Annotated in this window: 53 protein-coding genes, 1 tRNA gene and 2 pseudogenes (1 of these 56 running past the window's edge); 24 read left to right on the forward strand and 32 right to left on the reverse strand. The window is 62.9% G+C overall.

The genetic code is table 11. The annotated features are described in order from the left end of the window. Positions 1-180: 180 nt before the first annotated feature. The 5 genes from J8I87_RS05435 to J8I87_RS05455 all read right to left on the reverse strand — a co-directional run bounded on the left by J8I87_RS05435 (position 181) and on the right by J8I87_RS05455 (position 5,294). Positions 181-963 carry an SDR family NAD(P)-dependent oxidoreductase gene (locus J8I87_RS05435; protein WP_209930639.1) on the reverse strand — a complete coding sequence of 261 codons (783 nt, stop codon included), beginning with the start codon at positions 961-963 and terminating at the stop codon, positions 181-183. 25 nt (positions 964-988) lie between these two features. After that, positions 989-2,167: an L-rhamnonate dehydratase gene (rhmD, locus tag J8I87_RS05440; RefSeq protein ID WP_209930425.1), complete on the reverse strand. Its 1,179-nt coding sequence runs from the start codon at positions 2,165-2,167 to the stop codon at positions 989-991. Between the two features lie 38 nt (positions 2,168-2,205). Further along, positions 2,206-3,534, reverse strand: coding sequence for an MFS transporter (locus J8I87_RS05445; RefSeq protein ID WP_209930426.1), 1,329 nt, complete (start codon positions 3,532-3,534; stop codon positions 2,206-2,208). A gap of 131 nt (positions 3,535-3,665) precedes the next feature. Then, positions 3,666-4,418, reverse strand: a complete 753-nt coding sequence (locus tag J8I87_RS05450; protein WP_209930427.1) for an SDR family NAD(P)-dependent oxidoreductase — start codon at positions 4,416-4,418, stop codon at positions 3,666-3,668. A 282-nt stretch (positions 4,419-4,700) separates the two neighbouring features. Then, positions 4,701-5,294 (reverse strand): hypothetical protein, encoded by a 594-nt coding sequence (locus J8I87_RS05455; RefSeq protein WP_209930428.1) that lies wholly within the window; start codon positions 5,292-5,294, stop codon positions 4,701-4,703. A 472-nt stretch (positions 5,295-5,766) separates the two neighbouring features. On the opposite strand from J8I87_RS05455, the gene J8I87_RS05460 reads away from it, so the two are divergent. Continuing rightward, positions 5,767-6,444, forward strand: coding sequence for an NADPH-dependent FMN reductase (locus J8I87_RS05460; RefSeq protein ID WP_209930429.1), 678 nt, complete (start codon positions 5,767-5,769; stop codon positions 6,442-6,444). A gap of 174 nt (positions 6,445-6,618) precedes the next feature. Here J8I87_RS05460 and J8I87_RS05465 read toward each other — a convergent pair. The 17 genes from J8I87_RS05465 to J8I87_RS05545 form a co-directional block, all read right to left on the reverse strand. Next, positions 6,619-6,693, reverse strand: a tRNA-Cys gene (locus tag J8I87_RS05465). 568 nt (positions 6,694-7,261) lie between these two features. After that, positions 7,262-8,326 carry a zinc ribbon domain-containing protein gene (locus J8I87_RS05470; RefSeq protein ID WP_209930430.1) on the reverse strand — a complete coding sequence of 355 codons (1,065 nt, stop codon included), beginning with the start codon at positions 8,324-8,326 and terminating at the stop codon, positions 7,262-7,264. Positions 8,327-8,423: 97 nt separating this feature from the next. Further along, positions 8,424-8,975: a hypothetical protein gene (locus tag J8I87_RS05475; protein WP_209930431.1), complete on the reverse strand. Its 552-nt coding sequence runs from the start codon at positions 8,973-8,975 to the stop codon at positions 8,424-8,426. Positions 8,976-9,087: 112 nt separating this feature from the next. Further along, entirely contained in the window at positions 9,088-9,960 is an 873-nt protein-coding gene (locus J8I87_RS05480; RefSeq protein WP_209930432.1) for a LysR substrate-binding domain-containing protein, read from the reverse strand. Between the two features lie 145 nt (positions 9,961-10,105). Then, positions 10,106-10,831, reverse strand: a complete 726-nt coding sequence (locus tag J8I87_RS05485) for an amino acid ABC transporter ATP-binding protein (protein ID WP_209930433.1) — start codon at positions 10,829-10,831, stop codon at positions 10,106-10,108. Positions 10,832-10,887: 56 nt separating this feature from the next. Next, positions 10,888-11,544: an amino acid ABC transporter permease gene (locus J8I87_RS05490; RefSeq protein ID WP_209930434.1), complete on the reverse strand. Its 657-nt coding sequence runs from the start codon at positions 11,542-11,544 to the stop codon at positions 10,888-10,890. After that, a complete protein-coding gene (locus J8I87_RS05495; protein WP_209930435.1) occupies positions 11,541-12,305 on the reverse strand; it encodes an amino acid ABC transporter permease in 765 nt (254 codons plus the stop codon). Before J8I87_RS05495 ends, J8I87_RS05490 begins: the two co-directional genes overlap by 4 nt. Before the next feature lie 43 nt (positions 12,306-12,348). Then, positions 12,349-13,167 (reverse strand): transporter substrate-binding domain-containing protein, encoded by an 819-nt coding sequence (locus tag J8I87_RS05500; protein WP_209930436.1) that lies wholly within the window; start codon positions 13,165-13,167, stop codon positions 12,349-12,351. Positions 13,168-13,207: 40 nt separating this feature from the next. Further along, positions 13,208-14,278 carry an ABC transporter ATP-binding protein gene (locus J8I87_RS05505; RefSeq protein ID WP_209930437.1) on the reverse strand — a complete coding sequence of 357 codons (1,071 nt, stop codon included), beginning with the start codon at positions 14,276-14,278 and terminating at the stop codon, positions 13,208-13,210. 39 nt (positions 14,279-14,317) lie between these two features. Then, complete coding sequence (locus J8I87_RS05510; protein WP_209930438.1) at positions 14,318-15,160, reverse strand: ABC transporter permease; 843 nt, start codon at positions 15,158-15,160, stop codon at positions 14,318-14,320. Beyond that, the gene (locus tag J8I87_RS05515; RefSeq protein WP_209930439.1) at positions 15,157-16,080 is read right to left on the reverse strand and encodes an ABC transporter permease; all 924 of its coding nucleotides are present in this window, start codon (positions 16,078-16,080) and stop codon (positions 15,157-15,159) included. The genes J8I87_RS05510 and J8I87_RS05515 overlap by 4 nt, the downstream gene beginning before the upstream one ends. A 5-nt stretch (positions 16,081-16,085) precedes the next feature. Further along, positions 16,086-17,183 carry a PotD/PotF family extracellular solute-binding protein gene (locus J8I87_RS05520; RefSeq protein WP_209930440.1) on the reverse strand — a complete coding sequence of 366 codons (1,098 nt, stop codon included), beginning with the start codon at positions 17,181-17,183 and terminating at the stop codon, positions 16,086-16,088. A 155-nt stretch (positions 17,184-17,338) separates the two neighbouring features. Then, a complete protein-coding gene (locus J8I87_RS05525; protein ID WP_409518727.1) occupies positions 17,339-18,808 on the reverse strand; it encodes an aldehyde dehydrogenase family protein in 1,470 nt (489 codons plus the stop codon). Between the two features lie 5 nt (positions 18,809-18,813). Further along, complete coding sequence (locus J8I87_RS05530; RefSeq protein WP_209930442.1) at positions 18,814-20,508, reverse strand: 5-guanidino-2-oxopentanoate decarboxylase; 1,695 nt, start codon at positions 20,506-20,508, stop codon at positions 18,814-18,816. Positions 20,509-21,254: 746 nt separating this feature from the next. Continuing rightward, a complete protein-coding gene (speB, locus tag J8I87_RS05535) occupies positions 21,255-22,208 on the reverse strand; it encodes an agmatinase (RefSeq protein WP_209930443.1) in 954 nt (317 codons plus the stop codon). 425 nt (positions 22,209-22,633) lie between these two features. Further along, a complete protein-coding gene (locus J8I87_RS05540; RefSeq protein WP_209930444.1) occupies positions 22,634-23,857 on the reverse strand; it encodes a M91 family zinc metallopeptidase in 1,224 nt (407 codons plus the stop codon). Between the two features lie 725 nt (positions 23,858-24,582). Continuing rightward, positions 24,583-24,831 (reverse strand): hypothetical protein, encoded by a 249-nt coding sequence (locus J8I87_RS05545; protein ID WP_209930445.1) that lies wholly within the window; start codon positions 24,829-24,831, stop codon positions 24,583-24,585. Positions 24,832-24,884: 53 nt separating this feature from the next. Between J8I87_RS05545 and ald the strand changes: the two genes are divergently transcribed. From ald to J8I87_RS05570, 5 genes are all read left to right on the forward strand, one after another. Then, the gene (ald, locus tag J8I87_RS05550) at positions 24,885-26,009 is read left to right on the forward strand and encodes an alanine dehydrogenase (RefSeq protein ID WP_209930446.1); all 1,125 of its coding nucleotides are present in this window, start codon (positions 24,885-24,887) and stop codon (positions 26,007-26,009) included. Positions 26,010-26,280: 271 nt separating this feature from the next. Continuing rightward, positions 26,281-29,904: an AAA family ATPase gene (locus J8I87_RS05555; RefSeq protein WP_209930447.1), complete on the forward strand. Its 3,624-nt coding sequence runs from the start codon at positions 26,281-26,283 to the stop codon at positions 29,902-29,904. Positions 29,905-29,962: 58 nt separating this feature from the next. Continuing rightward, entirely contained in the window at positions 29,963-30,220 is a 258-nt protein-coding gene (locus tag J8I87_RS05560; protein ID WP_028214573.1) for a DUF4242 domain-containing protein, read from the forward strand. Between the two features lie 121 nt (positions 30,221-30,341). After that, positions 30,342-30,530, forward strand: coding sequence for a hypothetical protein (locus tag J8I87_RS05565; protein WP_209930448.1), 189 nt, complete (start codon positions 30,342-30,344; stop codon positions 30,528-30,530). Between the two features lie 307 nt (positions 30,531-30,837). Next, positions 30,838-31,950, forward strand: a complete 1,113-nt coding sequence (locus J8I87_RS05570) for a CapA family protein (RefSeq protein ID WP_209930449.1) — start codon at positions 30,838-30,840, stop codon at positions 31,948-31,950. Here the strand turns inward: J8I87_RS05570 and J8I87_RS05575 are convergent. Both J8I87_RS05575 and J8I87_RS05580 read right to left on the reverse strand, forming a co-directional pair. Further along, positions 31,947-32,594, reverse strand: a complete 648-nt coding sequence (locus J8I87_RS05575) for a dienelactone hydrolase family protein (protein ID WP_209930450.1) — start codon at positions 32,592-32,594, stop codon at positions 31,947-31,949. The genes J8I87_RS05570 and J8I87_RS05575 overlap by 4 nt on opposite strands. A gap of 86 nt (positions 32,595-32,680) precedes the next feature. Further along, complete coding sequence (locus J8I87_RS05580; protein WP_209930451.1) at positions 32,681-33,004, reverse strand: four-helix bundle copper-binding protein; 324 nt, start codon at positions 33,002-33,004, stop codon at positions 32,681-32,683. A gap of 303 nt (positions 33,005-33,307) precedes the next feature. Between J8I87_RS05580 and J8I87_RS05585 the strand changes: the two are divergent. Further along, positions 33,308-33,379: pseudogene (locus J8I87_RS05585) on the forward strand (IS6 family transposase); the annotation flags it as partial. A gap of 233 nt (positions 33,380-33,612) precedes the next feature. Here J8I87_RS05585 and J8I87_RS05590 read toward each other — a convergent pair. After that, positions 33,613-34,191: a lipase family protein gene (locus J8I87_RS05590; protein ID WP_209930452.1), complete on the reverse strand. Its 579-nt coding sequence runs from the start codon at positions 34,189-34,191 to the stop codon at positions 33,613-33,615. Positions 34,192-34,948: 757 nt separating this feature from the next. Between J8I87_RS05590 and J8I87_RS05595 the strand changes: the two genes are divergently transcribed. The 6 genes from J8I87_RS05595 (at position 34,949) to J8I87_RS05620 (ending at position 40,464) form a co-directional block, all read left to right on the forward strand. Beyond that, positions 34,949-35,155, forward strand: coding sequence for a transcriptional regulator (locus J8I87_RS05595; RefSeq protein ID WP_209930640.1), 207 nt, complete (start codon positions 34,949-34,951; stop codon positions 35,153-35,155). Between the two features lie 136 nt (positions 35,156-35,291). Further along, positions 35,292-36,191 carry a ferritin-like domain-containing protein gene (locus tag J8I87_RS05600; RefSeq protein WP_209930453.1) on the forward strand — a complete coding sequence of 300 codons (900 nt, stop codon included), beginning with the start codon at positions 35,292-35,294 and terminating at the stop codon, positions 36,189-36,191. Between the two features lie 75 nt (positions 36,192-36,266). Further along, complete coding sequence (gene iaaH, locus J8I87_RS05605; protein WP_209930454.1) at positions 36,267-37,721, forward strand: indoleacetamide hydrolase; 1,455 nt, start codon at positions 36,267-36,269, stop codon at positions 37,719-37,721. Positions 37,722-37,726: 5 nt separating this feature from the next. Next, entirely contained in the window at positions 37,727-38,488 is a 762-nt protein-coding gene (locus J8I87_RS05610) for a CDP-diacylglycerol diphosphatase (protein ID WP_209930455.1), read from the forward strand. A 125-nt stretch (positions 38,489-38,613) separates the two neighbouring features. Then, complete coding sequence (locus tag J8I87_RS05615) at positions 38,614-39,654, forward strand: fatty acid desaturase (RefSeq protein WP_209930456.1); 1,041 nt, start codon at positions 38,614-38,616, stop codon at positions 39,652-39,654. 21 nt (positions 39,655-39,675) lie between these two features. Continuing rightward, entirely contained in the window at positions 39,676-40,464 is a 789-nt protein-coding gene (locus J8I87_RS05620; protein ID WP_209930457.1) for a phosphate/phosphite/phosphonate ABC transporter substrate-binding protein, read from the forward strand. A 27-nt stretch (positions 40,465-40,491) separates the two neighbouring features. Here the strand turns inward: J8I87_RS05620 and J8I87_RS05625 are convergent, their stop codons facing one another. From J8I87_RS05625 to J8I87_RS05640, 4 genes are read right to left on the reverse strand one after another with little or no spacing between them, the layout of a single operon-like run. After that, the gene (locus tag J8I87_RS05625) at positions 40,492-42,504 is read right to left on the reverse strand and encodes an acetyl/propionyl/methylcrotonyl-CoA carboxylase subunit alpha (RefSeq protein WP_209930458.1); all 2,013 of its coding nucleotides are present in this window, start codon (positions 42,502-42,504) and stop codon (positions 40,492-40,494) included. A 48-nt stretch (positions 42,505-42,552) separates the two neighbouring features. Beyond that, the gene (locus J8I87_RS05630; protein WP_209930459.1) at positions 42,553-43,338 is read right to left on the reverse strand and encodes an enoyl-CoA hydratase/isomerase family protein; all 786 of its coding nucleotides are present in this window, start codon (positions 43,336-43,338) and stop codon (positions 42,553-42,555) included. Between the two features lie 28 nt (positions 43,339-43,366). After that, a complete protein-coding gene (locus J8I87_RS05635) occupies positions 43,367-44,974 on the reverse strand; it encodes a carboxyl transferase domain-containing protein (RefSeq protein WP_209930460.1) in 1,608 nt (535 codons plus the stop codon). Between the two features lie 30 nt (positions 44,975-45,004). Beyond that, positions 45,005-46,186, reverse strand: coding sequence for an isovaleryl-CoA dehydrogenase (locus J8I87_RS05640; protein WP_209930461.1), 1,182 nt, complete (start codon positions 46,184-46,186; stop codon positions 45,005-45,007). A gap of 303 nt (positions 46,187-46,489) precedes the next feature. Here J8I87_RS05640 and J8I87_RS05645 point away from each other — a divergent pair, with 303 nt between their 5' ends. The 3 genes from J8I87_RS05645 (at position 46,490) to J8I87_RS05655 (ending at position 47,954) form a co-directional block, all read left to right on the forward strand. Further along, a complete protein-coding gene (locus tag J8I87_RS05645) occupies positions 46,490-47,269 on the forward strand; it encodes a TetR/AcrR family transcriptional regulator (protein ID WP_209930462.1) in 780 nt (259 codons plus the stop codon). A gap of 79 nt (positions 47,270-47,348) precedes the next feature. Beyond that, entirely contained in the window at positions 47,349-47,504 is a 156-nt protein-coding gene (locus J8I87_RS05650) for a hypothetical protein (RefSeq protein WP_209930463.1), read from the forward strand. Positions 47,505-47,552: 48 nt separating this feature from the next. Further along, positions 47,553-47,954, forward strand: coding sequence for a PRC-barrel domain-containing protein (locus tag J8I87_RS05655; protein WP_313063957.1), 402 nt, complete (start codon positions 47,553-47,555; stop codon positions 47,952-47,954). A gap of 59 nt (positions 47,955-48,013) precedes the next feature. Here J8I87_RS05655 and J8I87_RS05660 read toward each other — a convergent pair whose 3' ends face one another. After that, positions 48,014-48,577, reverse strand: a complete 564-nt coding sequence (locus J8I87_RS05660) for a glycine zipper family protein (RefSeq protein ID WP_245253716.1) — start codon at positions 48,575-48,577, stop codon at positions 48,014-48,016. A gap of 195 nt (positions 48,578-48,772) precedes the next feature. On the opposite strand from J8I87_RS05660, the gene J8I87_RS05665 reads away from it, so the two are divergent. Genes J8I87_RS05665 through J8I87_RS44460 form a run of 3 tightly spaced genes read left to right on the forward strand, consistent with a single transcriptional unit; the run spans position 48,773 to position 49,721 of the window. After that, complete coding sequence (locus tag J8I87_RS05665) at positions 48,773-49,306, forward strand: MarR family winged helix-turn-helix transcriptional regulator (RefSeq protein WP_209930465.1); 534 nt, start codon at positions 48,773-48,775, stop codon at positions 49,304-49,306. After that, positions 49,303-49,503: a hypothetical protein gene (locus tag J8I87_RS44455; protein ID WP_245253717.1), complete on the forward strand. Its 201-nt coding sequence runs from the start codon at positions 49,303-49,305 to the stop codon at positions 49,501-49,503. Before J8I87_RS05665 ends, J8I87_RS44455 begins: the two co-directional genes overlap by 4 nt. Further along, positions 49,461-49,721, forward strand: coding sequence for a hypothetical protein (locus J8I87_RS44460; RefSeq protein ID WP_245253718.1), 261 nt, complete (start codon positions 49,461-49,463; stop codon positions 49,719-49,721). The genes J8I87_RS44455 and J8I87_RS44460 overlap by 43 nt, the downstream gene beginning before the upstream one ends. A gap of 46 nt (positions 49,722-49,767) precedes the next feature. Here J8I87_RS44460 and J8I87_RS05675 read toward each other — a convergent pair whose 3' ends face one another. Next, positions 49,768-51,261 carry an aldehyde dehydrogenase gene (locus J8I87_RS05675; RefSeq protein ID WP_209930466.1) on the reverse strand — a complete coding sequence of 498 codons (1,494 nt, stop codon included), beginning with the start codon at positions 51,259-51,261 and terminating at the stop codon, positions 49,768-49,770. Between the two features lie 98 nt (positions 51,262-51,359). Continuing rightward, positions 51,360-51,911 carry a cupin domain-containing protein gene (locus J8I87_RS05680; protein WP_209930467.1) on the reverse strand — a complete coding sequence of 184 codons (552 nt, stop codon included), beginning with the start codon at positions 51,909-51,911 and terminating at the stop codon, positions 51,360-51,362. 436 nt (positions 51,912-52,347) lie between these two features. Here J8I87_RS05680 and J8I87_RS44465 point away from each other — a divergent pair, with 436 nt between their 5' ends. The 5 genes and pseudogenes from J8I87_RS44465 to J8I87_RS46240 all read left to right on the forward strand — a co-directional run. Then, positions 52,348-52,554, forward strand: a complete 207-nt coding sequence (locus J8I87_RS44465) for a hypothetical protein (protein ID WP_245253719.1) — start codon at positions 52,348-52,350, stop codon at positions 52,552-52,554. Positions 52,555-52,859: 305 nt separating this feature from the next. Continuing rightward, positions 52,860-53,648, forward strand: a complete 789-nt coding sequence (locus J8I87_RS05685) for a gamma-glutamyl-gamma-aminobutyrate hydrolase family protein (protein WP_209930468.1) — start codon at positions 52,860-52,862, stop codon at positions 53,646-53,648. A 34-nt stretch (positions 53,649-53,682) separates the two neighbouring features. After that, positions 53,683-55,017 carry a glutamine synthetase family protein gene (locus tag J8I87_RS05690; protein WP_209930469.1) on the forward strand — a complete coding sequence of 445 codons (1,335 nt, stop codon included), beginning with the start codon at positions 53,683-53,685 and terminating at the stop codon, positions 55,015-55,017. Between the two features lie 58 nt (positions 55,018-55,075). After that, positions 55,076-56,512, forward strand: a complete 1,437-nt coding sequence (locus J8I87_RS05695) for an aspartate aminotransferase family protein (protein ID WP_209930470.1) — start codon at positions 55,076-55,078, stop codon at positions 56,510-56,512. Positions 56,513-56,639: 127 nt separating this feature from the next. Then, positions 56,640-56,897, forward strand: a pseudogene (locus tag J8I87_RS46240) (NAD(P)/FAD-dependent oxidoreductase) (it continues 538 nt past the right edge of the window).

Genomic DNA, 56,897 nt, shown 5'->3' on the forward strand with positions numbered 1-56,897 from the left:
AAAGAAAGTAAGTGCCGCCCCGCACAGGGGCAACGCCCGCGCCGCGAGGCGCTATCGCGGATGCCAGCGACAGCGGCAAAGCGAACAGCGGATGCCAGCGATAGTGGCAAAGGCGACCCGCATCGCGGATGCAGCGACAGTGGCAAAACAGACTCCCAGCGACAGCGTTAAATCCCACTCCTACTGCAAATTCACAAACAGTCCACCATCCACCAGCAAGGCCGCACCCGTCACATACCGTGCACGCTCCGAAGCAAGAAACACAACGCACTCCGCGACATCCTCAGGCTGCCCCAACCTTCCAAGAGGAATGCGCTTCTCGAAGTAGGCTTTCTTCGCCTCGTCGGCGAGATCCTCGGCGTTCAGATCAGTGGCGATCGTCCCCGGCATCACCGAATTGCAGCGGATACCATACGGCCCAAGCGCAATCGCACACGACTGCATCAACGAATGCACGCCAGCCTTGGTCGGCGTGTAATGCGTCTGCATTGCGCCGCCGACAAGCGCACTGATCGAACTCGTCGCCACGATCGCGCCGCCCGTGCCCTGCGCTTTCATCTGCTGCGCAGCGGCCTGCGTGACAAGGAATGCACCGTTCAGATTCACCGCGACAGTCGTTTCAAGCACTTCAGCAGGCATGTCGAGAAACGCATGGAACGGGCAGATACCCGCGTTACTCGCAAGCACGTCGACCTTCCCGAATGCATCAACCGTGCGACGCACGAGTTCGGGGCCCGTCTCCTTCAAGGCAACATTGCCTTCGACGGCAATCACGCGCCGCCCCAGCGCCTCGATCTCGCCTACCACCTCCTCGACAGCGGAACGCCGGTTATACGATGCGTCGTTGTCGCCCCAGTAGTTGATCGCCACATCGGCGCCCTCTCTCGCGCAGGCCACGGCAATCGCGCGGCCGATCCCGCGCGAGCCGCCCGTCACGATCACCGACTTGTCTTTCAGCAGCACAGGCTTCTCCTTCACGGGTTCATGTTCAGTGCTGGTAAGGCCGATCGAGCTTGCACTCGGGATTCAGACGCACGCCGAAGCCCGGCGTATCGGGCACCTTCATGCGGCCGTTGACGGGCACAGGCTCGTCCAGCAGCAGCGGCGTGAACATCGGCACGACCTGGTCCGCCTTCGGCGCCATCATCAGGAACTCGGAAAACGGCGAGTTGTGGCGCGTAACGACGAAGTGATAGCTGTACACCGACGAACCATGCGGCACGACCATCACGTTGTGCGCATCGGCAAGCGCGGAAATCTTGATCAGCTCCGTCATGCCGCCGCACCAGCCGACGTCCGGCTGGATCAGGTCGCAGCAGTTCATCTCCAGCAGCATGCGAAAGCCCCAGCGCGTCGCCTCGTGTTCGCCCGTCGATACCATCATGCCGCGCGGCACGTTGCGGCGCAGTTCGGCGTAACCCCAGTAGTCGTCGGGCGGCAGCGCTTCTTCGATCCACTTCAGCCCATGTTCGTGCGCCGCCTTCGCAAGCTTCGTCGCGTACGTGACGTCGAGGCTCATCCAGCAGTCGTACATCAGCCAGAAGTCGTCACCGACGCGGCTGCGCATATCCGCGAGCTTGTCGATGTTCTGCTTGAGCCCCGCCTCGCCTTCGGCGGGTCCATGCTGCAACGGCAGCTTGCCGCCGATAAAGCCCATTTGCTTCGCGAGATCAGGCCGCGCACCCGTCGCATAGAACTGCAGTTCGTCGCGCACGGGGCCGCCCAATAGCTGGTACACGGGCTCATTGCGCACTTTCGCGAGCAGATCCCACAGTGCAAGATCGACGCCCGAAATCGTGTTGAGCACGACGCCCTTGCGCCCATAGTAGAGCGTCGCGAAGTACATCTGATCCCACATCTTCTCGATGTCGGTCACATGCTGGCCTTCGAGGAAGCGCGCCAGATGCTTCTCGACGATGAACGCGCCGATCTCGCCGCCCGTCGTCACCGCAAAGCCGACCGTGCCGTCGCTCGCCTCGATCTCGACGACGAGTGTGCCCAGCACGTTGATGCCGAACGATTGCCGGCTTTGCCGGTACTCGGGATAACGCGCCATCGGCGTCGAGATGTGGTCGTCGATCCAGTGTCCTTCGGCCTGGTCGTGATAGTCCGCGCCGCCGCCTCGGACGACGAAGGCACGCACGTGCCGGATAGTGGGCATCGCCATGTTCTAAAGCTCCGTTCGTGGTTGCGCGCGCCAATGTGTCAGCGGGCGCGATGTATCGGTTGGGAGAAAGCGGAAGTCTCGCGCGCGGCGCCGAGCCGGACAGTGGTGCCGATCAGCAACGCGGCAAGCAGGCTCGCGGCGCCGAGCAACAGCAGGCCACTCGATGTCGACTGGAATGCATGCTCGGCGCTCGTGCGCAGCGTCGGCGCGATAAAGCCGCCCAGACTGCCGAGCGAGTTGATCAGCGCGATGCCGCCCGCAGCCGCCACGCCTGTGAGGTAACGCGTCGGGAACGTCCAGAAGAGGGGCTGCGCGGCGATAAAGCCGCTTGCCGCGCAGCACAGCGCGAGCAACGCGACGAGCGGACTCTGCGCGAGACCCGACACGCCGATCCCGCAACCGGCGAGCACCAGCAGCGCGACAGCCCAGCGCCGGTGCGCGCCTGTGCGGTCCGCGCGGCGCGGCACGTACCACGTGAGCGCGAGCGCGCAGATCCACGGCACGGCCGTGACCATGCCGACGCGCAAGCCCACCGACTCGCCCAGCAATGCGGCCACCTGCTGCGGCAGATAGAAGATCACGCCATAGACGCTCATTTGAATGAGCAGATAGATCGCGGACAACAGCAGCACGCGTGCGTCGACGAGCGCCGCGAGAATGCGGTGCGGGCCGTGCGCTGAGGCTGCGCGCGCATCATCGTCGAGCGCCGCGCTCAAGATCTTGCGAGAGGCCGGCGTGAGCCATTGCGCGTCTTCGGGCTTGTCGTCGAGATAGAAGAACGCCCACACGCCGACCACCGATGCGAGCGCGCCTTCGATCAGAAACAGCCACTGCCAGCCCGCGAGATTCAACCTGCCATGCAGATCGAGCAGCAAGCCCGACAGCGGGCTGCCGAACATGAACGCAAGCGGCGCGCCGAAATAGAACACGCCGACGGCTCGCGCGCGCGCCGCTTGTGGAAACCAGCGCGTGAGGTAATAGATGACGCCCGGAAAGAAGCCGGCTTCCGCGACACCCAGCAAAAAGCGCAGCGCATAGAAGGCCGTAGCCGTGTGCGCAAGACTCATCGCCGCCGACACGATGCCCCACGTCACCATGATCCGGCACATCCACAAGCGCGCGCCGACGCGATGCAACAACAAATTGCTCGGCACCTCGAAGAGCGCGTAGCCGATGAAGAACACGCCCGCGCCGAACGCGAAAGCCGCGTTCGAAATGCCCGTATCGTGCTGCAACGCCTTTTGCGCGAAGCCGATGTTCGCGCGGTCGAGAAACGCGAGCACGTACATCAGCAGCAGGAACGGCAACAGCCGCCGCATGACCTGGCTGACGATGCCATCGAGGGATTGCGTTGGTGTTCGCGTCATCTCGTCTCCTTGACGGGCCGTGCCGCCCGTTGGCGTGCCTGCTGAATTGGCCTTCGCGGGGAAGGCTCGGCATGCGTGTGCCGCCGTTTTCCGCGTATTGACTCGCGATGTGCGTGATGCGCCCGATATGTCTAATAGGTCGCGCGGCCGCCCGACAGATCGAACACCGCGCCCGTGCTGAACGCGCAGTCTTCCGACGAGAGCCACAGAATCAGCGACGCGGCCTCGTCGGGCAGCAGGAAACGGTTCATTGGGATCTTCGAGAGCATGTAGTCGATGTGCTGTTGCGACATCGAATCGAAGATCTCGGTTTTGGCGGCGGCGGGCGTGACGGCATTGACGAGGATGTTCTTCGTCGCGAGTTCCTTGCCGAGCGATTTGGTGAGACCGATCAGTCCCGCCTTCGATGCGCTGTAGTGCGATGCGTTCGGATTGCCCTCTTTGCCCGCCACCGACGCGATATTGACGATGCGCCCATAGCCCTGCTTGAGCATCTGCGGCACGACCGCGCGGCACACGAGATACGGGCCGATCAGATTCACGTCGATCACGCTGCGCCACACATCGGGCGCGAGTTCCCAGGTCGTGCCGTTGCCGCCCGTGATGCCCGCGCAGTTGATCAGCACATCGATCGCGCCGTGCGCGGCGAGCGTCTTGCTCACGGCCGCGTCGATTTCGGCTTCTTTCGTTTGATCGACGGTGATGGCGGATACCTTGCCGAGTTCGCTCAGCTCGCGTTCGCTGCGAGCAAGCCGCTCGCCGTCGACATCCCATAGCGAAACCGCCGCGCCCGAGCGCAGCGCGCGTTGCGCAACCGCGTAGCCGATGCCCCGCGCGCCGCCCGTGATCACGACGACACGGCCCTCCAGATCGATTCGATTCATCGTTGCGCTCCTGTACTCCTGATGCGCGGTTTGACATTGCCGCACATTCGTCGTTGTCGGGGCCCTGGATGAATGCAGGCCCTCGGTGTACGCAATATAAATCGGTCGCCGATACGGGAACAATCCGACTGTTGGATGGGGCGATAACAAAAACGGATCGAAGGCGGCGGCCGGATACGCCGCAACGGCCGGCGCCTGGGGCCGTCGCGCTTTGGACCTCGCTGGACGCGTGAGTCCCGTGAATGCGGGTGCGCATATCGGCATGCGGCACCCGCGACGCATTTACTGCATGCCTGAAGACTCGTAGTTCACATCGGTGACGACGCCGTCCTGGCCGACCGTCACGATCAGATCCTTCTTCGCGAACTTCAGATTGAATGCCGAACCGCTTGTCGTGTGATACGAGTACACGAGCGCCTGACCGTTCTTGTCCTTGATCGCCGGATAGATCGCGTAACCCGCCGGGCGCCCCAGAAGCTCGACCACTTGCGCACGCGCCGTCTTGCCCTTGACGATGGCGTCACGCTTCGAAGCATCGAACGCGCTGGCGTCGTCCTTGAACGACGAGACGAAGACATTGGAGACCAGCGTGTCTTTCCAGAAGGCAAGCTCGAGGGACCGGGCGGGAATCACGCCCGTTTCGAGCGACGTGCCGCCCGTCGTTGCATACGCATAAGAGAGCAGCGTCACGTCCTGATCGTTCTTCACGACCTGGCTTTCACGATACGGCTTGCCGTAGCTGGTCCGCACCTGTCCGATGGTTGTCTTGCCATCCCGCAACGCCGCGTCATCGGGACGTGTGAAATTCGTTCCTGCACAACCGGCCAGCGAACCGGCCAACACCACACCAACACATGTCAATAACATCTTTTTCATCTTGCCCCCGGAAATTACAAACACCTTGTCAGCTTCGGATTCATCGTGCGGCACGTTTTCCTTCAGTCTTCCTTCAGTCCTTCTTCAGTGACGCAAATGCAAATGACGGCACACATGAACGAATCTTTAGAAGCGCGACGCAATGCTGACAAGCATTGCAAAACCAGACGCAAAAAAATGCCCCAGCCTCTTTCGAAGCCGGGGCCAATCCCATGTCAAGGAGTTTTCATGGAGGAGATGGCTCGATCGTAGCGCCACAACGCGCGCGTTCAAACGAAGCCTTTCGCACAAGCATTCCACGTCGGCGCGCAAGCGCGGATAACCCTTACGCCGTTATATCGTTAGAACAAAAAGTCGTTTCGTGCTGTTACCATCGGTCAATAAGATGGTGGTTCCGGATCTGGGCCCGTTAGCATGGCACACATGTCGAACATGCACTCGGCCCGCCGCCACAGCAGCCAGGAGCTTCAAGTTGAACCGTTTCGATCAGAACCGCCGTCCGCTCGTGATCGGCATCGGCGGCACCACGCGCGCTGCATCGTCCACCGAACGCGCGCTTGCCTTCGCGTTGCGCGGCGCAGAGCAGGCGGGCGCGCGCACGCGCCTGTTCGGCGGCGCATTCCTGCATGGCCTGCCGCACTACGCACCCGAAAGCGCGCACCGCACTGAACAGCAACTCGAACTGATCGAGGCCGTGCGGCATGCGGATGCCCTCATCATCGCCACGCCGGGTTATCACGGAGGCGTATCCGGCCTCGTGAAGAACGCGCTCGATACGCTCGAGGAACTGCGCGCCGACGAGCGCCCCTATCTGGACGGACGCGCCGTCGGTTGCATCGTCACAGCCTATGGGTGGCAGGCGGCGGGTTCCGTGCTGACCTCGCTGCGCGCCATCGTGCATGCGCTGCGTGGCTGGCCGACGCCGTTCGGCGCGGGCATCAATACACTCGAGACGCGCTTTGACAGCGCCGACACCTGCTCCGATCCGAAGGTCGTCGAGCAGCTTGCCACCGTGGGCCAGCAGGCCGCGCAGTTCGCGCTGGCATTCCGCACTCATCACGAGGGCCTCGCATCGGCAGCGTCCGCGCCAGTGGCGAGCCCCGCCGGCGACGAGCCGCGCGCAAGCCACGTCCTCGCGCTCGCGAACTGACCGCCCTTCGCGTATCGACGCGATGCGCCGCATCATGCGGTGCATCGCGTTCCGGATTGCCGTGCGGCCAGCCGACGAAGGCGCGCGATCATCAAGCGGAAAGGCCCGGGTTTCGAAGGCTCGTCGATCGTGCAGTTCACCGTGCACCGACCAATGCCAAGGCGAAATTGTAGGTGGACGCGCCGACAGGACTCGAACCTGTGTATGCGGCTTTGCAAACCGCTCCCTTGCCGTCTTGGGTACGGCGCGCCAGCAAAGTCAGTCTATGCAAGACTGTCGATGGTGACGAACACCTGTTACTTCACGTTACGAAGTTCTTAATAAGTTACAGAAGTTCTGCTAAGTGGCGGACACAACGGTAGATGCGCCTGGGTACACCCTGCCGCGCAGGCGGCGTAAGTAAGAGCACCGGCCGCGCGTGGTACGCGCACGTGATAACACAGCGGCTTTCACGGTCATCGAAGACAATCTGGAGCGCAGTCAATGGCGGCTCGACTTCGAAGCGGAGATCCGACAGATCACCGAAGTCATGCAAATGCTCGGCATCGACGTGAGGCGCTCATTGCGCCAACGAGACCTGCTGCCGAGGACGACGAGCAATGGATGCTGGCGCGGACCGAGCTAGAACTCGCGACGCTCGCCATGCGGCCGCCCGCGCATAGTGAATGGTCATATGAATTTACGAGCACCGCGGCTGTCTCATATCGGCCACGCACGGGGACTATATCGACCGAGCGAACTTCCGCAACTGGACCCAAAAGGGACATCGACAATTCTCCAAAGTGGTCATTGGTCGGTGCTGCAAATAGGCCAATCGTCACTGATCAGCTACCGGCAACCCCTGCGCGACACCACACTGATGGCAATGCGGGAAAAAAAAGAAATTCCGGCCCCCGCATCCGCACACATTGAAGAGTCGCAATCCACAATGCACGCAGAACGTCGAATCGTCGCCGCCGAGATTCCATTGTTTGTCGCATGAAGGGCAGCTCTTTTTTTCGAGTGAGCGAACGGCCTTTTCATATCCAATCGTGCGTGCGCGTTCTCCCTGGTCCTGCTGTAATTCGAGCCGCTTGCGCTCGGCATAGCGCTGAAAGGCCCTCATCATGTAAAGGCCGGTGAACACCGTGAGCGCGATACCGACGAGGACCCTGATATAGCCACCGAAATCCGGAAGATACGGGACCAGTTCAATGAAGAACGCGCTCAATGCGAACAGGCCAAAACCATACACGAATGGCCAGTACCGCACCTTACGGTAGCGAATGAACAGCCAGCTCGCGACCAGTAGAATTGGTAGTGTCAATGCGAGACGCAGGCCGAATACCTGCAACGCGTAATGCCGCGTCGCCTCGTCGAGGCGCCGTTCGGCCACCGCGTCGGCGTCGGCGATTTGCGTGTCCAGTTGAGCTTGTTGCGATGCCAGTTTCCGTTGCTGGTCACCGATCACATCGATCCGATGCTGCCAGTCGATGGCCGCCGCCTGTAGCGCATCGAGTTTCCGCGTTCGCGCGACGATATCGGGGTCCCTCGTACTATCTCCCGTCACCGATCGCGTTGCCAGCCAGTTGCGGAAACTCTCCTTCTCGTCCGCGTACGCTTTTGCGGCGCGTGCGCGCGTCACCTCGATGGTCTCGGCCTTCTCATCGAGGGCGTCGCGCTGCGCCTGCAGGTCGTGTCGCGCTGCGTCCAGCCGCGCTCTAGCAGGAGCATCCGCGAATTGCCCGATGGCGGGCGGGCCGCCGCTCGGTGCAAACGCCATGTCGCGAATCACAAGACTGCCGAGCATATTCAGAAAGACTGCGAAGACGATCGCTATCACCCATGAAGCGAATCGCAGGAGCCGCGCCGGGCCGGTCAAGCCGTCGCTGGAAGTGAGCATTGCTTTTGCCTTTGTAGAAATGGGTTTTATCCGTACTTGCTTCGAGCTTGCGTAGCTATGCGGGCATTGCCCTGATGCTTTCGGTTAGGGCAGGTGTTCACGTAAATGCGGCTGTGCGCTGTCTGCTGCGATTGGGTGTTGCGCGATGATGATGTCCCAGTGAAATACCGCGAGGGAATTGCAGCGGCTTTAACCAGGTCCGGTTCCCTTTTGAAGCTGCGCCTTGAGGTCGATGAGCCATCATCAATTCTGGCGTAGGACGAAGCCCCTCCCAACGTTCCGCGTACACGATCTTCTCATCAATCGTTTCCGCGTTCACGTTATCTTGAACAAATTTTGCGGATCGACTTCGCACATCAAATCCCAATCGGGCCGCCAGAAGTATCGCCGGATAGCGGAAAACAAGAGACAGGAGCGAAGGCAAAGGCAAGGTCGCAAGTGTGAACAGATGACCCCTGTCCAAGGTTGAATCGAGTCGCTGGAATTGGGGAACAAGGTACGACTCTCGCTTCCCTGGCGGATCGTCCGAAGCCTGCGTGCGTTTCGGATGGCCGAATCCGCGCATGCGCCGCTCGCGTGCCTTGTCCTGTCCTATGTACTCGTCGACGGATTCGGGAAGTAGTGCGACCGCGTTGTTGATGTGCAGCATCGAAACGTTCGCGCATCCACGACACGACGCGAGGCGCGAGCCGACGCTCCTTGCCACCACTTCAGCCGTGCTCTTCACTGCAAGAAGCAGCTGCGCCAACCGGATGCACCGGTTACTCACGGTTCGCCGCAATCCACTCGCTTAGGGTCTTCATCTTTGGCTGGCAAGCGACACAGTCAGGATATACAAGGTAGTAGCGCGACCCCGTTTCGACAAAGGTATCGAACGGCATGACGAGGCGCCTGGCCGCGACATCTTCACTGACCAGCGTCCGGTCGCTGATGGCCACCCCGAAACCCTGCATGGCCGCGTTCGTTGCCAGGTCGAGTGTGTCGAAACTTGGCCCGAGATTCGCATCGACCCCGGATGCGCCCGCATGACCAAGCCACAACTTCCAGTCCCGATGGTCTCGCGTCGGATGCAGCAGAGTGAATTGCGCGAGATCGTCGACGCACATGAGTGACGTATTGCTCAGCAATTCAGGAGCGCAGACGGGTGTGATCTGCTCCTCAAACAGCGGCACGGCGTGAACATCGACTCCCGGCGACGACCCATAGATGATGGCGGCATCGAACGGCTCGGCCTGGAAGTCGACGTCATGTTGCCAGGTCGTCGTGATCTGAAGCTGCAGGTCGGGATGCTCGCCCTGAAAACGCATGATCCTCGGCAGCATCCAGCGCATGACACACGTCGGCACCTTCAACGCCACATCCGTGCGCTGGCGCGTGAGCCGCAGCGAGACTTCCTCGATGCGCCCAAAGCTCTCCCTGACCGTCGGCAACAGCATCTCGCCTTCAGCCGTCAAGGTGAGTCCTTTCGCGCCCCGGATGAACAGCGGAAACTGGTAATAGTCCTCCAGCGCAAGAATCTGACGGCTGATCGCTCCTTGCGTCAGGCAAAGATGCTCGGCCGCGCGGGTGAAGCTGCGGTGGCGAGCCACGGTCTCGAAAACCTGGAGCGCGTTTAATGGAGGAAGTCGTCTCATGGATGCAGTCGTCCAGCATGAACCGGATGTATGTAAACGTCCCGCGGCGTCATGTCATCGCAATTCTGCATAAAAGCACAGCGCGGCCGTTTCGCGCGAGCCATCCAGCGGGGCGTCACAATCTTGCGTGTGCTCATCCGCGCGTCTAATGCAGGATCTTGCCCAGAAAATCTCTCGCCCGCTCGGACCTGGGGTTCGCGAAGAACGCTTCCTTCAGGTCATCCTCAACAATACGCCCATGATCCATGAATATCACGCGGTGCGCGACCTTCCGGGCAAAGCCCATCTCGTGCGTCACGCACATCATCGTCATGCCTTCCTGCGCGAGTTCGATCATCACGTCGAGCACCTCGTTGATCATCTCGGGATCGAGCGCCGAGGTGGGTTCGTCAAACAGCATCGCGACCGGGTCCATCGACAGAGCGCGCGCAATGGCCACACGCTGCTGCTGGCCGCCGCTCAGTTGCGCGGGATATTTGTCCGCGTGCGCGCGCAGGCCGACACGTTGAAGCAGCCGCTGCGCCTTGTCGGTCGCCTCGTCCTTCTGCCTGCCCAGCACCTTCACCTGTGCGAGCGTCAGGTTTTCGGTGATGGACATGTGAGGGAAAAGCTCGAAATGCTGGAAGACCATCCCGACCTTCGAGCGCAGCCTGGACAAGTTCGTTCGCCTGTCGCCGACGGATTCGCCATTGATCATGATGTTCCCGCTCTGGAACGGCTCGAGTCCGTTGACGGTCTTGATCAGCGTCGATTTGCCGGAGCCGGACGGGCCGCAAACGACCACGACCTCGCCCTTCTTTACTTCGGTCGTGCAGGCGGCCAGCACCTGAAACTGGCCGTACCACTTCGATACATTGCTGATGGAAATCATGTTCAAACCTGCTTCTGGAAAGAGGAAAGCCGCAAGAGGAGCGCCGCGCCGGCCGCTCAGCGGTGCCGGCTACGCTGGTAGTGGCGCTCGAGCACGCGGGCGTACCAGGTGAGCGGAAAGCACATCGCGAAGTAGAGGAGCGCGACCATACCGTAGATCGGAAACGGCCGGAATGCCGCGTTCGTGATCATCGTGCCTGTCTTCGTGAGTTCGGTGAGGCCGATGATCGACGTCAGCGCCGTGCTTTTTACGACCTGTACGAGAAAGCCGACCGTAGGCGGCACGGCGATCTTCCACGCTTGCGGCCAGACGATGTAGCGCAGCTGCTGGGGCCAGGTCATGCCGAGGCTCGCTGCTGCGCTCCACTGCCCGCGCGGCACCGCCTCGACGCAACCTCGCCAGATATCGACCAGATAGGCGCTCGTGTACAGCGTGAGCGTCACCGTCGCCGCGAGCCACGGCGATACGTCGATGCCCATCATCGGCAAACCGAAAAACCCCAGGAACAGCTGCATCAGGAGCGGCGTGCCCTGAAACAGCTCGACATAAAGTACGACGACGCGGCGCAGCCACGGCAGCGGCGACACGCGCATGGCGAGCAGCACGAAGCCCGCAACGCCTCCCCCTACGAAGGCGATCAGCGAGAGAGCAACCGTCCAGCGCGCAGCGAGCAGCAGGTTGCGCGCGATATCCCATAGCGTAAATTCGATCATGACGAACGCTCCGTCGGAATGTCGGCCGCCGTTGCACGGGCACGGGTCGAAAACAGTTCGCGCAGTCTGCCGCGTGGCGCACGGCCGGCGTCCCGGGCCGCCCGTCCTGCAAAGAGTCCCTTGCAGAGCCGGTTGATCAGAAGGCGCAGCGTGATCGACAGCAGCAGATAGACCGCGGTGATGATGATGTAGCTTTCGAACGAGCGGAAGTTGCGCGACTGGATGAAATTGGCCGCGTACGTGAGGTCGGGCACCGAGATTTGTGAAACCACCGCCGAGCCGAGCATCACGATCAGCACCTGGCCGAGCAGCGCCGGGAACACGTTCGCGAGCGCCTGCGGCAGCACGACGTGGCGGAACACCTGGCGGCCTTGCAGGCCGAGGGCCATCGCAGCCTGAAGCTGACCGCGCGGAATCGAGTCGATCCCGGCGCGGACAATTTCAACGGCGTACGCGCCGAGATTGACCGTCATCGCCAGCACCGCAGCCTGCATCTCATCGATATGCACGCCGAGGCTCGGCAGCCCGAAGAACACAAAGAAGAGCTGCACGAGAAACGGCGTATTGCGGATCAGTTCGACGTAGGCCGCCACGAGCGCGCGGATCCCCTTCCCGCCCGCGACGGCAACCGTCGCGCCCACGATCCCGACGATGCCGCCCAGCACCGTCGAGATGGCCGTCAGGAAGAGCGTCACCACGAGGCCGCGTGCGAGCATGCCCGCGTAGAGTCCGAAGTCGCTGAAATCAAACGTGTAGGTCATCGCGGCGCCACCCGTTTTTCCGTTGAATGGGAAGCCAGACGCATCAAAGATCAGCCGGCAGCGGCGCGCGCAGCCACTTCTGCGAGATGGAGTTCATCGTGCCATCCTTCTTCGCCGTCGCGATGGCGTCGTCGACCTTTGCTTTCAGGCGCGGCTCGTTCTTGTTCAGGCCAACGTGGTCCGGCGAGCTGAAGAGCGAGAACTTTTGCTCCGGATCGTTCGCAGGATGACGGGCCATGATCGTTGCGCCGACATCGTTGCCGACCACCAGCAGCTGCGCCTGACCGGACAGGAATGCGGAAATCGCGCCGTTCGGGTCGTCGAAGCGCTTGATCGTCGCCGACGATGGCGCCACCTTGCTGACGCTCAGATCCTCGAGCGTGCCGCGCGCGACAGCGATTGTCTTGCCCGCGAGGTCGTTCGCGTTCTTTACCGCGAGCGACTTCGGCCCGAACACGGCAAGGTAGTACGGCGCGTAAGGCTGCGAGAAGTCGATCACCTTCTCCCGCTCCGGCGTCTGACCGACCGAAAGCAGCATGTCCGTCTTGTGGTCCGCCAGGTAAGCCATGCGGTTGTCGCCCGTGACCTGAACCAGTTCGACCTTCGCGTTGAGCGTCTTGCCGATCAGATTCGCCACGTCGATGTCATAGCCTTGCGGCTTCATGTCCGGGCCGATCGAGCCGAACGGAGGATAGTCTTCGAACACACCGATACGCACCACACCAGACTTCTGGATCGTATCCAGCGCATCGGCATGCGCGAGCGGCGCGAATGCAAAAAGACCTCCGATGCCGGCGAGCGCGACGGCAACCGTCGTGCGCGCAAAGAGGCATTGCAAGCGATGATGGGCCTTGGTACTCATGGCGTGTCTCCTGTTGCTGCTTTCTCGTGGTGAAAGGGATTCAATGTGCGGTGCGCGCCGCAATGAGCTTGCATGCATGCGCCGGCAATTCGGCCAACACCCGCATGCCGACACGGAGGTCGGGGGTCTCGCGCGGCGTGGTGGCCGCCGTCAGCGTGAAGCCTTCGCAGTCGATCGTGGCCTCGATCGATGCCCCGACATCGCGCACGAATGTCACCTTGCCTGGCAAGGTGTTCTGGCCAGGGTTCGCGGTCGCGGGCCTGACACACACGTCCTCGGGGCGGATCAGAAGCCGGATGTCATCGGGCGCGTCAGGGGCTCGCATCGCGGAGTTCACAGCGATCGATTGCCCGCCGGGCAGCCCGACCTGGCCGCGATCGAACGTGACGGGCAGGATGTTGCCGAGCCCGATGAAGTCCGCGACGAACTCGTTGACGGGATCGCGGTAGATATCGAGCGGCTTGCCAACTTGCGCGATGCGGCCTTTTTCCATCACGACGATTTCATCGGCCATCGTCATCGCCTCGCGCTGATCGTGCGTGACCATGATCGTCGTGATGCCCAGTCGCTGCTGCAGCAGGCGGATTTCGACCTGCATCGCTTCGCGCAGCTTTGCGTCGAGTGCGGACAGCGGCTCATCGAGGAGCAGCAGCTTCGGCGAGGAAGCAATCGCTCGCGCGATCGCGACCCGCTGCCGCTGTCCGCCGGACAGTTGCGTGACCTTGCGCTGCGCCATGTGCGGCAACTGGATCATCTCGAGCAACTCGGTGACGCGCCTGCTCTGTGCACCCCGGTCGACGCGGCGCAGCCGCAGCGGATAGGCGACGTTCTCCGCTACCGTCATGTGCGGAAACAGCGCAAGCGACTGGAACACCATGCCGAAGTCACGGCGGTTGGCGGGCACTTGCGTCAGATCGCGGCCGGCGAACGTCACCGTGCCCGCCGTGGCCGTTTCGAGACCGGCGATGATCCGCATCAGCGTAGTCTTGCCGCAGCCGGATGGCCCGAGAAAGCAGACGAGCTTCCCGTCCGGTACGGTCAGGTCGACGTGATCGACCGCGTACGTGGTGTTGAAGCGCTTGGTGATGGACTGGAGTGTCAGATGGGTCATGGAAGATCCTTGTGCTCGCGTGCGCCGGGGCGGTAGCGATTACAGTGCGACGCCTTCATCGCCAACCAGCCTTTCGAGCAGCCAGATCAAGGCAAAGTCGATCAGCACGATGAAAACGGCAAACGAAAACACGGTCGGGTCGAGCGACGACACCGTGCGGCTGTAGAGCCAGACCGGCAATGTCATCGTATTGATGCTGTACAGGAAAAACGTCACCGTGAATTCGTTGAACGAGATGATGAACGCGAACAGCATGCCGGCGAGAATGCCCGGCCGCATCAACGGCAACACGACATCGATGACCGCCCGCCACGGACTCGCACCCATCAGGCAGGCGGCTTCCTCGAACTCGGGACCGATCGACGCGACGGATGCCGCGCAGTTCTTTACGGTGAACGGCAAGGCCAGAATCACATGCGCGACGACGAGGCGCAGCATGCCGAGCTCCACGGGAAGCACGTTGAACACCAGCAGCAGCGACAAACCGAGCATCACGAGCGGGTACACCAGCGGCAGCGCGACGAGCTGTTCGATGATGGCCTTGCCCCGGAACCGGTAGCGCGACAGCGCATACGCGGCCGGCGCCGACACGGCGGTGGCGATCACCATCGTCGAGACCGCGACCAGCAGGCTCGTCGTAAGCGCCGTGCCCATCGATAGCGTATCGCTCGCATCCGGCGACACGAACGTTTTCCACGCGGCGTGATACCAGTGCAGGCCGAAGCTCTGCGGCGGGAATTGGAGCGTTTCCGAGTTGCCGAATGACATCGTGATCATCGTCAGGATCGGCAGCGCGGCGAGAAACAGCACGATCGTCGCGAGCAGACCTGTCGTGCGGCTCAGCCGGCCTGGCATGATCGACGGAAGGCGTAAGGTGCTCATGGGCGGGACTCCCCGTTGTATTTCGTGCCGCGCGCAAGTCGCTGCGAAAGCGCCATCACGGTGAGCGTCGCGACCATCAACACGACGCCGGACGAAGCCGCAGCCGGCCAGTTGAGCAGCGGCGCCACCTGGTCGTGCACCAGCACGGCGAGCATCGGCACGCGTCGGCCACCCAACAGCAGCGGCACCGCAAATGCGCTCGCGTTGTACGCGAAGACCAGCAGCGCGCCCGAGACGAGCCCCGGCATCGCGAGCGGCAACATCACGTGGCGCAGCGTTTGCCAACGGGTCGCGCCGAGTGTCGCGGCGGCTTCTTCGTAGGAGCGCGACACCGCGCGCATCGCACTCGATATCGGCAGCACTGCCAGCGGGAACGCCGTCTGGATCAAGCCGAGCAGCACCCCGTTCTCACGATAGAGCCATTGCAGCGGGCGCTGGATGAGACCGCCGCCGAGCAGCGCATGATTGAGCAGTCCCGCGGGCCCAAGGATCACGAGCCAGCCGTAACCCTGCAAGAGCAGATTCACGAGCAGCGGCAGGAGCACGCCCGCGAGCAGAAGCCGGCGCGCGAGCCTCGACTCGGTGCGCGCCATGGCGAGCGCCACGGGAATCGCGAGCAATACGGCGCAGATCATGCTCTGGAACGCGAGCCGAAGCGTCAGCCACAGCGAGTGAAGAAAGTACCCGTCGAGAAGATCCGCGTAATTCTGGAGCGTGAGCGCACCCCACTCGTTGCCCGATACACCGAAGCTCATCCGCAGCACCGCGAGCGATGCGGCAATGAGCACGGCCAGAAAGACCAGGATCGGCGCGAGCAGCAACAGCGGCGGCACGCGCGGCAACGCTGGCGCATCGTTGCATCGCGCGGCGTCGGCTGCGGCTGCCGCTGTCCCCACGCGGCGGGAAGAAAGCGCTGACATGATCGTCAGGCCGAGAAGATCTCGGTATAACGCTTGATCCACGCCGCCTGCACGAGCGCGAGCGCCTTGTCGTCGTGCAAGACGGCTTTCTCGGCGATCTGCTGAGGCGAAGGTACGAATGCGCGGCTCTCGGCGGGTATCTGCGCTTTTGAGTTGACCGGGCCGTTCAATACATCGGCAGCCATGCGGCCTTGCACGCCGGCATCGAGCGTGTGGTTGATGAATGCATGAATCAGATCGATGTCGCCGGGATGAGCCTTGGGAATCACCGAGAACATGAGCTGCGTCGCAAAGCCTTCCTTCATGCCGTACGTGACGCCCATCTTGTACTCGGGCTTCCTGATCTGATCAGGGAAGAATGCCGGTGAATAGATACCGCCGATATCGAGCGAACCCGTGCGGAACAGGTCCGCAACCTGATTCGGATTTTCGCCGAGCGTCATCACCCGCTCTTTCAGCTCCGCCAGCTTCTTGAACCCCGGCTCGATGTTCTGCTGAGAGCCACCCGCCAGCTTCGCGGCGATGATCGCGAGATCGACTGCTTCGGCCCACTCGGGCGGCGGCAGGAACAGACGCCCTGCATACTTCGGGTCCCACAGCGCTTCGTATGAGGTCGGCGCTGCCTTCACAGTCGATGTGTTGTAGATGAGGCCGTCGGACCACAGCAGATAGCCAATGCCGAAACCGTTTGCGCCCGTGCGGTACTGCGGCGCGACGTCCTTGAGGTTCGGCAGCTTGTCGAGATCCGGCTTGGCCAGCAGGCCCGCTTCGCCGAGACCTGCGGCGCCCACGCCCGCGAGCGTGATCACGTCGTAAGTCGGACGGGCACCCGCAGCCTTCACTTTTGCGACCATGCCCGAGGTGCCGTCCGCGCGGTCGGCAATGACCTGCGCGCCCGTCTTCTGGCTGAACGTATTGGCGATGTTGCGCAGCGCCGCCGCGCCCGTGTCGTCGGACCACGTCAGCAATCGCAGCGTCTTGCCCGCGAAGCTGCGCTGCTGCGCTTTAGCGGTACTAATGAAGGGCATTGGCAGCGCCGTTGCAGCCAGCGCTGTGCCAATGGTCTTGATTGCCTGCCTTCTGCTGCGCTTGAACTCCTGCATGGTCTTCTCCTGTGCGTCTTGTCGCTGTGGGTCCATCCGGCATCGGCCGCCTGGAAGGTGAATGAACTGTATGTGCGTCAATATCCGCCAACAATCGAAATCTCTGCATGCGGACCATGACGTGAACTCATGAGGTCGGGTTTCCCCGTGATCCCTCAGGCGGTTCCCGCTGCCGTCAACACCTGCTTGATTTCCTGGAAGGCGGCGAGCCCGAACGGGCCCAGCTCCCGGCCGATGCTGCTGCGCTTGTAGCCGCCCCACGAGGTCTGCGGAAAGATCACCTGAGGCGCGTTGACCCAGACCACGCCTGCTTCCAGCGCGTCGGCAACGCGTTTCTCGCGGGCTGTATCGCCCGTGACGACCGTTGCGACGAGTCCGTACTCGGTATCGTTCGCGATGCTGACCGCTTCATCCTCGGTGTCGAACGGGCGCACGCAGAGAACCGGCCCGAAGATTTCCTCTCGCCACACCGCGCTATTCGCGCAGACATCGACGAAGATCGTCGGCTTGACGAAATATCCCGGACCGGCGGGCACTGCACCTTCGATCACCTTGCCCGCTCCGTCGGCCTTGCCTTGGGCAATGTAGCGCTGCACGCGCTCGTACTGCGCACGGTTCGTCAGCGGCCCCATCTGCACGCCGGGCATGAAAGGATCGCCGACGACAAGCTGCGTCACCCGCTCGGCAAGACGCGCGATGAGCGCGTCCGCGATCGGGCGCTCGACGAGCACGCGCGAGGTCGCCGAGCACATCTGACCGGCGTTGAAGAATCCGCCGCTCGCCACCAGTTCGACGGCAAGGTCGAGATCCGCGTCGGCGAATACGACGATGGACGACTTGCCACCCAGTTCCAGACTCACGCCCTTGATGGTTGTGGCCGCCGTCTTCATCACCTGCTCGCCGACCCCGGTGCTGCCCGTAAACGACACCTTGGCGACCAGCGGATGCGCGGCGAGCGGTGCGCCGACGTCAACGCCCGTTCCCGTGACGACGTTCAGGACCCCGCACGGCACGCCTGCTTCGGCCGCGATTGCGGCGAGCGCCAGCTCCGGCAATGGCGTGACTTCAGACGGCTTCAGCACCACGGTGCAGCCTGCCGCGAGCGCTGGCGCCAGCTTCCATGCGGTCGTGACCATCGGGAAGTTCCATGGCACGATCAGGCCGACCACGCCCGCCGGCTCGCGGCGGATCACCGCCCGGTAATCGCCGCTCGGGAGCGCAACCGCGGATTCGCCGGTTTCATCCAGCTGCTCGGCCAGTCCCGCGTAGTAGTCGAATGTGGCGACCACGTCGCTTACGTCGATCTGCGCTTCGGCAAACGGTTTGCCGTTGTTGCGCGACTGGAGTGTGGCCAGGTCATCGCGGTGCGCCTCCACGCCGCGCGCAATCGCACGCAGAAGCGCGGCCCGCTCGGCACCCGTTGTCTTTTTCCAGCTCCGGAATGCCTTCGCGGCAGCGCGCACCGCCGTGTCGACATCCGTCGCGCTGCCGGCCTCGACTTCGGTAATCGTTTCTTCCGTCGACGGATTGATGATCTGCAAGCGCCGCCGGCTTTCGCCGCTGCACCAGATGCCGTCGATGTAGAGCTGGGTGTGCAATGCGCCGTCAATTCGCGGTGATGGCATCGTCGTCATGCCGGCACCCGAGCGAACCACTCGGCCTCGACAACTTCGATCACGGTCGGGACGTCGCGCGAGTTTGCCTGCTGCAACTCGGCGGCAAGCGATTCGCACGTATTGACGCGCCGCGCTTCACATCCAAAGCCTGTTGCGAGCTTCAGGAAGTCCGGCGTATAGATATCGACGCCGACGGGCGTAATGTCGCGTGCCGCCATGTACTTGCGAATTTCGCCATAGCCGAGGTTGTTCCAGAGCAGCACGATCACTGGCACCCTCGCTTCCACGGCGCTCGCGAGTTCAGGCAGCGTGAACTGGATGCCGCCATCGCCGATCAGGCAGACCACCGGCCGCTCGAGCGCCGCAAGCTTGGCACCGATCGCGGCGGGCAGGCCATAGCCCAGCGTGCCGTAACCCGTCGACGAATTGAACCAGCAGCGCGGCCCCGGCGCGTCGTACACGAAATTGCCAGCATAGACAGGGCTGGTCGAATCGCCGGCGATGATCACGCCAGGCAGCGCACCGGCTATCGTGTCAATCAGATGCTTCTGCGAGCGCGTTGGCGCATCGTATGACGCCCAGACGGCACGCCGCACCTTCTCGACACGCTGCGCGCCCCAGTCGGGCTGCGGAACAGGCGCCGGCCGTTCATGCAGCCGCACCGAGAGGCTGCTCATTGCATGCTGCGCATCGCCCGTAATCGCCAGGTCCGCGCGGAAGTTGCGCATCAGCTGTTGAGCGTCAATATCGATGCGAATCAGCTGGCCCCTGATGTCGAAGCCCTGATCGAAGACGACGTCGTAATCCGTCTCGCCCAGTTCCGTGCCGACCGCGAGCACCACGTCGGCATCGCGCACGATTGCACGCGTATCCGGCAACGATTGTGTCGAACCGATGAGCAGCGGATGACCGCACGGCAGCAAACCCTTTGCGTTGATCGTGAGCGCGACGGGCGCTTGCAGATGCTCGGCGAGCTCGCGCAGTTCGGCTGCCGCGTGCACAGCGCCACCGCCCGCGAGAATCAGCGGCCGGCGGGCGTCGGCGAGCAGGTCTGCGGCAACGGCGAGCGCGTTCGCGCTCGCTGCAGGTTTGGCGGGCAATATGGCAGGCGCCATGTTCATGCCGTCAGCCGGCGCGACGATCACATCGAGCGGAATCTCGATATGCACCGGCCGCGGGCGCGCGCTTTCGAATACGGCGAACGCGCGGGCAAGCACCCGGGGCAACTCGGCCGCGTCGAGCAACGTGTGCGAGAACGCGGCGAGACCCGCGAACACGTCGCGCTGCGATGGCAGCTCGTGCAGCCGCCCATCCCCACTGCTCAGCTCGCGCCGCGCATTGACGCTCGAGATCACGAGCATCGGCATCGAGTCTGCGTAGGCCTGCGCCATCGCCGTCGCGATGTTGGTCATGCCGGGGCCGGTGATGATGAAGCATACGCCCGGTTTGCCCGTCACCCGCGCATAACCGTCGGCCATGAAGCCCGCGCCCTGTTCGTGGCGCGGCGTCACGTGCTGGATCGAGGAGGCTGCGAGACCCCGGTAGAGTTCGACCGTATGCACGCCCGGAATGCCGAATACGTACTCGACGCCGTAACCTTCGAGCAGGGTGACGAGCGCCTCGCCACAAGTTGGAATCCGCATGGCAGGCCGTTCGGTTATCGTCGCTGCTGCTTCATCGAAGCGGACAGATGTTTCGGGATGGTTCATCGATCGTCGCGTTCCTGGTTGGTTTCGGACCCGTGCAGCGTTGCCGGGGTATTGGCCAGCGCTGCCCCGGACAGTGCCCGAGCCAGCGGCAGCATGAGTTGCTTCAACACGCCGTGCGTGCACGAGCGCAGTCATTGAATTTATTCTCGGCGCTAGTGCCGGCTGCGAACAATCGATAAGTTTTCATGACGCGCATGACCGTCGTTCATGACTCGACGTGAACCCGTATGGATTCCTTGCTAATCAAATGGGAAAGCAATGCCATCGCTGCCGATGGCTTACCTTGGTCAGCGAGCTTTGTGTCGAGGAACTTTGTGTCGAGGAATGCGGGAAGATCCGGCGTTGCGTCAGGTGACGTCTGCAACCCGTCTGGCGCGGCGGCTGGCATACCCATTTCGGACTGCGCCGGATGGCGGGCTGCATCACGGGCTGGGAGTCGCCGCATGTAGAGAGTCGCGGAGTCTCCGATGACGAACTATGGGAGGCTCCCGTCGCATCGTGAGAACGCTCGATGTGAAGCGGTTACTTCTTCGCGCAAACGCCGACGTCGCCGCAATGCACGGCCGCTTCGTTCAAACGGTTGCGCAGCGTATCGGCACCCTTGCCCGCACCGGATGCAATGCCGCTGTGGTTCTTGCCCGATACGCAAGGCCATGGCGACGCCCTTTGGGCAAGGGATCGCGGCACGGAGCGCGAGCCGGCTTGAGCGCGGCGGAGCGCCGTCGGCGCCCGGCGCATACGAGCGATCAGGCGCGGCGCTTGACGCCGGGCATCACGCACAACGCTTCGTACGCGAGGTTCGCGCCGAGCAGCGCGGTGGTGCCGAACGGGTCATACGGCGGCGCGACTTCCACCACGTCTGCGCCCACCAGGTCGAGCCCCCAGGCGCCGCGAACGATCTCGAGCGCCTGCGGCACGGTTAATCCGGCGATCTCCGGCGTGCCCGTACCAGGCGCGTAAGCGGGGTCGATACCGTCGATATCGAAGCTCAGATACACCGGTCCTCCTCCTATGCGCTCACGCACCTCCGCCATCAGCGGCGCCAGCGAGCGGTTCCAGCACTCCTCCGCCTGCACCACGCGGAAACCCTGGTCGCGGCACCAGTCGAAGTCTTCCGCAGCGTAACCCGTGCCGCGCAGCCCGATCTGCACGACGCGGTTGCAATCGAGCAGCCCTTCTTCGACTGCGCGGCGGAAAGGCGTGCCGTGCGCAATCTTTTCGCCCATCATCGTGTCGTTGACATCCGCGTGTGCATCGACGTGAATGAGGCCGACCTTGCCGTGCTTGCGATGGATCGCACGCAGGATCGGCAGCGTGATCGTGTGATCGCCGCCGAGCGTGATCGGCTTCGTGCCGTACTTCAGGATTGCATCGTAGGCAGTTTCGATCCGGGCAATCGAATCGAGCAGGTTGTACGGATTGATCGCGACATCGCCGATATCGGCGACGCGCAGCGAATCGAAGGGCGCGGCGCGCGTCGCCATGTTGTACGGACGCAGCAGCACCGATTCGCTGCGGATCTGGCGCGGCCCGAAGCGCGCGCCGGTACGGTTCGACGTACCGAGATCGAAGGGCACGCCGACGAAGCACGCGTCGAGCCCTTGCGCCGACCCGACGTTCGGGAGTCGCATCATCGTCGCAATGCCGCCGCAACGGGGCATTTCGTTACCGCCCAAGGGTTGGAAATATTCGGTTGCCATGACTTCCTTCATCTGGATTGGGCCAGCCGTACCGTTCGGCAAGCATGCGATTGTTCAGCCCGTCGTTAAGACACGAGCGCAGTCGACGAGGTCATTCTCGACGCAGGAGCGTGAGGCGAACAACCGATAAGTTTTCATGAGACGCATGTCGTTCGCTCATGACCCGGCGACAATGCCCGTCCCCGCGCAACCGAAAACGTCCGCTCGAATGGCCAGCAAACCTTCGATCCGGCGGTCGATTGTGCTGCACTTTATTGAACGGACGCAGGCCGCAATCCACTGGACGTCTGAGAGGTTGCATGTCCGCCGCCATGAGGCAACTGCCAGGCGCATTGCCACCGTTCGCGTGGTCGTAGCCGCGAATGTCAGGTGCGCGGTTTTCAGAAAACAACCGGTTGGCCAATCGATCGGAATTCGGGTTTGGGCTAAGGTATTACCCCAGATGCAGGAACGCCCGATGCAGGAACATCCGCGCAAGTGACAGTGCCGTCGTCCAGCGTAATGCAGTACTTTCCAATGGTAGGCAAGCCGTTTTTCTTGAGGTAATCGTTCTGGATCTCCGTCGCTTCAACTTCGTCCTGGAAGATGGACGGGTTGGCCGCCGTCTTTTCATTATTCATCTCGCCAGACTGCATCTCAAAGGCATGATAGAACTCATGAGGCAGTTCCGAAGTAGCGTCCCGAGGCGTGCCATCGCGGTAAGTCCCGCCCTCGTTTGGATTCCACTCGATAATCGCGCCGCTCCCGCTTCCGTTGCTGGCGCCTGCCGGATCAGTGGGAAAGGTGCTTGAACTTTCAGCCCGCATAATGACGAAATCGAGCTGAGTGTCTGACTCAAGGCTCTCGATCAGCCCCTGGTCGGCCGGTGTTCCGTTCGTTCTCACTTGCTCCAGGGCGGGCTGGCAATTCGTATCGGCAAACTCCGGATCCAACGGGTCGCAGATCAGGCCGTCCCCGTGCTCGTGCTGTGTGCCGCGCACGCGAAAGCTAACCGGGTTAGATAAAAGCTCGCCGTGAAAGACATCGGGGTGACCATTGTCAGGCCCACTGTAATGGTAGGCGAATCGGAACGTGTAGAGACCCGGTGATTTCAATGCATACGAAAGCGCCAGGTTTCCGGTCCCCGGATGGAGCTCCTTCGTAACGAGCAGCGATCCATGCCCCGGAAGATGCGCGACAGTGAACGGTATCGTCACACGATCCCCGCTTTGAATGGTTTTTAGCGAGCGAATCTGAATGCTCACCGGATCATCCACGAAGCGCAGCGGCGATACAGTCGGACGGAGCGGGTCACTGTTGCGCGTGGCCAGGACGACGCTAACTGTTCCTGCATTAGCGGTCGCGACAGTAACCTGATCCCGGTCTCTCGACTTTTCCCTTTCCTTTTCCTTTTCCTTTTCCGCCTTTTCATCGTGGACATGGCCGAATGGCATTACGGTTGTTTCCTCCTCCGCGCCGCCCTTGAAAATCGTAAGCTTTAAAACGATTCGTTCAGAGACGTCATATTCATGTTTGGCGGAACTGACTGAAAACCGCAGCCGCTGTCGAGCAGCATGAGTGTGGTCAGCGTCATCGGCTTGGCCGCCGGACACGAACACCAACGCGAAGAAAAGCCAATAGGATTTTCTGCGAAATAGTCGTGCGCGCATACGTTCCTCCAGGCTATTTTAACTTGGAGATGAGATGATTTGCTTTGCGAAATTCCATTCGCGTGGATGGAAAAGTGCCCGCTTTAGCGGACCCATTGACGCATATTCTTTTTCGTCATTGTTTTGCACGGTCTTGCGCAAATGGGAGTCAATGGAACTCCCCAAAAAATGATCGGTGGACAAACACAACATCCATATTTTTTTGCGCACTTCACCGACGTAAAGATCTCATAGTTCGGCGACACGCCAAGACGGTGATTACATTCGATCGACGAACGTTTAAATCACGTGTACCGGTCGCTTTCGCTTTTCTACCTGGCAGAATAGAACACGTCACGATAAAAGCAAGCGAATTGTACCCTTACCTGTAAGCTTGGCGTTGCCATGATTGCGTTGAATAATTTTCGTATGGGATCGGCTAATAAATCATTCAGGCGTGGATCACTATCCGATTCCCAAGGCAGGCCCATTTTTTATAAGATATTGAATTAGTAATCAAAAGCCGTCGATGAACGCTTATTCTGCCGCTTGTTCGTCCTTCCTCTCTTCCCTACCGCGACAAAAGCTCCACCCTGCCAGATAGCCGCCGAACATGAAGCGTTCACGCGTCCTTTATGTCACGCCATGACGTAATGCGTCAAAGGACGGCGGAAGCGGATCGTCAATGCGTCAGCGCACCCTCGCTAGCACACCCGATCAACGGGACCCGCCTGGCTTTAGTCGTTTCAACCAAAACTTGCCTCAATTACATGAACAACCACTACCATCTCATCGATATGATTGTGTAAATCACTACAGATAGCCAACGCATGCGATCCGGTACGCGACCCGTCTTCACGCTGGATACCGCCCGAGCGCACGGCAACCGTGCTGCGTTCAGGTGCCTGGCGGGTAGCCAGTGCCGATCGCTTCTTGCGGGCCTGCGTGCGCTCGCGAAGCCTCCACGACCAGCGCTCGTCGATCGTCCTGAGCATCTGACGAATCAGATCAATTCGCGGCAGACAGACAGTCCCATAAAGGAGGCGATATGCACATCGGCATTCCGAAGGAGATCAAGAACCACGAGTACCGCGTCGGTCTCACACCATCGTCGGTGCGTGAGATCGTCGCGCATGGACACAGCGTGAGTGTCGAAACGGGAGCGGGTGCCGGCATCGGCACAACGGACGACGCATACCGGACCGCGGGCGCGCAGGTTGCGCCTGACGCTGAAGCGGTGTTTGCCGCCGCCGACATGATCGTCAAGGTGAAAGAGCCGCAACCGCGCGAGCGCGCGATGCTGCGCAAAGGACAGATCCTTTTCACCTATCTGCACCTCGCGCCGGACCCCGAGCAGTGCGCCGATCTCATCAAGAGCAACGCGGTCTGCATCGCATACGAGACGGTCACGCAGCGCGGCGGCGGGTTGCCCTTGCTTGCGCCGATGTCCGAAGTCGCGGGCCGCATGTCGATTCAGGCGGGCGCATGCTGCCTGGAGCGCGCGCATGGCGGCAAGGGCATTTTGCTCGGCGGCGTGGCAGGCGTGCCCTGCGCGAAGATCGCAATCCTCGGCGCCGGCGTGGTGGGCAGCAATGCCGCGCAGATCGCGGTCGGCACGGGTGCGCAGGTCATCGTGATCGACCGCAATGTCGATGCGCTGCGACGCATGGACCGGCTGCTGGGCGGGCGCGTAATCACCGTGTTTTCAAATCAGGACAATATCGAGCAACACGTGCTCGATGCCGATCTCGTGATCGGCGGCGTGCTCGTGCCCGGCGCCGCTGCGCCCAAACTCATCACGCGCGCGATGGTCGAGGCGATGAGCCCGGGCTCCGTCATTGTCGATGTGGCGATCGATCAGGGCGGATGCTGCGAAACCGCAAAGCCTACGACTCATGCGGAGCCCACGTACAAGATCGGCGAAGTCGTGCACTACTGCGTGGCGAACATGCCCGGCGGCGTGCCGCGAACCTCGACCTATGCGCTGAACAATGCGACGCTACCCTTTGTGCTGCAGATTGCCGACCAGGGCTGGCGCAAGGCGCTCACCGATGACGAGCATCTGCGGCGCGGTCTGAATGTCGCGTTCGGCAAGGTGACGTGTCCCGAGGTCGCTGAAGCGCTGGGCTACATCTGCGAGGATGCTGACGTCATCGCCGCTGAATCGCAATAGCGTGGGGATGGCGGTTTTAAAACGGACAACTTTTGTTCGGCAACACGAAAACCGTCACCCTTCTTTACCTGATCGCACGCGCCTGGCGATATTCCGCACTGGGGCTAGCGTGGGTCCGCGCGACGGCTCGGCGCAATGTTCGTCGCAACTACTTAACAAGTCCAATCGCACGCTGCTCTCCAGCCACCCCGCAAAGCGGTGCGAAGCCGCGTGGACAAGTTGCGCCACGTCGCCGATGATAGCGTTGGATGGGCACTCCAGGGACGCAGCAATGACCGACGATCTGGCGACATGGTTAGCGCAGATTGGCCTCGGCGCGCATGCTGCGAAGTTCACCTCCCAAGGGATCGACTGGGATGTGCTCGGCGATCTTTCCGAGGGTGACCTGAAGGAACTCGGCCTTACGCTTGGCGACCGCAAGCGGCTCGCAAAAGGACTTGCGGCGCTGGCCGAAGCCCACGCACATTCGCTTGAGCCGGCGGACCAACGCGGAGGCTTGTCTTCGTCACCTGCGTCCGGAGCCATCGAGGCTGAGAGGCGGCAAATCACAGTGATGTTCGTCGACCTGATCGATTCGACAGCGCTAGCGGAGCGATTCGATCCAGAGGACATGCGACGTCTGCTAGGGGTCTACCATCAAGCTTGTGCGCGCGCGATCGAAGCGCATGAAGGCCATATCGCGCTTTATATCGGTGACGGCCTGCTCGTCTATTTCGGTTATCCGAATGCCCACGAAGACGATGCCATACGTGCTGTACTCGCCGCGCTTGCCGCCATCGCTGCGCTTCGCGAGGCCAACGAACTCATCGAAACGGAGTACGGCGTGCGCCTGCAGGCGCGGGTCGGGATCGAAACGGGACTTGTCGTAGCCGGTGCGATTGGCGCTGGATCTTCGCTGGATCACCGCGCGATCGTCGGAGAGGCGCCCATCATCGCCGCAAGGCTTCAGACGCTCGCTCCTGCCGACGCGATAGTCGTGGGACCGGCCGCCCAACGCCTGATCGAAGGATCGTTCAAGCTTGAAAACCTTGGCTGGCGCGAACTGAAAGGGGTCACCGGCCTGGTCCAGGTTCAACGTGTGCTCGCGCAAGCGGATACGATCGACCGCTTCGAAATCCGGGCGGTCCAGGGGATCACGCCACTCGTCGGCCGGGCTGAGGAACTCGGGATGATCCAGCGGCGCTGGAAGCAGAGCGTCGATGGCGAAATGCGCTGCGTGCTGTTGACCGGCGAGCCAGGCATCGGCAAATCTCGCGTGCTCCGAGCGCTCTGTGACGGCATTGGTGACGATACACATGAGATCGTTTCGCTTCAGTGTTCAGCGTACTATCGCAACAGCCCTTTTTGGCCGGTGCAACGCTGGCTACAGCGCACCTTCGGCGTCGGCCCCGACGCCTCGGATGCGTCGGATATGGAGCGGCTAGAGGCCGGAATTGCGAGACTCGGGGTCGATGCCGACGAATCACTTCTGGTCCTTACGAACCTGCTCGGGATTCCAACAGGGCCGCACCATCCGCCCGTTGACACATCTTCCCCTTCCTTCAAGCGCCGGACGCTGGACATGCTGGTTGCGATGCTCGAAACGTCAACGCGCGTTCAGCCGGTACTTTTCGTTGTCGAAGACGCGCACTGGATCGATCCGTCATCCCTCGAGTTTGTACGGCTCGTGATTGAACAACTGGTGTCCGCGCGGCTACTGGTACTTATCACGGCGCGGCCCGAGTTTGAACCGGGATGGACTTATCCTCATCTCGTACAACTCAATCTCGACCGGCTGTCGCGCCGCGAATGCGTTGCGATGATCGGACGGCTGACGGGCGGCAAGCGGCTTCCGGCTCTCGTACTCGATCAAATCGTCTCGAAGACGGACGGTGTGCCGCTCTTCGTCGAGGAACTGACCAAGGCAGTTCTCCAAGGCGATCTATTGCAGGATGCCGGCGTCAGCTACGAATTGAAAGGCATGCCGCAGACGATCGCGATTCCGGATACGCTGCAGGGCTCGCTGCTGTCGCGGCTCGACCGGCTGGAGCCAACCGTCAAGGAAACCGCGCAGATCGCAGCCACAGTGGGACGCGAATTCGACAGGAAGCTGCTTGGGTTGATTGCGTCCAGATCAGAGCATGATATGCAGCAAAAGCTCGATCGCCTGATCGCAGCAGAAATCATTACTCCTGCTTCAGGGAAACTCGCTGAAGGTGACGCCTATTTGTTCCGGCATGCATTGATCCAGGAAATTGCATATCAATCCCTGCTGCTCGCGCGCCGCCGCCACTACCACGCGCGAATCGCGGCCGCCCTCGAAGAACATTATCCGGACATCGTCGAGCGGCAACCCGAGCTGATCGCTCAGAACTTCGCTGCAGCCGATCTGCCCGATCGCGCCATCATCTATTGGCAACGTGCCGGGGAGCGGGCACTTGCGGGCGCCGCCTACGACGAGGCTATCGCCCATGTGCAGCGCGGACTTGAACTGGTGAATCGATGCTCCTTCAGTGAGCAGACCCGTACCCGCCACCTGTTGACGCTGCTGCTGACGAGAGGCAGAGCAGAGCTCAGACTGGCCCAGCGCGAAGCGATCGCGACCTTCCGCGAAGCGGCCCGAATTGCCCGTGAACAGAAGCTCGCGTCGTATCTCGTGCAGGCAGCGTTGGAATTCGACACCGCAGAGACGTTCCTCGAAGGCTCCGGCGATGAATCGCTTGCGTTGCTGAAGGAGGCGCTCACGCTGATTGGCACCGAGGAGTCAGTCGAACGTTGCCGCCTGTTGAGTCGCCTCGTCCGCACTGTTCATATGACGGGTGCACGGGAACAATATCGTGAATTTGCGCTGGAGGCCGTCTCTCTTGCCAGACGCCTGAACGATCTGCCGAGCCTGTTCGACGCATTAGCGTGCGAATTGATGCATGTAGGGGCGCTCCCTTTGCCTGCGAACAGGTTTGCGGAGCGTGAAAGCGTGTTGCTGGAGCTGAGGCAGATGGCGGAAGATCTCGGCGATGCGCATACCATCGGTCATGCATGCGCGCGATGTCTTGCCGGCTACCTGGAGATCGGCGAGGTGGACAGTTTCGAGAGCGCACTGGAACGGTATCGGCAGATTGCCGCCAGTGGTCAGCACTTCGTCGACAGGTGGTGCGTTACCGGGGCGCAGGCAATGCGGGCCATACTCGTCGGTGACTTCGCCGAGGCGGAGCACAAGACGCGCGACTCGTTGCAGATGGCGCAGAACGCCGATGCGAATCTCGCAACGGGTGTCTACGGCATGCAGATGTTCACGATACGCCGCGAACAGGGCCGGCTCGCCGAGGTAGCGCCGATCTTCAAGCGGTTTGTCGACGAGCATTCCGAGGACACGACGTGGCGGCCAGGCTTCATGCTGATTTGCAGTGATCTCGGCTTCGTAGCGCAGGCCCGCGACAATCTCGATCGGCTCGCGGAATCGGAATCCAGTATCCCCATGGACAGCAGGCGGCTTGTCACGTTGACATACCTGGCGGAGGTTGCTGCCCGCCTGCGGGCCGCCGAACATGCCGAACGTATTTATGCCCTTCTCTCGCCGTTCCGGGATCAGGTCGTCACGGTACCCGTCTTTACGCTGTGCTGCGGTTCTGCGGCACGGTTTCTTGGCATGCTCGCCCATGCCCTCGGCGACTGGTCAGCCGCGGAACAGCATTTTGAATACGCGCTGCACATGGATGAGCGCTTGCGAGCGTGGCCCTGGCTAGCGCATGACCGGCACGAATACGCGCTCATGCTGGCGACCCGCAATGGACGCGAAGATAGGGCACGAGCGCAAGATCTGCTCTCGATGGCGGCCGCCGCAGCCAAAAAACTCAAGATGTTGGCGCTCGTCGAACGCATCGGTGGCGCGCAGACGGGAGCCGGGCCCAGAAATTAGCGCAGGCTGGTGCACAATTTGACGTGCAACCTGGCCGTCGCTACTCAAGGAGAATCACATGCCGCGTTTTATGATTGAACGTAATTTTGCGGAACAACTCGAGGTCACGGGCGAGAGTGCCGCAACTGTGAAGAGAATCAACGACGAGGAAGGCGTGGAGTGGCTCTTCTCGTTTCTCAGCGCGGACAAGAAGAAGACCTATTGCCTGTATGAGGCGCCCAACGCCGACGCCATCCGCGCCGCCGCGCGTCGAGCGAATTTGCCGGCGGATGTGATCATCGAGGTAAGCGACTTGCGGCCGGAAATGTTTAGCTAGAAGGTGCAATCGGACAACCGAACGACTGCCGCGAGGACGTTACGGAAACAATTCAGCGAACCGTGTGCAACCCTTCTGGCCTGCTAGACTGGAAGTGCCTATGCAAGCCATGGAGGGAGACATGACAACCGTCTATGTCGTGAAGACTGGCGAGAAGTTCCTCTGCACCGCGGAGGACGGCGATATCGGCATGGCACCGGAGATCAAGGAAGCCACGTCCTTTCTCTCGTATGAGGAAGCGGACAAAGTCGCGAATGTCCACGCCGACCCCGGATACGAAATCGTAGCCGTCAACGTTACGAGACGCTGATGAGGAGTCGCACCCAGGCGTTCGTCAGGCCGCGCGCAAACGTCCGCCATTCGGCGCAATCGCGCGGCCGCGGCGGGCCCGTCAAGCGCGGCCGGCGGCAGAACATCGCCCGGTAAGCGATTACATCGCCGGTCGTGAGCGACTTGAGCGTGACGATTGTAGAACCTGCGTCGCGAGTGCGAAGCAGCAACTGCACGCGGCACCTGCTTCTGTACAGACCCGATATCTGGACGCCGAAGTGCTGGCAAACCATCCTGGAAGTGTCTTGGGCGGCTCGCCGCGCCCGGAACATTGGTTTTTCCGAAGGATGAACTGCGTCAAGCTGTTTCTGTGTGGGGACGTGATGCTAGGACGCGGTATCGATCAGATACTGCCGCATCCGAGCCGGCCCCATCTCTTCGAGCCCTATGTGCGTTCGGCAAGAGACTATGTGCGCCTCGCCGAAGCGAAAACCGGCCCGATACCGGAGTGTGTCCCGTTCGGCTACGTGTGGGGCGATGCGCTGCGCGAACTCGAGCGCATGAGTCCTGCCGCGCGCATCATCAACCTGGAGACGGCCGTCACATCCAGCGAGGACGCATGGCCCGGAAAGGGCATCCACTACCGCATGCATCCCGCCAACGCGCCCGTCCTGAGCGCCGCGAAAATCGACTGCTGCGCGCTCGCGAACAATCATGTGCTCGACTGGGGCTATCGCGGCTTGAAGGAAACGCTGAACGCCTTGGCTCGCGCCGGCATTCATATGGCTGGCGCGGGGCAGGACGACGTCGAGGCGGCCGCGCCAGCGTTGATCGAACTGGCGGGTGGCGGCAGAGTGATGATCTTCGCCTTTGCCACGGAATCGAGCGGCGTGGGCGCGGACTGGGCCGCCCGTCGGGGCCGCCCCGGCGTAAACCGGCTCTCTGATCTTTCGGCTGACACCGTATGCACGATCGCGGCGCAGGTGCGAGCGGTCAGGCAGGCAGCCGACATCGTCATCGTCTCGATTCATTGGGGCGAGAACTTCAATTTCGACATACCTGCTTCGCAGCGATACTTCGCGCACGAACTCATCGATTCGGCGGGCGTGGATCTCGTACACGGCCATTCGTCGCACCATGTGAAGGGCATCGAGGTGTACCGAGGCAAACTCGTCCTGTACGGTACCGGGGACTTCATCAACGACTATGAAGGTATCAGCGGTCAGGAAGCGTTCCGCAGCGATCTTGCGCTGATGTATTTTCCGACGCTCGACCTTGCAACGGGCACGTTGGCCGAGTTGTCGATGACGCCGACGCAGACGCGCCACTTCCGGATCAACCGGGCGCCTGAAGAAGGCACTCGATGGTTACAAGAAACGCTGAATCGACAGAGTCAGCCATTGGGCGCCACTGTGAAGCGCCGCGCTAACGACACGCTCGTGCTGCATACGGGCGCCTAGGCGCCGAGATAACGCTCGAACCACTGCACCGCGTGCCGCGCGACCGCTTCTAGCGTGCCGGGCTCCTCGAACAGGTGAGTTGCACCGGGGACGATCACAAGATCCTTCGGACATTCGAGCAGAGCGAAAGCCTCCCGGTTGACTTCGATGACATTGACGTCGAGCCCGCCTACCACGAGCAACGTAGGCGCGTTCACCGCCGCGAGGACGTCGCGTCCGGCGAGATCGGGCCTGCCGCCTCGCGAAACGATCGCCTCGATCGGCACCGACGACACGCGCGCCGCGCGGATCGCCGCAGCCGCGCCCGTGCTCGCGCCGAAGTAACCAAACGAGAGGCGTGTCGTCTGCTTCGCCGAGATCCAGGCCGTTGCTTGCGCGAGACGCACCGCCAGCAACTCGATGTCGAAGCGGGGTGCGGGGCCGGTGTCTTCCTGCTCGGAGAGCAGGTCCATCAGCAGCGTTCCGATGCTGGCCCGGTTGAGTTCGGTGGCCACGTACTGGTTACGAGGGCTGAACCGCGAACTGCCGCTGCCGTGCGCGAACACAACCAGTGATTGAGCGTTATGTGGCAGTGCGAGCGTGCCCATCAGCGACGCGTCTGCCACCGGAATGGTGACTTCCCGCATTTGAAGCCGAGGTTCCATGACATCCTCATGCCGGGTACGGCGCTTTTCCGACCCGATATGCGACGCGCTCGCCGTCGGCGGGCGCGCTGGTGCTGAGCAAGACACTAGATCGCGCGGCAGGCCTCTGCACACCTGCGGCACGCATCGCTGCATGTGCCGCAGTGCTCGGGTGGGTGCCGCGCACATTCATCGGCGCACTCGTCACAGATACGCGCACAGAGTTCGGAAAACTCGGGTGCGAAATGGCTCTGTCGAGCCAACGCCGCAGATGTGAGACGGCATAGCGAAGCGCAATCGGCGTTGAGGCGAATACATTTGGCCATGTTCGCCCGGCCCGGTTCATCGAGGCAGGCGGATGCGCAGCGATCGCAGGCAGCGGCACAAGCATCGCAGGCTTCAATAGTCGGCTGATAGATTTCGGGGTTCATCGACGAAGCTCCAGACTTGAATAGAATTGTTCGGCGTCCGCCAGTTGCTCTTCTCCGACAAGGCGCAAGGTGTTGCGATAACTTCAGGGCCGATCAGCGCGGCTCTCCTAGCAGCGTAGTCGCTGGTGTCGGCGCCGTAAAGCGATGCTGCGAGCCGGATTTCTCGCGAATAGCTTCGTTAAACATTTCGAGTCTGTTGGGCCAGCTTGTTTTAAGGGGCGCCACTGTCGGAGTAGTAGTGTCGCAATAAGGCGTCGTGGGTAGAATTCGCGAACCGACTTCGTTGACGAACATGATTTGCTCCACAAACGCCCTGTCGGAAGGATCTGGAGGATGGATGGGACCTACGTCAAGGTCCAGGGGCAATGGGAATATCCGACCGCGCAGTGGACACGGACGGCACCGTAACTAATACATCAGGAACGGTATGTCAGAGGCGCTTGCACATGCAAACGCCAGTAGCCGGACAAAGTAAGTCTCACCGTTTCGCAATACACCAAAGCCACAGCGAGACCATGAATACCTGTGGCGCGCCGACCATCGTCGTCGAGGTATCTCGCCAGCCAAAGTTTCTCGCGTTTCGGCAAAACAAGCCGGCGCGCGAGAGGTCACAGCGCCGCGATCACGCGATCGATTGAATGATCCGCAACGTTCGGCACGGGCAGCGACGGTTTGCCGATTGCGATCAGCGGCGCCGGATGTTGCCATGTGTGAACCAGCGACGGCGGCACGAGCGGGACGATATCCAGGCCGTTGCGATACAGATGCAGTTGCACGCCGCGCGCCTGCAAAAGCGCCGCAATCGTTCCATCCACACTGACGCGCGGTGGCTCGAACGCGTACACCTCTCGCGGCGGCCGCCCGATCTGGCACAGCAGCGCCGCGTGTAGAAGCGCGAGCGCGGCCCCTTCGCTATGCCCTACCGTCACATCCACGCATGGCAGCGCGAGCAGTGGCCCCACAATCGAGCACAGCGCCTGCCAGAACCCCGCGTGCAGATATCCGAGGCCTTCCACCCGCGTGATCGCAACCTCGACGTCTGTGCGCCAGCACGCGCCGTTGTTCGTGCCGGGGAACGCGACGGCATTCCCCTCCGTGATCGCACGCGCCGCACTCGCCTCAAGGCCGATCAGCGGCAGCGTCGTATATGCGCGCTGCGCGAGCAGCGCGTAGTCGCGCGGCGTCATCGTTGGACGGGGCCGCCAGCACTCAAGGCGGTCGCCGTGATGGTAGTGACATAGCCTGCCCCGGGCAGCATCAGCTTTTTCATTGCATGTTTTGTTTGGGGTTGTGCGCCGCGAATCTATGGATAAAAAAAAGCCCCACCGGAATGGGGCTGTCAGAACCCTTTTGGGGTGGGACCAAGTGCGCCACGTGGGTAGCGCACGCGTTCAGAGTAGGTGTCCACCGCGGGGCCTCGCCATCGAAGGAATCCGAAAAGCGCCCCGCTACGGCGGGCATCGAGCCAGGTCGGCCCGCCGGCGAACAAGGTGTATGCGTTCGAGCCGTCGCGCGCGAGTGCGGACGGCGAGCTCGCGGCGCGCTTCTCTGCGCATGACGTGGTGCGGAAGCTTTACAACGCGGAAGCCGTCGTGCCGCTCGTGCCGCGCTGTAAGAGCAACAGGGCGCTGTCGATACAAAATCGCGGCTCGGCCATCTCACAGAATCTTCGTCCGCACTGTACGAAAACGCACGCGGAATCGAGCCGATGCGTGTCAAGATCGGACCGTAACTGGCGGTTCCCGAAGCAGACCCCTCGCGATAATTCCAAGCGCCCCCGGCCTGATTTGCTTTCGACGAATCGTTGGTTCAGTCGTCGAACGGGGTCGTTTACGCTTTGCGTGACGATCAGCGGCAGGGAGCAGCACGATGAAAATTCAAAACAGATTCCGGGCAAATTCCGAACACCCCACGCCAGACAAGGCTCTCCGGGCGAACCGGCACATCCGCTACAAGGGCTACGAAGTGGCCCCGGTGGCACAGCGGCTGCCCAACGGGCTCTTCGCCGCAAACCTCACCATCGAGAAAACCCCGGCCGCGAGCGGCGGGCACGCCTACTCATTCGACGCGCTCGATTACTTCTTCGACGAAGAACACGCGCTCGCCTACGCGTGCCGTTGGGGGCGCCTGTGGATCGATAGCCATCAATGAGCGCATTGGCGGATCGCAATTTTTGACGCGACGCGGTCGCGAAACGCGTATGCAGCACGGCGCATGGCCGTTCGACGCCAAAAAATGACGGGTTATGACAGAATAGGCGGAATAACTATCCAAAGTTTCGCCTGACATGTCAGACAGCCTGATAACAGAAGCCGAGCATGATCATGCGCTGCGCCACTGGACATTCCGCGGACACGCGCGCATGCCCGTCGGCTCCGAAGAACACAAGCAGATGTTCTGCCGGATGCTGCTGGAAACCCATAACCCGTATAAACCAGCCGTCATCGATTGGCCGGCGCTGCCGCCCGACGCGCTGAAACGCATCACATCGCTGCCCATCTGGGACATCGCCGTGCAGACGGAAGGCCGCGCGTCGATCCGCGTCGCCACCTATGCGGCGCAGGTGCAAGATCCTTTGGTGCGAGAAGCGATCGAAATGGATGCGGCTGAAGAAGCACGCCACAAGCACGTTTTGTCGCGGCTCGTCGCAGCATACGGCATCAAGCTCGCGCCCGAGCCCGACTATCCGCCGCCGCGCGACGCGCAATGGGCGTGGATGTTCACCGGCTACAGCGAGTGCATCGACAGCTTTTTCGCCTTCGGCCTGTTCCGTTCCGCGCAGCTTTCGGGCTACTTCCCGGAAGAACTGGTCGAAACCTTCGAGCCCGTCATTCAGGAAGAAGCGCGCCACATTCTCTTTTTCGCCAACTGGGTCGCGTGGTATCGCCGTACGATGCCGTGGTGGCGCAGGCCGTGGCATTCGCTGCGGGTCGGCGCGATCTGGGTCAAGCTGATCTGGGACCGCGTGGCGATCGCAAAGGGAATCGATGCCGACGGCGTCGCGCACGACTCGAACTTTCTGCCCGCCAACAGCTCGACGATAGGCCAGGCGCTGTCGACGCGTCAGTTGATCGAACTCTGCCTCAAGGAAAACGACCAACGGATGAGCGGCTACGACAAACGGCTCGTACGCCCTACGCTCGTACCGAGGCTCGCGCGCCTCGCGCTGCGGTTGATGCGCAAGTAGGCGCATCCGCGCCCGGGCGCATTCACGACACGCTGCGCGGCGCGCCGCGCAGCCCAATCGAGGGAGGCAGACCTCATGCGATGGACGGTCGACGAACAACTCGCGCTGACGGCGACGCAGGCCGTCGCGGCCATCCAGTCGGGCCGGCTGACGGCCACCGACTACGTCGCGACCCTGCTCGCGCGCGCCGCCGCGCTTGCCACGCTCAACGCGTTCACTGTGCTCGACATGGAAGGCGCGCTTGCCGCCGCCAAGCGCATCGACGCGCTGCCGCCCGACGAAAGGGCCCGTCTTCCACTTGCGGGCTTGCCCGTGGTCATCAAGGACAACATCAACACGGCGGGTCTGCTGACCTCGGCGGGCACGCCCGCGCTCGACGGCTTCAAGCCGCAAACCGACGCGCCCTCCGTGCGCAGGCTGACCGACGCGGGCGCGATCGTGCTCGGCAAGACGAACATGCACGAACTCGCGTTCGGCATCACCAGCACCAATCTGGCCCCGCATGCGGGCGCCGTGCGCAATCCGTATGATCCGTCGCTGATCGCGGGCGGCTCGTCGGGCGGCACGGCCGTTGCTGTCGCCGCGCGCATCTCGCCCGCCGGGCTCGGCAGCGACACGGGCGGCTCGACGCGCATTCCCGCCGCGCTCACGGGCATTGCGGGCTTTCGCCCGTCCGTGGGCGACGGCGGCACGCAGCGCCGCTATCACGACCCGCAGGCCGTCGTCCCCATCAGCCACACGCGCGACACCGTCGGGCCGATGGCGCGCACGGTCACGGACGTCGCGCTGCTCGACGGCGTGATCACAGGCGATGCCGCGCTGCCGGACGTGCAGTTGTCCGCGCTGCGCATCGGCCTGCCCGAGCCGCTGTGGGCCGATCTCGAACAGGCAACGGAAGATGTCGCGCGCGCCGCGCTCAGCAAGCTCGAAGCGGCAGGCGTCACGTTCGTCCCCGTCGCGATGCCCGATCTTCTGCGCCTGAACGACCAGACGGGCGGCCCGATCGCGATCCACGAAGCGCTCGACGACGTGCGCGACTACCTCGCCGCGAACGGCGCGCCCGTGCAGACAGTCGGCGAACTGGCGGCCCGGATCGCGAGCCCCGACGTGCGCAATATCTACGACGCCGTGCTGGCGGGCGCGCTGACCCGGCAATACCCGGACGCGCTGGGCGTCTGGCGTCCGCAATTGCAGCGGCACTATGCGGACACGTTCGCCGCCTCGCAGCTCGATGCGCTGCTTTTCCCCACCACCCGCCTCGTCGCCGTGCCCGTCGACGAGATCAACGGTTCGTCTGTCGTCTCGATCGACGGCGCGCCCGCGATCGACGAAATGGCCGCCTATCTGCGCAATACCGACCCCGCGAGCAATGCGGGCATTCCGGGCCTGTCGCTGCCCGCCGGCCTGACGAACCACGGGCTGCCCGTGGGCATCGAGCTGGACGCACCGCTCGGCAGCGACCGGCGGCTGCTCGCGATCGGCATCGCGTTCGAGGCGGTGATCGGCGCCGTCCCTGCCCCGACCATCTGAAGACCATGTTCAGACCATGCATCAGGCAATGCGCAAGGCGCATTGCGGCGCTTGCCGTCGCGCTGCTCACCTCGGGCTGCGCGATCATCGCCGCCGCCGATCCGAACGCGCTATGGAAGATCGTCGATCACCAGTGCGTGCCCGCCGCGCGCACGTCGGGCAGCCCCGGCTTCTGCACGAGCGTCGATCTGTCAAAACGCTACGCGATCCTCAAGGACATCAACGGCGACACGCAATATCTGCTGATTCCGACCGACCGCGTGACGGGCATCGAAAGCCCCAGCGTGCTCGACGCCGATGCGCCGGACTATTGGGTCGACGCATGGGCCGCGCGGCAGTATGTAGGCTCGCGCATCGGCCTGACGTTTCCGCCGAACCAGCTCGGCCTTGAAATCAACTCGAAGTACCGCCGCACGCAGAATCAGTTGCATATCCATATGGATTGCATGCACGACAAGATCATCAAGGATCTCTCGCGCTACCGCACGGCGCAGCCCGGCCAGTGGCACTGGGCGACGCTCGACGGCAGCCGGTATCGCGTGATGCGCGTGTTGTCGCTGACGGGCGAAAGCGACCCGTTCCGGATCGTTGCACGCGATCGTCAGGGCAGCGACGCGATGGCGCAGCAGACTATTCTCGTGACGGGCGCGGGACCGTCCGACAAGGACGGCTGGCTCGTCGTGAACAGCGGGCTCGAGCTCGATGATGGCAGCGGAACGGCGGAAGGGATGCTCGATCATGCTTGCGAGATCGGGATGCATCAGTAAAAGCGCTGCGCATCGGCTCCCGAGCGCTTAACCCGCTTTGCTCACATGCTTTGCCGAACAAATTGGTTCAACTGCGCCGGCCCGGCATTTACGATCGGTCGAACTGCATTACGATCGATCCGCCGATGGCCATCTATCTCGACGACGCGCAACGTCGCGCTCTTTCGCAACAACGCGCGAGCTTCACATGGCGCACCGAATGGCCGACGTGGCTGCTGATCGTCACGATCTACGGCGGATGGTTTTTCGTCGCGAGCCACGTACGCGCGCTCGGCTTGAGCGTCGCGATTGCGCTGCTCGCCGTGATCAGCGCGTGGTACATGTCGCTGCAGCACGAACTGCTGCACGGACACCCGACGCGCTCCGCATTCGTCAACGGCCTGATCGGCTTCGCGCCGCTTGCCGTGTGGTTTCCGTATCCCGTCTATCGCCAGTTGCATCTGCAGCATCATGACGATTGGCATCTGACGCATCCCGAGATCGATCCCGAAAGCTATTTCGTCAGCGCCGAAGCATGGCGGCAGGCCGGGCCGCTGACGCGCGCGCTGCTGATCGCGCGCAACACATTCGCTGGGCGGCTTCTGCTGGGTCCGGCGTTCTCGATTGCCGCGACGGCGACGGGCGCAGCACGCAAGCTGTTGCGCGGCGACTGGCGCGATGTGCCCGCATGGCTCGCGCACCTGGCCCTGCTTGCCGTGCTCGTCATATGGCTCGATCGCGGATGCGGCATCGCGCCGTGGCTCTTTTTTGCGGGCGTCGGTTATCCGGCGCTCGCGTTGAGTTCCGTGCGCTCGTTTCACGAGCATCGCGCCGCCGCGTCGCACGAGCAGCGCTCCGTCATCAACGAGGCCGGATGGTTCTGGCGGCTTTTATTTCTGAACAACAACTACCATGCCGTGCACCACGATCTGCCTGGCGTGCCATGGTACGCATTGCGCGACGTGTACCGCGCGCGGCGCGGCGACTATCTCGCGCGCAACGGCGGGTTCATCGTGCGCGGCTACTTCGAGTGGCTGCGGCAGCATGCGCTTCGCCCCATCGTGCATGCGATGCACCCGCTCGCCGACTCATTCGGTCCGGGCGCGCGCAGCATGAGCAAGATCGGGACTGTGGCAGGCGTCGAGCGGCCCGCCCGCAACGCGGACAGAATGCGCATCACGGGCTGAACCGCGTTTAGAATCGCCTGCATGAACTGGATCGCGGCCCTGCCGATGTACAACGTATCGCCCGCGCTCGCAGCCGACTGGCAGGGGCTGCTCGCGGACGTGCTAAGCCGCGTCGAGCCTTCGGCCGCGATCGCCGGTCCCGATGATCTGCACGCATTCTGGCGGCGTCCCGATTTGCTGTTGTCGCAGACATGCGGCTATCCGTTCGTGCTGGGACTGCACGAATACGTGCAGCTGATCGCGACGCCGCAGTTCGACGCGCCCGGCTGCCAGGGCGCGAGCTATTCGAGCGTGCTCGTCACGCGCGCCGATGCGCCGTTCGATTCGCTGCACGCTTGTCGCGGCGCGCGCGCGGCCTACAACGCGGCCGATTCGAACAGCGGCTACAACGCGTTTCGGCACGCCGTCGCACCGCATGCGCGCAACGGCAAATTCTTCAGCGCAACACTCGAAACAGGCTCGCATCTCGGCTCGCTGCGCGCCATTGCCGAAGATCGCGCGGACATTGCCGCGATCGACTGCGTGACGATGGCGTTCGTGCTCGATGAGTATCCGCAACTCGCGGGCGTATTGCGCGAGATCGGCTACACGCGCTCATCGCCGGGCTTGCCGTTGATCGCATCGAAGCAGGTACCGTCCGAACAGATCGGCGCATTGCGCGCCGCGCTCGAACAAAGCCTCGCCGCACAGCCTGCGCGCGCGCTGCGCCTGCGGCTCAAGGGCTTCTCGCACTTGCCGCGCGAAGCGTACGAAAGCATTGCCGAAATGGAAAACGAGGCGCGCGTAGCGAACTACGCGCGCCTCGCATGACGTCCGGCGCTCGTGCCGGTTGGCGCGTTATTCGACGTCGAGCACGAGCAGCTGTGCGCCATCGGCGACCTGATCGCCGACGCCATACAGCACCTCCGCCACCTTGCCCGACGCGGGCGCGCCGATCGTGTGCTCCATCTTCATCGCTTCCATCACGATGAGCGGCTGCCCCTTCTCGACGACTGCGCCCTGCTCGACCAGCACCGCAATCACCTTGCCCGGCATCGGCGCGGTGAGACGCCCTTCGCCATGCTCGGCATCGGCGGCATGCGCGAGCAGGTTCTGCCATTCGAATGCGAGCGCTTCGCCGCGGCAGAACACATGAAACGTATCGCCGTCGATGAACACGCGGCCCGTCACGTGCGCATCGCCGATCGTCGCGCCGTACTCATGCTCGCCCGCGCCGCGCCACCATTTGAACGCCTCCGTCTGGCCATCGTGCGAGAGCGTCTGCGATGCGCCGTCGCGCGCAAAAACCACTGTAAACGCAGCTTCTTTCTCGACATCGCGCCAGTTGAGCATCTGCGTATAGCCGCCATTCAGACGCCAGTGCGACAACGCATCCCACGGCGACGCGCCGTGCGCGACGCCGCCTTCGCGCGTCATCAGCGCCCCGCACGCGAGCGCGAGCGCTTCGCGCAACGGCTTCTTCACGGGCGCAAACAACGCATCGTGATGACGCTCGATCAGCCCCGTATCCAGATCGCCCGTCGAGAACGGCACGCTCGCGACGATACGCTGCAAGAACTCGACATTCGTGTGCGGCCCGACCACTTCGCAGCCGCGCAGCGCATGCGCCATCCGCTTGAGCGCTTCGTCGCGGCTCGCGCCGTGCACGATCAGCTTCGCGATCATCGGATCGTAGAATGGCGTGATCGTGTCGCCCTCGCGCACGCCGCTATCGACGCGCACGGGCGCACGCTCGCCGCCCGCGCCCAACGAGAACTCGACGCCTTCCGGCATGCGCAGATGCTTCAACGTACCCGTCGAAGGCAGAAAGCCGCGCGCCGGATGCTCGGCATAGATACGCGCTTCGATCGCGTGCCCTTCGATCGTCAACTGGTCCTGCGCGAGCGGCAGGCGCTCGCCCGACGCGACTCGCAACTGCCATTCGACGAGGTCGAGCCCCGTGACCATCTCCGTGACGGGATGCTCGACCTGCAGGCGCGTGTTCATCTCCATGAAGTAGAACTCGCCGCCCGCCGTCATGATGAACTCGACCGTGCCCGCGCCGACATAGTTCACTGCGCGCGCGGCCGCGACGGCCGCCTCGCCCATCGCGCGGCGCACATGCGGTTGCAGGCCGGGCGCGGGCGCCTCTTCCAGCACCTTCTGGTGGCGGCGCTGCACCGAGCAGTCGCGATCGAACAGATACACCGCGCCGCCGTGCTTGTCGGCGAACACCTGCACTTCGACGTGGCGCGGACGCGTCAGATACTTTTCGATCAGCACGCGGTCGTTGCCGAAGCTGCTTGCCGCTTCGCGCTTGCATGACGCGAGCGCGGCGGCGAAATCTTCTGTGCGCTCGACCACGCGCATGCCCTTGCCGCCGCCGCCCGCGCTCGCCTTCAGCAGCACGGGATAGCCAATCGAATCGGCCTGGCGATGCAGCAGGTCGGCGTTCTGATCGTCGCCGTGATAGCCGGGCACGAGCGGCACGGCGGCCGAATGCATCAACGCCTTGGCGGCCGCCTTCGAGCCCATCGCGGCAATCGCCTCGACGGGGGGCCCGATGAACTCGATGCCCGCCTTCTCGCACGCGTGCGCAAAGTCCTCGTTCTCCGACAGAAAGCCGTAGCCCGGATGCACGGCCTGCGCGCCCGTCGCGAGCGCCGCTTCGATGATGCGTTCGACGCGCAGATAGCTTTCCGCCGCCGTCGAGCCGCCGATATGCACGGCTTCGTCGCACGCGGCCACGTGCTTCGCGTTCGCGTCCGCATCGGAGTAAACGGCGACGCTCGTGATGCCGAGCCGCTTGCAGGTCGCGGCGACGCGGCAGGCAATCTCGCCCCGGTTCGCAATCAGGATCTTGTTGAACATGAGGTGTCTCGATGGGTGTTGTTCTGTGCGTGGACCGTCATCACGCGATCACGCGCGCCAGGACGGCGAACGCTTGTCGAGGAACGACGCGACGCCTTCGCGCCCTTCCGCGCCCGCGCGGGTCCGGGCGATGCGCGCCGCCGTGTCTTCGATCAGAGCCGCGTCGATTTCGCGGCCCGCGACGTCATGCACGAGCTGCTTGCACGCCCGCACCGCCTGCGGCCCGTTCGCGCACAGCGTCGCCGCAATCTGCTGGACCGCTTCGTCGAGCTTGTGGGCGCTCACGCATTCGCTGACGAAGCCCAGCCGATATGCCGTTGCGCAATCGAACGCCTCCGCCGTCATGAAGTAGCGGCGCGAAGCCTGCTCGCCGAGCGCGCGGATCACGTACGGCGCGATCGTCGCGGGAATCAGCCCGAGGCGCGCCTCCGACAGGCAGAACTTCGCGGTGTCGACGGCCACGACGATATCGCATGCCGCGATCAGGCCCATGCCGCCCGCGTATGCATCGCCGTTCACGCGTGCGATCACCGGCTTGTTGCAGCGATAGATCGACGACAGCATGCTCGCGAGCTGCATCGCGTCGGCGCGATTCTCGTCGTCCGAGTAGCCGGCCATCTTCTTCATCCAGTTCAGGTCCGCGCCTGCGCAGAACGCCTTGCCGTTCGCCGCGAGCACGACGGCGCGCACGTCGTCGCGTTCGTCGAACGCGCGAAACGCGGACGTGACTTCCGCGATCATCGCTTCGTTGAACGCGTTGCGCACGTCGGGACGATTGAGCGTGACGGTGGCGATCTGGTTGTCGAACGCGACGGTCAGGTTTTCGTATTGCATGGGCGATGCTCCTTTCGCTGCGCCGACGTTACATGCGGAACACGCCGAAGCGCGTGTCTTCGATCGGCGCATTCATCGCCGCCGACAAGCCGAGGCCCAGCACATCGCGCGTCTGCGCGGGGTCGATCACGCCGTCGTCCCACAAGCGTGCGCTTGCGTAATACGGATGACCCTGATGCTCGTACTGGTCGCGAATAGGCTGCTTGAACGCCTCTTCCTGCTCGGCCGTCCATGTGCCGCCCTTCGCTTCGATGCCGTCGCGCTTCACCGTGGCGAGCACGGATGCCGCCTGCTCGCCGCCCATCACCGAGATGCGCGCGTTCGGCCACATCCACAGAAAACGCGGCGAGTACGCGCGGCCGCACATGCCGTAATTGCCCGCGCCGAACGAGCCGCCGATGATCACCGTGAACTTCGGCACCTTCGCGGTCGCGACTGCCGTCACCATCTTCGCGCCGTTGCGCGCGATGCCTTCGTTCTCGTACTTGCGCCCCACCATGAAGCCCGTGATGTTCTGCAGGAACACGAGGGGTATCTTGCGCTGCGCGCACAGTTCGATGAAGTGCGCGCCCTTCAACGCGGACTCGGAAAACAGAATGCCGTTGTTCGCGACGATCCCGACCGGGTGCCCCCAGATATGCGCGAAGCCGCAGACGAGCGTCGTGCCGTAGCGCGCCTTGAACTCGTCGAACGCGGAGTCGTCGACGATGCGCGCGATGACTTCGCGAATATCGAACGGCTTGCGCGTATCGACAGGAATCACGCCATAGATGCTCTTCACGTCGTAGCGCGGCGGCTTCGGCTCCTGCATCGTGACGGGCACGTCCTTGCGCCGGTTCAGGTTGCCGACGATGCTGCGCGCAATGGCCAACGCGTGTGCATCGTTTTGCGCGAGATGATCGGCGACGCCCGACAGACGCGTGTGCACGTCGCCGCCGCCCAGGTCTTCCGCGCTCACTTCTTCGCCCGTTGCCGCTTTCACGAGTGGCGGGCCGCCCAGAAAGATCGTGCCTTGATTCTTGACGATGATCGACTCGTCGCTCATCGCGGGCACATACGCGCCGCCCGCCGTGCACGAGCCCATCACGACGGCGATCTGCGGAATGCCTTGCGCCGACAGGTTCGCCTGGTTGTAGAAGATGCGGCCGAAATGATCGCGGTCGGGAAAGACCTCGTCCTGATTGGGCAGATTCGCGCCGCCCGAATCGACGAGATACACGCACGGCAAATGGTTCTGTTCGGCGATCTCCTGTGCGCGCACGTGCTTCTTCACCGTGACGGGATAGTAGGTGCCGCCCTTCACGGTTGCGTCGTTGCAGACAATCACGCACTCCTGGCCCGCGATGCGCCCGATGCCCGTGATGACGCCCGCGCCCGGCGCATCGTCGTGATACATGCCGAACGCGGCGAGCTGCGAGAGTTCGAGAAACGGCGTGCCCGGATCGAGCAGTTGCGCGATCCGCTCGCGCGGCAGCAGCTTGCCGCGCGACACGTGCTTGTCACGCGCGGCGGGGCCGCCGCCCAGCGCGAGCTTGCTGATCTTGGCCCGCAGGTCTTCGACGAGCGCTTCGAGCGCCGCCGCGTTCGCGCGGAAATCGTCCGAGCGCGGATTCAACTTCGATTCGATGACGGGCATCGCTTTGTCTCCTCGATTGCCTTGATCGACTTACATCGTTTCCGCGAACAGTTCGCGGCCAATCAGCATCCGGCGGATTTCGCTCGTGCCCGCGCCGATTTCATAGAGCTTCGCATCGCGCCACAGACGGCCGACGGGATACTCGTTGATATAGCCGTTGCCGCCGAGAATCTGGATCGCCTCGCCCGCCATCCACGTGGCCTTTTCAGCCGTGTACAGGATGACGCCCGCGCAGTCCTTGCGCACCTGCCGCACGTGCGCCGAGCCGAGCGTATCGAGTTGACGGCCGACCGCGTACAGATACGCGCGGCAAGCCTGCAACGTGGTGTACAGATCGGCGACCTTGCCCTGGATCAGTTGGAATTCGCCGATCGACTGGCCGAACTGCTTGCGGTCGTGAATGTACGGCACGACGGCATCCATCACCGCCATCATGATGCCCGTCGGGCCGCCTGCGAGCACCGCACGCTCGTAGTCGAGGCCGCTCATCAGCACCTTCGCGCCGCCGTTCAGCTCGCCGAGGATGTTCTCTTCCGGCACTTCGACGTTATCGAACACCAGTTCGCCCGTGTGCGAGCCGCGCATGCCGAGCTTGTCGAGCTTCTGCGCAACCGAAAAGCCCTTCATGCCCTTCTCGACGATGAACGCCGTAATGCCGCGCGGACCGGCTTCGATATCCGTCTTCGCATAGACGACGAGCGTGTCGCAGTCCGGGCCGTTGGTGATCCACATCTTCGTGCCGTTCAGCACATAGCGGTCGCCCTTCTTGTCGGCGCGCAGCTTCATGCTGACGACGTCAGAGCCTGCGTTCGGCTCGCTCATCGCGAGCGCGCCGACGTGCTCGCCCGACACCAGCTTCGGCAGATACTTTTCTTTTTGCGCCGCGTTGCCGTTGCGGTGGATCTGGTTCACGCACAGGTTCGAGTGCGCGCCATACGACAAGCCCACCGACGCCGACGCCCGCGAGATCTCCTCCATCGCGACCATGTGCGCGGTGTAGCCCATGTTCGCGCCGCCGTATTCCTCGGAGACGGTCATGCCGAGCACGCCCAGATCGCCGAACTTCTTCCACAAGTCCATCGGGAACTGGTCGGTGCGGTCGATTTCGCCCGCGCGCGGCGCAATCTCCTTTGCCGCAAACGACGCGATGCTGTCGCGCAGCATCTCGATCTCTTCACCAAGCGGGAACTGCAAACCGGGCAGGTTGGTCATGTGTGTCTCCAGGAGTTCGTCACGGGCGGCTTACGATGAGGTAGCGCGCCACATCGCATCAACATTTTTTCTGAGCCGGGCTCAGCCGGCTCGTCGGCCACGCAGCCGGCAGCACGGGCCGGCTCGACCGGCATGTGCCGGCGCGCGACAGCACAGAGCGCATTTCACTCCAGATTCACGTATGCGTCAATGAGTATTTTTGAGTATCACTCAGAATCGTTAAACACGCGCTGAACGGCTATTTGCCGTGGTAGTATCGGCCGCAACGGGGCATCCGCGCTCCAAAATCTGAACTGGACTCATATGATGGGCGTAGCAAGGGCCGAGGTGCCGGGATCGCGCCGCCAGCCGGCGGGACGAAAATCGCAGCAGCGCGTGAAGGAAATCCTTCAGGCGGGCCGCGACGTCTTCTCCGAAAAGGGCTACGAGCGCGCGACGACGGCCGAAATCGCGCAGCGGCTCGGCGTTTCCGAGGCCACGGTGTTCAGCTACTTCCGCGGCAAGCGCGAACTGTGCGCGCGCGTGATCGGCGACTGGTACGACGAGATCATCGAAGCGATCGAGTCGGGCTTGCCTCGCGACGGCAGCATCCGTCAGCAGTTCGCGTTCATCGTCCGCACGCACTTGCGGCTGATGCTGGTCAATGGGACGGGGCTATGCGCGCTGGTGCTCTCCGAAGGCCGCACGCGCCAGCACGAACTCAGCGAGGAGCTGACGGGCCTGCAGCGGCGCTACACCGCGCCGCTGATGCGCGTGCTGTCGCAGGGCCAGCAGACGGGCCAGATCCGCTCGGACATGCCGCTGCGCCTGTTGCGCTCGCTCGTGTTCGGCCCGATGGAGCATGTGCTGTGGGACGCGGCGCTCGGCAACCGGCGCACCGATATCGACGCCACCGCCGATCGCCTGATCGACGTGCTGTGGTCCGCGTTGCAGCCGCCCGATGCGTCGCTGAGCGCGCTCGTGCAGTTCCGCCAGGAAGTGAGCGAAGCGGCGCGCCGGCTCGCCGAAGCGGAAGCCGCGCACAAGCGCGCGTCAATGCAGGCCGCCACGGCCGACGCCGCCAGGCATCGCGACGACGCCTGAATCTGCGCGCGGGTTCGCGCGAGGCCGGGAGCGCAATTTGCTGCGAACCTCATGCCAGCAACGCCCCGGAGGACCGGCCATGTCAACCACGCCCAACAAAGGCGACAATCCCATCCGCCCTGACCAGTCCGATGTCGTGCAGACCGATCTGCCCGATGTCGGCCCACCGCAGGACCCCGATGCCGCGCCGCTCGATCCCGACGTCGATCCCGACCACGACGACGACAAGCCGTAGCGCCGGCGGGCATCCATGCACAAAGGCATCGAATCAGGGAGGTTCCCCGTGCAGCAAGCACTTAACAGAACACTTCAGCTCGGCCTCGCGAGCGTCATGGCCGCGCTCATCTCGACATCGGCGCTCGCGCAGGGCGCGCCGCAATCGGTCACCGAACGCCGCACCGAAGTCTTGCAGACAGGCACCGGCTTTCGCGCATCGAAGCTCGCGGGCACGGTCGTGTACAACCGCGACAAGGACAAGGTCGGCATCATCGACGATGTGATCGTCTCGCCGTCCGACCACAACGCATTCGCGATCTTGTCCGTGGGCGGTTTTCTCGGCATGGGCAAGCACTATGTCGCCGTGCCGCTCGGCGCTCTGCAGATCACGAGCAAGCAGGTGATGATGCCGGATGCGACGAAGTCGTCGCTGGAGGCATTGCCCGAATTCAGGTACGCGCCGGATTGACGCGTGCGTGAGTCACTCGCCGCGTGATGCAAGACCGCGACCGCGAAAGCGGATGGGTGTCAGTAGTACGGATACGGCGAATAAACCACGCCCGGCGGCGCGTAGTAATAGGGACGCGGCGCGTAGTAGACAGGCGGCGCCGAGTAATACGCGGGCGCCGGCCGTTGCGCGATCGTGTTGCCCTTCGACACCATGCACTGCGCGTAGGCCGCGTCGTAGCGGGCCTGCAAACCATAGGCCGAATACGACGCGCCATTCGCACCCGTCGCGCCGCCGATCAGCATTCCGCTGCCCGCGCCGATGGCCGCGCCCGCGCCCGCATTGCCCGCCGCCGCGCCGAGCAGCGCGCCAACCGCGGCGCCGCCCAGCGTGCCCACCGCCGTGCTCCCCGCAGCGTTGTTGGTGGCCGCCTGCGAAGCGGCGTTTGCGTCCGTGCTGTGGTACGCATAGTCGCGACACGCGTAGTCGTCCTGCTGGAACTGTTGGAGTGGTTGGCCGTTGCGCGGCAGCGCCACCACACTCGGCCCGCTTGGCGGCGCGACGGCGCAGCCCCCCAAGGCGAGCAGCAACCCGACGGCGAGCGCCGGCATTGCGATATGGGTCTTGTTCATCTTCGTCGACATGCCAATGTGTAAATCCAATGTCCAATACACGAACAATAGTCGAATCGACTCATGAATGAGTTACGAATCCGTTACTGGATATTTCCACGCAAGACGCTGAATAGCGTAAAAAAGGGTCAACCGGATTCACCTTGAAATCCACCGTCGATATGTGCAGCATGCACATATGCACAGTGCACACATCGAGGTGTCGCGATGACCCCGCGCACAGGAAATCTGCTCGGCGTGCTCGCCCTTCTGGTGACCGACGAACTGAACGCCCAACCCACCATTCCCGCCCTCGCCGGCCTCACGGCACGTGCGATGCTCAATGCGATCGGCCAGTATCCCGATTCGTCCATCGAGTTGCTGCGCGATGCCGTCGACCTTTCGCATCCCGCCGCGGTGCGCGCCGTCGCGGGACTCGTCGACGCGGGGCTCGTCGAAAAGAAAGCGGGCAGCGATAAACGCTCCGTCGCGCTGGCGCTGACAGCCGCCGGGCGGCGCGAAGCAAGCCGTTTGCGCACCGCGCGCTCACGCATGCTGGAGCGCATCGTTGCGCGTCTGAACGACGACGAGCGCGCCGTCTTCGAGGAGCTGCTGATCAGGATGCTCTGGAACGAAACGCGCGACGCGTCGCATGCCATGCGGCTTTGCCGCTTTTGCGACGACAAGCCATGCCTGAAGGCCGGGTGCCCTGTCGAATGCCGCGCGCAAGGGCTGCCGATGCCGGAGGGAAGTCCGTCATGAGCGCGCCCGCGCGCTGGCGTGCAGTGGCCGCGCTGACCGTCGTCCCGACGCTCTCGCAGATCGGCCAGTTCGGCATCCGCTTCATGGCGCTGCCCGTCTGGCTCGCGCATCAGGGGCTCGGCGCGCCGCGCGCTGGGCTATTCGCGGCGGCGCAATGGCCGGCATGTTCGCCGCGCTTCTGGTCGCGCCGCGCGTGATGGCACGCATGGGATCGAAACTGACCGTCACGCCGGGCCTCGCGGCTTCGTTGATCGCGTATCTGCCGCCGGGCGCGTTTTCGTGGCGCACCCGGATCGTGCCGGGCGTGCCCACGGGGCAGGGCATCGGCATGCGCTGGATCGCGAACAAACCTGGCTCTACAGCCTCGTGCCCGCCGACAAGAGCGGCGGGCCCGCCCGCATTCACGAGACGCTGATCGCATCGGCGGGCGTGCTTCGCCCGCTTCAGGCGGGTTGCCCCGCTTAGCGCAGACGCACGAGCGTCGACTTCAGCTCCGTGTACTTTTCCAGCGCATGCAGCGACTTGTCGCGGCCGTTACCCGATTGCCGGTAACCGCCGAACGGGAAATTCATGTCGCCACCTTCGTCGTAGCAATTGACCCAGACCGTGCCCGCGCGCAGACGCCTCGACACTTCATGCGCCGTTGTGAGGTTGGCGGTCCACACGGCTGCGGCGAGACCATAGTCGCTGTCATTGGCGATCTTCACGGCTTCGTCGACGGAATCGAATGTGATCACGGACAGGACCGGCCCGAAAATCTCTTCGCGCGCGATCTTCGCATCGTGTGTCGACACATCGAAAACGGTCGGCTCGATATAGAAGCCGCCGCTTTCCTGCTGCACGCGGGAGCCGCCATGCAACAGCCTTGCTTCGGCGCGCCCCGCTTCGATATAGCCGAGCACGCGATCGAGCTGCACCTGATCGACGATCGCGCCCATCGAAGTCTTCGGGTCCAGCGGATTGCCCGGCGTATAACTGCGCGCCGCCGCGACGAGCCTGTCGATGAACACGTCCTTGATATCGCGGTGCACGAGCAGACGCGAACCCGCCGTGCACATTTCCCCCATGTTGTAGAAGATCGCGCCCGCCGCCGTCTTCGCCGCGCGATCCAGATCGGGACAATCGGGCAGCACGATATTGGGCGACTTGCCGCCTAGCTCCAGCCATACGCGTTTGAGATTCGACTGCCCCGCGTATTGCATGATCAGCTTGCCGACATTCGTCGAGCCCGTAAATGCAACGCAATCGACATCGTGATGCAGCGCGAGCAGCTTGCCCGGCTCGCCGCCGCCCGGCACGACGTTGAACACGCCGGCGGGAATGCCCGCGTCGAGTGCGAGTTGCGCGACGCGGATGGCCGTCAGCGGCGACTTCTCCGAAGGCTTGAGCACCACGCTGTTGCCTGCTGCAAGCGCCGGCCCGAACTTCCACGATGCCATCAGGATCGGGAAATTCCACGGCACCACGGCGGCGACGACGCCTAGCGGCTCGCGCGTCACAAGTCCGACGAGGTGCTGATCCGCCGGCACCACTTCGCCGCCGACCTTGTCGATGGCTTCCGCAAACCACTCGACGCAATACGCGGCGCCCGGCACGTCAACGGAGGTCGTATCGCCGATGGGCTTGCCTGCGTCGAGCGTTTCGAGCAGTGCCAGTTCGTCGAGGTGTTCGCGCATCAATGCAGCCCATTTGAGCAGCTTTGCCTTGCGCTGACGCGGATTGAGTCCGGACCACACGCCCGCGTCGAATGCGCGGCGCGCCGCGCTCACGGCCGCATTCACGTCCGCCTCGCCGCAATCGGCGACGCGGGCGAGTACCTTTCCGTCGATGGGGCTCACGCAGTCGAAGGTACGCCCGCTTGCGGCCGGCCGGTACTCGCCGTCGATAAACGCGCGTGCTTCGATTGCAAGTGCCGCTGCCTTTTCCTGCCAGTACGCCAATGTCGTCTTGTCCATCAGGATGCCTCAATGTTATGCGCTCAGTGCGCCGCATCCGACTCGCTTGGTCTGACGCAGCGTTGATCGCGTTGGCGCGAAGCGGTGTGCGAAAGAAGTCAGAAAGTAGGCGGCGAATTGGCCGACACGACTTCGCATACCTGCTGCGCGCTGGGATTGCGAAAACGATGGGGTAAGCGGCTTTCGAAGTAATAGCTGTCGCCGGGTTCGAGCAGCCAGGTGGTGCCGTCGACGGTCAGTTCGAGCTGGCCATCGACGACCACGCCGCCCTCGTGCCCCGCGTGTTGCAGCATTTCCGGGCCGGTGTCCGCGAGCGGCTGATACACCTCGCGCATGATCCCCATATTCCGGTCCTTGACGCCCGCTCCCGCCAGATAGAACTCGATCTGCTCGTTGCCGAGATTCGGCATGTCCGCGCGGCGCGACACAACGGCTCGGTCGGCCTCGATCTCGAAGGTGAAGAATTCCGCGAGGCTCATCGGTATGCATTCGAGCAGCTTTTTCAGCGACCCGACGGAGGGACTCACGCGGTTCTGCTCGATCAGCGAAATCGTGCCATTCGTCACCCCCGCCCTTTTTGCGAGTTCGCGCTGTGAAAGGCCGTGCTTCTTGCGGATGTACTGCAGGCGGGTCGCGACTTCAATAGACATCGATGCCCTCATGGAAGCGGAAAGAACTGCATTAAGAACCCGCATTTCAATAGCACGCGCGTGTGTTGAATATTCTAATCACTTTAGATCGAATGCTTCTCGGGAAAACCCTGAAGGCGAAACGGAATTTTTACGTATCGACGTCATTCAAAGTTGACTTGAATAGGTATAGATGGCTCAGGGAAAGCCCTCATAAAAGAATTGCAAAAAGACTTTGACGGCCTTTTTGACTCGTATATGCTGGACTCAGGTTGATGTTCCCGCATTTGACCACTTGATGCGCGGCGCAATTTCATTTCGCTACGCAAAGCAAAGAATGCCTTTCGAACGACAACCTGTCGTCCCGTTTCTTTAAACGTTTGAAATCGTTTTTCGAGCGGGGCGTTCAATACTTTCAACGTGCCAGTCGAGTGTAATCGTGAGAGTCCGAGGCCCTTTGGTTAGGTGGGATCGTAGTCAGTTCGCGAGGTGTCTTCGCGCTGACCACGCCATCGCCGACGGCAGCAACGGCAGGCTTGCGTTTCGCCGCTTTCTGTCCGTCTTCACGATCCTGTCGCGCCGTTTCGTCCGTCGTCATAACGCCATCTCAGCGCGTGCGTTCATCGCGGTGCATACCGACGAAGTCGCATCGCTCCTGCCCTAGCGCCTCTCCGCCTATTGCTGCCGAGCCCGCTTGCGGGTTAGTGCTTCGCGCGCGTCGCCGCGCCGCGTCATCGGTTGCGCTCGCCCCTACGCCGGGCGCGCGCCGTTGCACGCCCGCGATCGCGCGCAGCGGAGCAAACCGGACAGCGTATCTGATCGCAACGCGCGGCGCGGTCCGCTGACGACCGCGACCAGCTAGCACTCATCCAGTGGCTTTGCGCCCCGCGCATGGCCGCGCAATCGTGCCGCGCGTACGCATCGCAATACATGCCGCGCTTTCGCAATCAGCAACGAATACAGTTAGTCATGCAAACGAGACCTCTGGTCGGCATCAGCGCCGACAGAACGATGATGGGCATGCATCCGTCGCATGTGGTCGGCGAGAAGTACATCGCGGCCGTGGTCGATGGCGCTCAGGCGCTCGCGATGCTGCTGCCCGCGCTGGGCGAACGGCAGGCGCCGCAAGATGTGCTCGCGCATATCGACGGCGTGCTGTTTACGGGCAGTTATTCGAATGTCGAGCCGCATCGCTACGGCGCTCACGCGAGCGCGCCCGGCACGCTGCACGATGCCGCGCGCGACGCGACGACGCTGCCGCTGATGCGCGCCGCCATCGACGCGGGCATTCCCGTTCTCGCCATTTGCCGTGGCTTTCAGGAAATGAATGTCGTATTCGGCGGAACGCTGCATCAAAGCGTTCATGCGGTGGACGGCTATGACGACCATCGCGAGAACAAGGAAGACGACCTCGACATGCAGTACGCGCCCTCACATGCGCTGCATCTTGTGCAAGACGGCCTGTTGCACAAGCTCGCAGGCGGCGCACGTGAAGTACGTGTCAATTCGCTGCATGGACAAGGCGTCGAGCGGCTCGGCGACGGCCTCACGGTTGAAGCCCGTGCGCCCGATGGTCTGATCGAAGCGATCAGCGTGACGAATGCGCGTGCCTTCGCGCTGGGTGTGCAATGGCATCCGGAATGGAAGCATGCGAGCGATGCGCTGTCGACGGCGATCCTCCACGCGTTCGGCGCCGCGTGCCGCGATCGGATGCGCAAGAGGACGGGTTCTGCAACAGTTGCAAGCGCACACGTCTGAGATTCGTCCTGCGCAAAAAACAGAGAGAACGATCATGCAAGACATTGATGAATTTCTGAAGAAGCATCACATCACCGAAATCGAAGCAATCATTCCCGATATGGCCGGAATCGCGCGCGGCAAGATCATTCCGCGCAGCAAGTTCGAGTCCGGAGAATCGATGCGCCTGCCGCAGGCCGTGATGATCCAGACGGTCACGGGCGACTATCCCGACGACGGCACGCTGACGGGCGTCACCGACCCCGACATGGTGTGCGTGCCCGATCCTTCGACGATCCGCATCATCCCGTGGGCCGTCGACCCCACCGCGCAGGTGATTCACGACTGCGTGCATTTCGACGGCACGCCTGTCGCGATCTCGCCGCGCCGCGTGTTGCGCCACGTGCTGGACCTGTACAAGGCCAAAGGCTGGAAGCCCGTCATCGCGCCGGAACTGGAGTTCTATCTGGTCGATATGAACAAGGACCCCGACCTGCCTTTGCAGCCGCCCGTCGGGCGCACGGGGCGCGCCGAGACGGGCCGCCAGGCTTATTCGATCGAAGCCGTCAATGAATTCGATCCGCTGTTCGAAGACATCTACGAGTACTGCGACATTCAGGAACTGGAAGTCGATACGCTGATCCACGAGGTCGGCGCCGCGCAGATGGAAATCAACTTTTTGCACGGCGACCCGCTCAAGCTCGCGGACCAGGTGTTCCTCTTCAAACGCACCGTGCGCGAAGCGGCGCTGCGCCATCACATGTACGCGACGTTCATGGCGAAGCCGATGGAGAACGAGCCCGGCTCGGCGATGCACGTGCATCAAAGCCTCGTCGATGAAGCGACGGGCCAGAACCTGTTCACGGGCAACGACGGCAAGCCGACCGCTCTGTTCAACCAGTACCTCGCGGGACTGCAAAAGTACACGCCCGCGCTGATGCCCATCTTCGCGCCGTATATCAACTCGTATCGTCGGCTGTCGCGCTTCATGGCTGCGCCGATCAACGTGCAATGGGGTTACGACAACCGCACGGTGGGCTTTCGCATTCCTCATTCGGGTCCACAGGCACGCCGCATCGAGAACCGCATTCCGGGTGTCGACAGCAATCCGTATCTGGCGATTGCGGGCACGCTCGCGGCCGGTTATCTCGGCATCATGCAACGCCTGACGCCCACCGAGCCGCTTTCAAGCGACGGCTATGAACTGCCGTATCAACTGCCGCGCAATCTCGAAGAGGGCCTCACGTTGATGGGTGCGTGCGAGCCGCTCGCCGAGATCATGGGCGAGCAGTTCGTCAAGGCGTATCTCGCCCTGAAGGAAACCGAATATGAGGCGTTTTTCCGCGTGATCAGTTCGTGGGAGCGCAAGCATTTGCTGCTGCACGTGTGAGTCGTATTCATCCCAATCACCCGACGCAACGCGCAACGGCAAAACAACTGGAGGCAACATGAGCTACAGGACAGAAGAAATCGCTTACGTGCAACCCGCGCAAACGGCCGCCACGACTGGCGCGACTCGACAGCAGCGCAGCACCGCTGAATACCGCGCGCTCGACGCCGCGCATCACATTCACCCGTTCTCCGACATGGGCGCGCTCAATCGCGCCGGCAGCCGCGTGATCGTGAAAGCGCAAGGCGTTTATCTGTGGGACTCGGACGGCAACAAGATCATCGACGGCATGGCGGGACTGTGGTGCGTGAACGTCGGTTATGGCCGCAAGGAACTCGCCGACGCAGCCTATAAGCAATTGCAGGAACTGCCTTTCTACAACACGTTCTTCAAGACCACCCATCCGCCCGTGATCGAGCTGTCGGCGCTGCTCGCCGAACTGACACCCGCGCCGTTCAATCACTTCTTCTACTGCAACAGCGGCTCGGAAGGCAACGACACGGTGCTGCGCATCGTTCATCAATATTGGGCGACACAGGGCAAGAAGCTGAAGAAGTTCGTGATCTCGCGCAAGAACGGCTATCACGGCTCGACGATCGCGGGCGGCACGCTGGGCGGCATGGGCTACATGCACGAGCAGATGCCTTCGCAGGTCGAGCATATCGTGCATATCGATCAACCGTACTGGTTCGGCGAAGGCGGCGACATGACGCCGGAAGCGTTCGGCCTCGAACGCGCTCGCCAGCTCGAAACGGAAATTCTCGAGCTTGGTCCGGAGAACGTCGCCGCGTTTATCGGTGAGCCTTTCCAGGGGGCGGGCGGCGTGATCTTCCCGCCGTCCACGTACTGGCCGGAAATCCAGCGCATCTGCCGCAAATACGACGTGCTGCTCGTCGCGGATGAGGTGATCGGCGGGTTTGGCCGCACGGGCGAATGGTTCGCGCATCAGCACTTCGGCTTCGAGCCCGATCTGATCACGATGGCCAAGGGCCTGACGAGCGGCTACGTGCCGATGGGTGCCGTCGGCCTGCACGACCGGATCGCGAAGGCGATCATCGAGAACGGCGAGTTCAATCACGGGCTCACGTATTCGGGCCATCCCGTCGCCGCCGCCGTGGCCGTCGCGAACCTGAAGCTGTTGCGCGACGAGAAGATCGTCGAGCGCGTGAAGAACGAAACGGGACCGTACTTCCAGAAGAGCCTGCGTGAAGCGCTGGCGAATCACCCGATCGTCGGCGACGTGGCGGGCACGGGCCTCGTCGCCGGCATTCAGCTCGCCGAGAACCCGAAGAAACGCAAGCGCTTCGACAACGGCGGCGACGTCGGCACGATCTGCCGCGACTTCTGCTTCAACGGCAACCTGATCATGCGCGCAACGGGCGACCGCATGCTGCTCTCGCCGCCCCTCGTGATCACGAAGAGCGAGATCGACGAGATCGTGTCGAAGGCCAAAAAAGCCATCGACGCCACCGCACAACAACTGGGGCTTTCGTAACGGCAGTCAGACCACCGGCGCGGGCGCCGTGACGCACTAAGAACGCGAAACCACCGCCTGTGGGCGCAACTGAAAACGGTCATTGAACATATGGACGCCAGACGCTTCGTGGGTCGACGCGAGCGAAGTGCGTGCGCGGATCGCGTCCGGGCGCTATCTGGCGGGCGTCCATGATGCGCTGTCCGGCCACCTGCATCCGCTCAAGTACTGCCTGGGTCTTGCCGATGCCGCGCGGCGCGATGGCGCGCAACTGTTCGCGCCTTCGCCCGTGCTCGAAGTCGTGCGCGGCGCGCGGCCTGTCGTGCGCACCGCGACGGGCGAGGTGCGCTGCCGCTTCGTCGCTGCATGCGGCAACGCGACGCTCGGCGACGTGCTGCCCGATCGA

The organism is Paraburkholderia sp. LEh10 (assembly GCF_017814945.1).
Lineage (GTDB): Bacteria > Pseudomonadota > Gammaproteobacteria > Burkholderiales > Burkholderiaceae > Paraburkholderia.

Excerpts from the sequence above, each read along its gene's own strand:
- rhmD (WP_209930425.1), bottom strand. The coding sequence starts at position 2,167 with ATGGCGATGCCCACTATCCGGCACGTGCGTGCCTTCGTCGTCCGAGGC.
- J8I87_RS05445 (WP_209930426.1), bottom strand. The coding sequence starts at position 3,534 with ATGACGCGAACACCAACGCAATCCCTCGATGGCATCGTCAGCCAGGTC.
- J8I87_RS05450 (WP_209930427.1), bottom strand. The coding sequence starts at position 4,418 with ATGAATCGAATCGATCTGGAGGGCCGTGTCGTCGTGATCACGGGCGGC.
- J8I87_RS05455 (WP_209930428.1), bottom strand. The coding sequence starts at position 5,294 with ATGAAAAAGATGTTATTGACATGTGTTGGTGTGGTGTTGGCCGGTTCG.
- J8I87_RS05470 (WP_209930430.1), bottom strand. The coding sequence starts at position 8,326 with ATGCTCACTTCCAGCGACGGCTTGACCGGCCCGGCGCGGCTCCTGCGA.
- J8I87_RS05475 (WP_209930431.1), bottom strand. The coding sequence starts at position 8,975 with ATGCTGCACATCAACAACGCGGTCGCACTACTTCCCGAATCCGTCGAC.
- J8I87_RS05480 (WP_209930432.1), bottom strand. The coding sequence starts at position 9,960 with ATGAGACGACTTCCTCCATTAAACGCGCTCCAGGTTTTCGAGACCGTG.
- J8I87_RS05485 (WP_209930433.1), bottom strand. The coding sequence starts at position 10,831 with ATGATTTCCATCAGCAATGTATCGAAGTGGTACGGCCAGTTTCAGGTG.
- J8I87_RS05490 (WP_209930434.1), bottom strand. The coding sequence starts at position 11,544 with ATGATCGAATTTACGCTATGGGATATCGCGCGCAACCTGCTGCTCGCT.
- J8I87_RS05495 (WP_209930435.1), bottom strand. The coding sequence starts at position 12,305 with ATGACCTACACGTTTGATTTCAGCGACTTCGGACTCTACGCGGGCATG.
- J8I87_RS05500 (WP_209930436.1), bottom strand. The coding sequence starts at position 13,167 with ATGAGTACCAAGGCCCATCATCGCTTGCAATGCCTCTTTGCGCGCACG.
- J8I87_RS05505 (WP_209930437.1), bottom strand. The coding sequence starts at position 14,278 with ATGACCCATCTGACACTCCAGTCCATCACCAAGCGCTTCAACACCACG.
- J8I87_RS05510 (WP_209930438.1), bottom strand. The coding sequence starts at position 15,160 with ATGAGCACCTTACGCCTTCCGTCGATCATGCCAGGCCGGCTGAGCCGC.
- J8I87_RS05515 (WP_209930439.1), bottom strand. The coding sequence starts at position 16,080 with ATGTCAGCGCTTTCTTCCCGCCGCGTGGGGACAGCGGCAGCCGCAGCC.
- J8I87_RS05520 (WP_209930440.1), bottom strand. The coding sequence starts at position 17,183 with ATGCAGGAGTTCAAGCGCAGCAGAAGGCAGGCAATCAAGACCATTGGC.
- J8I87_RS05525 (WP_409518727.1), bottom strand. The coding sequence starts at position 18,808 with ATGCCATCACCGCGAATTGACGGCGCATTGCACACCCAGCTCTACATC.
- J8I87_RS05530 (WP_209930442.1), bottom strand. The coding sequence starts at position 20,508 with ATGAACCATCCCGAAACATCTGTCCGCTTCGATGAAGCAGCAGCGACG.
- speB (WP_209930443.1), bottom strand. The coding sequence starts at position 22,208 with ATGGCAACCGAATATTTCCAACCCTTGGGCGGTAACGAAATGCCCCGT.
- J8I87_RS05540 (WP_209930444.1), bottom strand. The coding sequence starts at position 23,857 with ATGCGCGCACGACTATTTCGCAGAAAATCCTATTGGCTTTTCTTCGCG.
- J8I87_RS05545 (WP_209930445.1), bottom strand. The coding sequence starts at position 24,831 with ATGCTCAGGACGATCGACGAGCGCTGGTCGTGGAGGCTTCGCGAGCGC.
- ald (WP_209930446.1), top strand. The coding sequence starts at position 24,885 with ATGCACATCGGCATTCCGAAGGAGATCAAGAACCACGAGTACCGCGTC.
- J8I87_RS05555 (WP_209930447.1), top strand. The coding sequence starts at position 26,281 with ATGACCGACGATCTGGCGACATGGTTAGCGCAGATTGGCCTCGGCGCG.
- J8I87_RS05560 (WP_028214573.1), top strand. The coding sequence starts at position 29,963 with ATGCCGCGTTTTATGATTGAACGTAATTTTGCGGAACAACTCGAGGTC.
- J8I87_RS05565 (WP_209930448.1), top strand. The coding sequence starts at position 30,342 with ATGACAACCGTCTATGTCGTGAAGACTGGCGAGAAGTTCCTCTGCACC.
- J8I87_RS05570 (WP_209930449.1), top strand. The coding sequence starts at position 30,838 with ATGAACTGCGTCAAGCTGTTTCTGTGTGGGGACGTGATGCTAGGACGC.
- J8I87_RS05575 (WP_209930450.1), bottom strand. The coding sequence starts at position 32,594 with ATGGAACCTCGGCTTCAAATGCGGGAAGTCACCATTCCGGTGGCAGAC.
- J8I87_RS05580 (WP_209930451.1), bottom strand. The coding sequence starts at position 33,004 with ATGAACCCCGAAATCTATCAGCCGACTATTGAAGCCTGCGATGCTTGT.
- J8I87_RS05590 (WP_209930452.1), bottom strand. The coding sequence starts at position 34,191 with ATGACGCCGCGCGACTACGCGCTGCTCGCGCAGCGCGCATATACGACG.
- J8I87_RS05600 (WP_209930453.1), top strand. The coding sequence starts at position 35,292 with ATGTCAGACAGCCTGATAACAGAAGCCGAGCATGATCATGCGCTGCGC.
- iaaH (WP_209930454.1), top strand. The coding sequence starts at position 36,267 with ATGCGATGGACGGTCGACGAACAACTCGCGCTGACGGCGACGCAGGCC.
- J8I87_RS05610 (WP_209930455.1), top strand. The coding sequence starts at position 37,727 with ATGTTCAGACCATGCATCAGGCAATGCGCAAGGCGCATTGCGGCGCTT.
- J8I87_RS05615 (WP_209930456.1), top strand. The coding sequence starts at position 38,614 with ATGGCCATCTATCTCGACGACGCGCAACGTCGCGCTCTTTCGCAACAA.
- J8I87_RS05620 (WP_209930457.1), top strand. The coding sequence starts at position 39,676 with ATGAACTGGATCGCGGCCCTGCCGATGTACAACGTATCGCCCGCGCTC.
- J8I87_RS05625 (WP_209930458.1), bottom strand. The coding sequence starts at position 42,504 with ATGTTCAACAAGATCCTGATTGCGAACCGGGGCGAGATTGCCTGCCGC.
- J8I87_RS05630 (WP_209930459.1), bottom strand. The coding sequence starts at position 43,338 with ATGCAATACGAAAACCTGACCGTCGCGTTCGACAACCAGATCGCCACC.
- J8I87_RS05635 (WP_209930460.1), bottom strand. The coding sequence starts at position 44,974 with ATGCCCGTCATCGAATCGAAGTTGAATCCGCGCTCGGACGATTTCCGC.
- J8I87_RS05640 (WP_209930461.1), bottom strand. The coding sequence starts at position 46,186 with ATGACCAACCTGCCCGGTTTGCAGTTCCCGCTTGGTGAAGAGATCGAG.
- J8I87_RS05645 (WP_209930462.1), top strand. The coding sequence starts at position 46,490 with ATGATGGGCGTAGCAAGGGCCGAGGTGCCGGGATCGCGCCGCCAGCCG.
- J8I87_RS05650 (WP_209930463.1), top strand. The coding sequence starts at position 47,349 with ATGTCAACCACGCCCAACAAAGGCGACAATCCCATCCGCCCTGACCAG.
- J8I87_RS05660 (WP_245253716.1), bottom strand. The coding sequence starts at position 48,577 with ATGTCGACGAAGATGAACAAGACCCATATCGCAATGCCGGCGCTCGCC.
- J8I87_RS05665 (WP_209930465.1), top strand. The coding sequence starts at position 48,773 with ATGACCCCGCGCACAGGAAATCTGCTCGGCGTGCTCGCCCTTCTGGTG.
- J8I87_RS44455 (WP_245253717.1), top strand. The coding sequence starts at position 49,303 with ATGAGCGCGCCCGCGCGCTGGCGTGCAGTGGCCGCGCTGACCGTCGTC.
- J8I87_RS44460 (WP_245253718.1), top strand. The coding sequence starts at position 49,461 with ATGGCCGGCATGTTCGCCGCGCTTCTGGTCGCGCCGCGCGTGATGGCA.
- J8I87_RS05675 (WP_209930466.1), bottom strand. The coding sequence starts at position 51,261 with ATGGACAAGACGACATTGGCGTACTGGCAGGAAAAGGCAGCGGCACTT.
- J8I87_RS05680 (WP_209930467.1), bottom strand. The coding sequence starts at position 51,911 with ATGTCTATTGAAGTCGCGACCCGCCTGCAGTACATCCGCAAGAAGCAC.
- J8I87_RS05685 (WP_209930468.1), top strand. The coding sequence starts at position 52,860 with ATGCAAACGAGACCTCTGGTCGGCATCAGCGCCGACAGAACGATGATG.
- J8I87_RS05690 (WP_209930469.1), top strand. The coding sequence starts at position 53,683 with ATGCAAGACATTGATGAATTTCTGAAGAAGCATCACATCACCGAAATC.
- J8I87_RS05695 (WP_209930470.1), top strand. The coding sequence starts at position 55,076 with ATGAGCTACAGGACAGAAGAAATCGCTTACGTGCAACCCGCGCAAACG.